Origin of the sequence: Rhodococcus pseudokoreensis, assembly GCF_017068395.1 — a bacterium.
Taxonomy (GTDB): domain Bacteria; phylum Actinomycetota; class Actinomycetes; order Mycobacteriales; family Mycobacteriaceae; genus Rhodococcus_F; species Rhodococcus_F pseudokoreensis.
Genome location: NZ_CP070615.1, coordinates 230,687 through 284,545, shown reverse-complemented (window position 1 = coordinate 284,545; position 53,859 = coordinate 230,687). Strand labels below are relative to the sequence as shown.

Sequence of the window (53,859 nt, the reverse complement as noted above, 5' to 3'; positions counted from 1 at the left end):
AACGCAAACACCAGGCTCCCGATTCCCACCGTTCCGCTGGCGATCAGCGCGACGGCGACCACCAGCATCGGGATGCAGCAGGCGATCATCATCCAGCGGTGACGACTGTGACCACCGGCGCCCTGATGCTCGGGGTCGCTGTTCTCGCCGACGTACGGCTCACGCCCATCCTCGTCCGTCATGGTGTTCCGCCCTTCAACGATGCCGGGACATGGCCCAGCTTCTGGTACAGCGGGCAATGGCCGGTCGCCCCGGTCACCACCAGATCCAGTCCGGCCAGGATCAACAGCACCGCCAATGCCATGACCACGGCCGTTGCCCCGCCCGAGATCAGCAAAACCCCGCCGACCACGCCGACCCCGCCGACGAGGATCCGGGCGATCCGCTCGGCCGGGGTGACGTTGACACTCCATCTCTGCGTCATCACTGCTCCTCGCTGTCTGATCAAACGTTTGCTGAAGCTCGGGATACGCCTGCCAGTCACTGTTCGATCAAGTCCGAGCCTGCCCCCACCCGGTATGGCTTGGCTGGTTGTTTGGTGAAGATTCGATGAAGAACATGCGCAGAGACTCGAGCCGAGGCCGCTGTCGACATGGATCAACCTCAGGTTTCTCGTCGATGCGACAGAACGCCTATGTACCTATACACCCTAGGGGTATATACTCATCACACGGGACGCGCATCGAAGCGTTCGAGAAGGGTGAAGATCGATGACTACCACATACACGGTCCAGGGGATGACCTGCGGGCACTGCGTGTCGACGGTGAAGGCTGCAGTGGGATCCGTTCCCGGCGTGATCGGGGTGGACGTGGACCTGCAGGCGGGCACCGTGACCGCTGTCGGCACGCCGACCCCGTCCGTTGTCGCGGAGGCTATCTCGGCGGCGGGGTACGAAGTCGTCTCGACGGAACACAAGGTGGCCGCCGGTCGCGCCCTGCCGATGGCGGGCAATGCCGGTGGCTGCTGCTGCGGCTGACGCACGCCCCCGGCGGATGGAGGAACCCGCCCGCCGGTACTCCACGCAACCGCCGTGGTATTCACCGTGTTCGGTCGAAGGGGGCGTCCCCGTGGGGCGCCGGGATTGTCGGGGGCGGTGTCACCGGTGATCGCAGGGCCGATCACGAACGCGGACAACGAGAACATCATAGGGGTAGCGGTATTCGAGTTGGGAAGGGATTGGCATGACGACCCGGATCACGGAGTCCGGAGGTCGACAGCACGATGTCCTGCTGTCGATCGGGGGGATGACGTGCGCGTCGTGTGCGGCGCGGATCGAGAAGAAGCTCAACCGGATGGACGGGGTCACCGCGACCGTCAATTACGCCACCGAGAAGGCCAAGGTGACCTTCGCCGACCGGGTGGCCCTCGAAGATCTGGTGGCGACGGTCGAGGCGACCGGATACACCGCCACCCTGCCGGCCCCACCCGAGGACACCGCCGCGGCGACGACGGCCGCCGCCACGGAACCGGACGAGGCCGCCGGCTGGCGGCAGCGGCTGATCGTCTCGACGGTGCTGACCGTGCCGGTCGTGCTGTTGTCGATGATCCCCGCGCTCCAATTCGACAACTGGCAGTGGCTGACCTTGACCCTGGCCTCCCCCGTGGTGGTGTGGGGCGCGCTGCCGTTCCACCGCGCCGCCTGGGCGAACCTGCGGCACGGCGCCGCCACCATGGACACCCTCATCTCCGTCGGTGTCACCGCCGCCTACCTGTGGTCGCTGTGGGCGCTGTTCTTCACCCACGCCGGGATGACCGGCATGCGGATGAACTTCGACCTGCTCACCACCGGCAGCACCGAACCGCACATCTACCTCGAGGTCGCCTCCGCGGTGACCACCTTCATCCTCGCCGGCCGCTACTTCGAGGCCCGCGCGAAACGGCAGTCCGGCGCCGCGCTGCGCGCCCTGCTCGACATGGGCGCCAAGGACGTCGCCGTGCTCCGCGACGGATCCGAGATCCGCATCCCGATCAGCCAACTCGCCGTCGACGATGTGTTCGTCGCCCGGCCCGGGGAGAAGATCGCCACCGACGGGATCGTCACCTCGGGCACCTCCGCGGTCGATGCATCGATGCTCACCGGCGAACCGGTCCCCGTCGAGATCGGGCCCGGCGACAGCGTCGTCGGCGCCACCGTCAACGCCGGCGGGCGAATCGTCGTCCGCGCCACCCGGATCGGCGCCGACACCCAACTCGCGCAGATGGCGCGGCTGGTGACCGAGGCACAGAACGGGAAAGCGCAGGTGCAACGCCTCGCCGACCGGGTCTCGGCGGTGTTCGTGCCCATCGTCATCGGGCTCGCACTGCTCACCCTCGCCATGTGGCTGCTGACCGGGAACACGGTGACGGCGGCGTTCACCGCCGCGGTCGCGGTGCTGATCATTGCCTGCCCGTGCGCGCTGGGGTTGGCGACGCCGACCGCGCTGCTCGTCGGCACCGGCCGCGGCGCCCAGCTCGGCATCCTGATCAAAGGCCCGCAGATCCTCGAATCGACCCGCCGCGTCGACACGATCGTCCTGGACAAGACGGGCACCATCACCACCGGCCGGATGGCCGTCGCCTCGGTGCACGCCGCCGACGGCACCACCGACACCGAGGTGCTGCGTCTGGCGGGTGCTCTCGAGCATGCCTCCGAACACCCCATCGCCCACGCGGTCGCCGCGCGCGCCGCCGAGGTAGGCCCGTTGCCGGCGGTCGAGGGCTTCGAAAACCACGGCGGCCGTGGGGTGTCCGGTGTCGTCGAGGGGCACGCCATGCTGGCCGGCCGGTACAGCTGGCTGCGCGAGCAGTGGGCGCTCACCGCCCCCGACGCGCTGCAGCTCGTCGTCGACGAGGCCGAAACGCAGGGACGCACCCCGGTGTGGATTGCGTGGGACGGGGCGATCCGCGCGGTGATCGTCGTCTCCGACACGGTCAAGGACACCTCCGCGGCGGCGATCGGTGAACTTCGCGAGCTCGGCCTCTCACCTGTGCTGCTCACCGGGGACAATCACCGCGCCGCACAGAGCGTCGCGGATCAGGTCGGGATCGACGAGGTAATCTCCGAGGTCCTGCCCGCCGACAAGGTCGACGTGATCAAGAACCTGCAGGACCAGGGGCGGGTGGTGGCGATGGTCGGCGATGGCGTCAACGACGCGGCCGCCCTCGCCCAGGCCGACCTGGGTCTGGCGATGGGCACCGGTACCGACGTCGCAATCGAGGCCTCGGACCTGACCCTGGTGCGCGGTGACCTGCGGGCCGCCCCGGACGCGATCCGTCTGGCGCGGGCCACCCTGCGCACGATCAAGGGCAACCTGTTCTGGGCGTTCGCCTACAACGTGGCGGCACTGCCGCTGGCGGCGCTGGGCCTACTCAACCCGCTGATCGCCGGCGCCGCAATGGCCTTCAGCTCGGTGTTCGTGGTGAGCAACAGCCTGCGACTGCGCCGGTTCACCCCCACCCGGTAACGACAGATCTGCCGATCACCGGAGGAGAACTGCGTGTGCGATCGTCGCCGGATCACCTGCCCAGGCGGGAACGCACGGGGGTGGCGGGGATGCGGTGGAACAACCACCCGGCCAGTGCGGTGAGCGCGAGCACCCACGCCAGCGCCGCCATCAGCGGAGCGATCTCGTCGAACCGTCCGGTCAACCCGCCGTCGACCAACACCCGCATCGCCCCGTATCCCGGGAGGGCGTGTGCCCAGGCCGCCGGTTCCGGCCGCAGCATCGGACTCTGGCCGATCCCGATGTCGAGAAAGGGCACCAGAAAGGCGATGAATACCCCACCGACGCGCCCGAAGATCGGGCCCAGGCAGAAACCGAGCAGCCCGTAGGTCACGGCCATGAGCAGGTTCCCGGCTCCGTAGACACCCCACTGCCGGGCATCGAACACCGTGGCGGTAACCATCAACGACGAGAGGGTCACCAGGGCTGCGGCGCATCCGATCATCGTCAACCGCACCGCCAGCAGCCGGGCGAAGGGAAAACCGGCCAGGGTCAGCCGCTGATCGCCCGCCCGGGCATCGAGCCCCATGAACAGCCCGGCCAACGCCGCCAGCGAGGAAACCGCGATCGGGGTCATCGTCCCGGCATGCACATCCGGCAACCAGAACACCTCCATCACCGTCCGACCGCCCTCGACCAGGGAGAACACACCGGACTCCTGCACGGTCATCGCCTTGGCCAGCACGATGAACACGATCGGCACGACCACCAGCAGCACCCACAGCACCGGGTTGCGGCGGTAGTCCCGTAGTCCCATCCGCAGTCCGGCCGAAAGCTGACCCCACCCGGATCCAGCTGCGGGGCGCCGCCGCGACCGCCAGGACACACCGACGGTGGCGGTGATGACGGCGGTGCTGACGATCAGCGCCGCGAACATCCACACCAGTGCCCAGCCGAGGTCCCCTATCCGGCCGCCGTGCCGGGACGGAATGTCCACCATCCACAACGACACGAAATGCGTCGGGAACCACCGGGTTTCGATGCGATCGGCGGAGCCGACGGCGGGGCCGAAGAACACGTCCAGAATCCAGACGAACAAGATGAGGACAGTGCCGTTGACGGGATTGCGCACCAGCGCCCCCACCAGTGCGCCGATCGCCAGATAGATCACCGCGAACATCAGCGTGCCGGCGATCGCCCGGCCGGGGTCGCCGATGCCGGTACGCGCGGCCAAGGCGAGCAGCGCCGCCGCCGCGACCAACGCTCCCAGCACCAGGCCGGTCCCGAGCCGGGCTGCGACCAACCGTATCGGTGCAAGGCCCGCCGAGACCAGCCGCCGATCGGCCGCACGGGCGGCGCTGATCTGGAAGAACATGGCGATACCGGCGAGGAATCCCGCCGCCCAGCCGGCGGTCGCGGTTTCCACCGCGGGCCCGCCCGCCCCGCCGAGCAGTTTCGCGGCATCGGCCATCGACCCGGCCGCAACGATCACGAAGACCACCGGGACCAGCACCAGCACCACCATGTTGACGGGGTTGCGGGCGTAGTCGGTCAGGAATCGGTGGATGAGTAGCGCGACCTCGCCCGGCGCCCCCGGCAGATGACCATCGCTTCTCATCTCGCCGCCGCCGTCCCGTTGTGCAGGTCGACGATGCGGTCGAATCGGTGCTCGTCGGTGACGAAGTGACTGATGATCAGCACCGAGCGCCCCGTTCGGCGGCGCTGCGCCACCAGTTCCCAGAACCGCAGGTAGGTGTCCCAGTCGAAACCGGAGTACGGCTCGTCGAGCAGCAGCACCTCCGGGTCCGCCAGCAACGCCAACCCGAGGTTGAGTTTCGCGAGGGTACCGCCGGACAACCGGTCGGCGCGGGTGTCCGCGTAGCGCTCGAAGCCGAGCGCGCTGTAGAGCGCCCGGCGGGCGCGTCGCTCCTCGGCCGGGGCCATCCGGTAGGCGCAGCCGAACAACTCGAAGTGTTCGTCGCAGGTCAACCTCTCGTAGACCACCGGCTGCTGCGGGCAGTATCCCAGCCGCCCCGACCGGGTCACGGTGCCGGCGTCCGGCCGGTACTCGCCGACGAGAATCTTCATCAACGTCGACTTCCCCGAACCGTTCTCCCCGGTCAGCCCGACCACCTCACCCGGCTGCAGCACCAGATCCACGCCCCGCAGTACCCGGGAATCGCGGCGGGCTGGCCACCACCCCTGCCGGAAGCTCTTCTCGATTCCTTCGGCGGTCAGCACCGCGGTCACCGGCGTCGGCTCCGCGGATCCCAAACTGTTCATCTCGCTCCTCGGAACACGTGCGGTGATCAGCTGGACGTCAGCGCCACCGCGTCAGGCGTTGTGCACACCACCGGCGGCCGGCACCAGAAGGCGGCGGTGGGGGTGTCGAATCAGACGCCGTGACGTCGAGTTCGAGGTGGCCGCCCCTTTCCGTCACACGACATCAACCCGGACGAGTGCGCCGCCTGATCGCACTCTCCTCGGGTTGTGACCCGCCGATTCCTCAACTCAATACTGTGCGGGCGCCGGGCGCACTCGACCGGTCTCCTTCTTCAACGAATCTTCACAAAACCCTCACCGATTTGCGGGGGTTCGCCGCCGACACTCGGCAACGAACCGACGCATAAACGGGTTAGGCCCGCGGAAGGGTCGCGGCCGACGCTGACTGCGCAAGACCGTTCGAGTGCACGTCCCCACGCGCACGGCACCGAGGGTGTCCACCAGGGACCGAGCTGTGCAGGAAAGGAACGCAATGAGCCTGGGTAAACGTCTCGCGCTGATCTTCAAGGCGAAGGCCAGTAAGGCTCTCGACCGTGCCGAGGATCCGCGGGAAACGCTGGATTATTCGTATCAGAAGCAACTCGAGATGCTGCAGCAGGTGCGCCGTGGCCTGGCGGACGTGGCGACCAGCCGCAAACGCCTGGATCTGCAGGCCCAGCAGTTGCAATCCCGGGTCGGCACCTTGCAGCAGCAAGCGACGGCAGCGGTCGCTGCGGGCCGCGACGATCTGGCCCGGGAGGCTCTGACCCGCCGGTCCGCGGCGCAGCAGCAGCTGGCCGAACTCGCCCCGCAGCAGGCGGCGCTGCAGGCCGAACAGGACAAACTCGCCGCGGCCTCACAACGTCTGCAGGCGAAGGTGGAAGCGTTCCGCACCCGCAAGGAGACGATCAAGGCCAGCTACACCGCGGCCGAGGCCGAAACGAGGATCGGGGAGGCGGTCTCGGGGATCAGCGAAGAGATGAGCGACGTCGGACTGGCCATGCAACGCGCGGAGGACAAGACCGCCGAGTTGCAGGCCCGCGCCGGGGCCATCGACGAACTCCTCGCCTCGGGGGCCCTCGAAGACGCCACCGGCCCGGCCAAGGACGACATCGCGGCCGAACTGGAGAAGATGTCCTCTCAGTCCGACGTCGACGAGGAACTGGCGCACCTGAAACGAGCATTGCCCCCCGCCTCGCGAGCCGCGCTGCCGGGCAGCAGCGCGGACACCCCGTCGCCGTCGCCGCTCGAGGCCGGCCCCGGATCACCGAAGGAGGAACGGTCGTGATCGTGCGCATCCTGGGCGAGGGCCAGCTCGACGTGGCCGAAGACCACCTCGCGGAACTGAACGAATTGGACGCCGGCCTGTCCGAAGCGGTTACCGCTGGCGACGAACAACGATTCCAGCACGCCCTGAGCACCCTGCTGGACCGGGTGCGGGCCGCCGGCACGCCCGTCGCCGACGACTCGCTGTCCGTGTCCGACGTCATCCTCCCGGCCCAGGAAAGCAGCCTGGCGGAGGTGCGCGCCCTGCTCGGCGAGGAAGGTCTGATTCCCGGGTGAGACCATGAAGAGCCGTTTCCGGCCCGATCGCGGGCTGACCCGCCGCATGCTCTGGACGACATTCCTGCTGGGTCTGATCTATGTCGTGTTCACCGCCGTGCTCATCGCGCTGCTGCGAAGCGCATTTCTGGCGGTCGTGATCGCCGGCGGACTGTTGTTCACGCAGTACTGGTTCTCCGACCGCATCGCGCTCTACGCGATGCATGGCAAGACCGTGACCCCCGATCAGGCGCCCGAACTCCACGGGGTCATCGACAGGTTGTGTTCGCTGGCGGACATGCCCAAACCGGCGGTGGCGATCGCCGAGGTCGATGTGCCCAACGCATTCGCAACAGGGCGCAGCCCCACCCGGGCGGTGGTCTGCGTGACCACGGGCATCCTGCGTCGCCTCGACACCGAGGAACTCGAAGGGGTACTCGCACACGAACTCTCCCACGTCGCGCACCGTGACGTGGCGGTGATGACCATCGCCTCCTTCCTGGGTGTGCTGGCCGGGCTGATCACCCGGTTCACCCTGTACGCCGGCTTCTTCGGCGGCTTCGGTGGCGGCCGCGGACGCAGCAACGGGGAAGGCGACAATACCGGCCTCATCCTGCTGGCAGTCGTGGTGGTTTCCGCGGTCGTCTACGCCGTCTCGTTCCTACTCACCCGGGCGCTGTCTCGGTATCGGGAATTGTCGGCGGACCGGTCCGGCGCGCTGCTCACCGGCCAGCCGTCGGCGTTGGCGTCGGCCCTGACCAAGGTCAGCGGCGAGATGGCGGCCATCCCCACCCGGGACCTACGCCAGGCCGAGGCCTTCAACGCCTTCTTCTTCGCCCCCGCCCTCGCCAAAGGGTTCAGCCTCTCCTCGCTCTTCGCCACCCACCCGCCGCTCGATCGCCGGCTCGCACAGCTGGGCGACATCGCCCGCCAACTCGGACAGGAGTACTAGACCCCATGGGCTTCCTCGATGCGCTCCTCGGCCGCTCCACACCGGTGCCGCCCAATCTGGACCAACTCTTCGCACTGCCCGCTGCCGCGGTCACCCTGCAGGTCGGCACCCGGTTCCACCCCACCGGCACCGGCGCGGTCTGCTTCAAGGCCGCCGAAGGCGGCGGCTTCGCCCAACTACGGGAGGAGGTCGACGGGCTGCTCGCCCTCGACGGAGGCAAATACAGCGAGCAGACCGACACCTACGGATTCTCCTGGCTCATCCGCCGCACCGCCCCCGACGATCTCGAAGGCCTGGTGACCGATCTGCACACCGTCAATAGCACCCTCGTCGACGCCGGGTTCGGGCCGACACTGCTGTGTACCGTCATCGCGTTCACCGACGGCACCCGACCGCTCGGCCTCGTCTACCTCTACAAGCGGGGCAGCTGGTACCCCTTCGCCCCCGCCGAGGCCGATCGACGCGACAACAGCCTCGAGCTACAGATCACCTCGGCCATCGAGAACGATCTGCGGGTAGAGAAGGATCTCACTCGCTGGTTCCCGCTCTACAACGCGCCCGGGCTCTGACCCGGCACAAACCATGGAGCACATGGCATCAATCCCCCGCTGTACGCGCCTATCCCACAGAGTGTCGCCGGGGCATACAACGCTTCCATCCACGTACATGAGGAGAGGTCATCGTGATGTATTGGTACGGCAGTGATCCCGGCGTCTGGGGCTATTCGCTGATGATCATCGGAATGGTGTTGTTCTGGGGGCTACTGATCACCGGCATCGTAATGCTGGTCCGATATGTCGGGCGCGAGGCATCGTCGCCCACCCACCTGCCGGTGCTCCACACGGCGGAGCAGTTGCTCGCCGAACGATTCGCCCGCGGTGAACTCGACGAGACCGAGTACCGCAGCCGTTTGGCGACGCTGCGCGAACAGGCACCGCAATGACAGCAACCACGTCGAGCGGTGCTGTTTGCGCTCTCAAGAGCTCTTTGACGAGTCCGAGCCGGTGCTCACTTTCTGCCGCCCGGGGTCATCGTTCCCGCTAGCACGAGGTGTCGGCGTCGACCGAGCGCCGGGCCGAACCGGTGCGACCAGAACTCAATCCGTGGCATTCGACGGAGATCGTTACACCGGCCAGCCAGATACAGGACTCGTTGTATACACCGACGGTGATGGACGTTCGTGAAGGTCTCGAATCAGGCAAGACGGTGAGGAGGCAGGCGGTGAAGGCACAGGCTTGCATTCCAGGTCTCCCTCAGCATTTCCAAGGTTCGGTGCTGGTTCGTCATGATCGGGCTGATCACCACCTGCAGTGGCCACGATGACCGCCGGCACCGGTTCGGCGGGCGTTGCGGAGCTTCGGCGTGCGCCGAAGCCGTGGCGACTGTTGTGGATCACCGCCACGTGGGGAGCCTGTTTCGTGGCTATTCGCTGGGGGCTTCGGGACTCGTCGCTGTTGTGGTTCGCCGCCCTGCGCGCCTTGGTGGCAGGGGTGTGTCTGGTACTGGTCGCCGAAGTTCAGAGTCGGCCCAGGCCGCGTGGGTTCCACGCCTGGCTATTAATCACGGTGTTGGGCCTGGTCAACGTGACGGTCGCGTTCGCCGCAATGTTCGCCGGAGTATCAGGACTGGCGACCGGCACCGCAGCGGTGCTCGCCAACGCCCAACCATTGCTGATCTTGTTGCCGGCGTGGTGGTTGTACGGCGAAGCAGTGACCGTCCAGACGGCAGCGGCGTTAGCGATCGGGTTCTCTGGCCTGTTGGTGGTGGCGGTGCCTGGGGGCGGTGGCAGCGGAGCGCTGTTGTCACTGCTGGCCGCGGCCGCGATCACGGGCGGCACGCTGTTGTCGCGGCGCCTTGCGGGTTTGGATGTGCTCGCGGCCAGCGGTTGGCATTTCGTGATCGGCGGAGTTGCGTTGGCGGTATGGGCGGCAATGGTCGAGGGCCCCCCTGTAATCAACTGGACCCCCCGATTCATTGCGGTACTGGCGTTTCTGTCGTTGGTGGGTACGGCCGCCGCATTCGTGGCCTGGTTCACCGAAACCAGGCACTGCCGGCTGGACGCGCTGAGCGCGTGGACATTCTTGGCGCCGGTTGTCGGAATTATCCTGGGATCCTTACTCTTTGGAGAATGGCCTACGGGATGGTCCGCGGCGGGTTTGCTCGCCGTACTGGCATCGATGTGGATCGTTTTACGGCCACGACCGGAGCGTTCGGGAACGTGACACGGCTCCTCGGGTCAGTACGTTTCCGTCAGCATCGCCGGTACGCGCATGTTCTGTCATTTCGCGTGGACCGAACCCCTACGCTCATGGAACCTGACCCCGATATCTCTATCTGGATATCTGAACAGGTGAGCAGGTTCCGATCGATCCGGCGCCTCCATCCTGGCGTGGGCCGTCGGCGGTGTCAGGGAACGCTGAATCGCAGTTGATCGAATCGACTGTGTCCGCCGAATAGCGCCCGACTCACCCACCCACCGTTGCGGGTTCAGCGCTGCACGATCATCACGCCACCGGTCGGCCGATGAACCTGCCCGCTCACGGATGTCATAGCGGGGCGAGTGCGCCGATCTGGGCTTCGATCGCCGCGTGAAAGTGCGGACAGGACGCGATGTCGTCGTGATCGCAGTCGAGCGCACAGTCGATCAGGGCGAGCGAGGCCTGCGCGCGGGCGATCCGCCGGGCCAAAGCGTCGCGGTGTCGCCCGAGAATGGCTGTGCGCCTCACCGGGTCGTCGGTGTCGAACGTCTCCCGGATGTCGTCGAGACCGAAACCGGCCTCCTTCGCGCGCAAGATCATCGCCACCGCGTACACATCCGACTTCTCGTATCGGCGGCGCGAGCCACCTTCTCTCGCCGGGTGCAGCAACCCCACCGATTCCCAATGGCGCAGTACGTGCGTGGCGATCCCGAACCGCTCGGCGACCTCACCGATACTCCACTGGCCGGCATCCTCGCTTGACTTCATGTCAACATGAAGTCGCACGCTGGCTGTCATGTCAACCACCAACACCGCCCCCGACCCCGAGGCCCTCGTCGCGCTCCTCGACGTCATCGACAACTACCCCGGTGCCGCGGCGCTGCGGGCACGATCGATCGAACTTTTGGCCGCCCCACCTGGGGCGGTGATTGTGGACGTGGGCTGCGGCGCCGGCCGCGCCGTCGCCGAGATGGCCGAGCAGGGATGGGATGGTCTCGGGATCGACCTGGACGAGCACATGCTGACCATCGCCCGCAGGCGGTGGCCGCACTGCCGATTCGAGAAAGCGGATGCAGCCGAGCTTCCGCTGGCCGATCACTCGGTGCAGGGATACCGGGCGGAGAAGGTCTTTCACGACATCGCCGATCCCACTGCGGCGCTCACCGAGGCGCACCGGGTGCTGACCCCGGGCGGGCGGATCGTCCTGATCGGGCAGGACTGTTCATTAGTCAAGTCGAGTGTCGGGATCAGGTTTGTCGGCAGAGGCCAGGTCGCGGGCAGCGGACTGGGCGGGGTGCCGAGAGCGTCATCAGTCGAGTCAGCATGGTGGTGTGTGGAACTTCCGTGCTGACCGGGACCGTAGCCGCGGGACTGTTGGCGTCGCGTGGTCTTCCTGTCGCGATTGATCGAGTTCGATGGACAGCTCCGCGATGACGCGTCGTAGGTAGGAACTGACCTCTCGCGCGCGGGCGAGGTCCGTTTTCGTTTTTTGCAGCTGCTCGTGGAGCTGAGTGCAGCGATCGGTGAGTTCCCGCATCGCTTCGGGGACTGCGTTTCGTGCCTTGACTCGTGCTTTGAAGGTGTCGGTGAGGTCGCCGTGCTCGTAGACAACATCGCGACGCAGGCCGGACTCGGTGATCAGTTCTGTTGCGGTGAGCTTTCCAGTTGTCGAGCGCAGTGGCGTGCCGGCGAGCAACCGATCTGCCGCCGCCTCGATGGCACGCCGGTCGGCTTGATGGTCTCGCGGCGGTCGGCCCATCAGGCGACCCCTTCCGTCCCAGTCCCAGCGCCGCGATGGGCGTGGTCGTGACCGTCGACGATGGCTCGGCATTGGAGGGCCTGAGCGGCCCTGCGATCTCGTAAAGGTCGCGGTGTCAATGGATCTCGCGCCCCGGCGTCCAGCGCGATCAGACGTTCACGCAGCAGTGCGACGTCGCGATCGGTGTAGGCCAGGTTGGTGCAGGCCGACCGGCATTCCGACTCGTCCGGGCCGTCTGCCGCCCGTTCCGGCTCCAGTCGGGCGCGACACAGTGCTGTCTCGGTTCGGTAGACGCAGGTCATTCCTCGCCCGTGGTGGATGCTCGGATCCGTGCTCGTGAGCAACCGTTCGGCGTTGCGGACCTTGTCGACCACCCGCCCGGCGAACGGTGTGAGCTGGTGAAGTCGCCGCCGATACTCCTCGGCTGACGGGCCGCTGACGTGCTCGCCGTCGTCCAAATGCATGAGGTCGTCATCGATCTGGTCGATCACCATTTCCAGGCGTTCGATCGTGAGGTCGTCCAGCCAGTTGGTGTCCGCTTCCCCGGCATATGCGAGCGTAACTTTTGTGCTGATATGCCCATATTGCAGGGCGGCGGCGATGAGCCCGCCGGGGCGACGCACGACGAAGTGGGCAAGGGTCCTTCTGAACCGCGAGGCATGGACCGGCTTGGTCTGGTCCGGCGGGATCGGCATGGCGCCGTCCGGCCGGGCGAAGGTGTTGTTGACCCAGGTAATGAAGTCGGCGAGGTCGGCGTTGACTACCGCGTTTCTCAGCGGTCTTCCTGAGATGATCGGGCGGGACGACTTGCGTTTCGGGCTCGGCGGGAACAGCAGCTGCGACTCGGTCAGGGATTCCAGCATGGTGACGGCCGTCCCGACCACGGAGACGACGGCCCACGCTCGCTCGCCGTCGTTAGGGCCTGTGCCTGTGCCTGTGCTGTCGGGTCCTTTGCTGGCGTAGCCGATCAGGGTCAACTGCCCCGCCTCGTCCTCAGACAGGCAGCCGCGGCGAAGTTTGAGCACCTCGCCACCACGCATGCCGCTGAGGTAGCAGATCGTCACGAAACACGCGGTCCGCAGCATCCTGACCAGGTGGCCGATTTCGCTCAGGCCGATGGGCTGATCCTTCCACGGCGTGCCGTGGAGAAATCCGGTGATCCTGCCGAGGTGCGCGTCCGGGGCCACCGTGACCCCGTGCTCGTCGGCCAGTGCGGCCACTGCGGCGGCGCGGCGGTAGACGTGCCTGGGACTGCAAGCAACGAGTCGCGCCAGATGACCGCACGCGATCTCGATCGTCCCGTCTTCGCGTCGCTGGCCGGGCAATTGACGGCCACTCTTGCGTAACTCTGGCAGGAGATGCTGCAGCCGTTTGACCAGCGGACGCCCGAAGTAGTACTCGCGATAGAACCGTGTGGTCGGATGGCTGCCGTCCATGAGCTGTCGATCCTCGAGGAACGCCTCACGGATGTCTGGACCGAAGTCCTCGAGCACCCGAAGCGCCCAGGCAAGCAGCGCTTCCATGGTGTCTGGTTGTATTCGGGGCGTCTTGTTGTAGCGGTTCCACTCGGTGTGGCCGGCCAGTTGGCGGGCGGTGGCAGCACCCCATGGCCGACCCTCGGGGAGTCGGCATTCGGCCGGCAGGTGTTGCCGGTAGGCCCAGAGCACCCGCACGGCGTGTAGGTAGTCGGCCTTGCGGGCGCCGCCGTACGACAGCGCCATCACGTGCACGTGATAAAGGTTCAGGTCGCATATGGTGACGTCGCAGATTCGGCCGATCCGCCGCGCGGCGAGCCACTCGGCGAACAGTCGGAGCTCGATGATCCATCCGTGCAACGTCGACGGGCTCGCCTGATCGCTGGGGGCTCCTGCCTGCAGGACCGCTGGGCGATCATGATCGAGTACGGCCAACCCGAACGCCTTGAACGCAGTCCGCTGCCCGGTCGGATAGTTCGTGAAATTCAGGCTCGGGGTGCCCTTCGCGTTGTCGATGTCCGCGGGGCTGGTGAACCACACGTCGTCGCGGAACCGTGACAGGTTCGTCGTGTCGGCCAGCGGGTGCAGGTTCCGGCCGCGCAAGATGATCGCATCGGGGGCCGGCCACGGCACTGCATCCGAAGTGGTGGTGTCGAGAAGGCTGGTCGTCATCGAAGATCGAGTCTCCCGTTCATGAGGTCGTCGAGGAGTTGTCGGTCCTCGGGTGAGAGTCGGTGGCGGGCGGTGTCGCGGTCCTCGACGCTGTAATGACCAAGCAAGTCGGTCAGCCGCGCGAAGGGTTCGGCGTAGCGGCGGTCCCAGGTCTGCGGGTTGAGGTTGGTGCGCAGCGCAGCGAGCCGGTCGTGGGTGGCCACCTGAATCGGGAGCTGGTGCGGCAGAGCTCGCGCGTTGGGGCAGAGCAGACACTGCAGGAACGAGGCGTCACACGGGGTGCCAGGCTCGGTGTATGGGCTGTCGCGGTGATCGACACAGGACGCCACGACGGTGTCCTGCTCGCGGGCGAGGATCCGTGTGAGCGTGTCGATGTCGACGCCCATCTCGGCGGCAGCGCCCGCCGAATCGGATTGCGCCCGGTCGAGGAAGCCGGGAGTGAATACCGGCACGGTTTGAACCGCTCGCGCCTTGGACACCTCGTCGTTCAACGCCTCGCGGACGATGTCCCGACTTTCCGCCGCGACCTGGGGGCTGCGCCGCAGGTAGTAGTCGTTCATGGTGGCGCGCGAGTGTGCGACGGGCCGGCGATGTCGCTCGATCGCCGTCTGCCGCAGGCGCTGCGTCGACACGTTCGGCTTGACCTGCCCAGCGGTCGGCTGAGGGTTCAGTGCCGTCCGGTCCTTGCAAGACTGATCGGGACGGCGGCCGGGTGGTCGAGGGAAGCCGTGGCGCTCGCCCCAGCAGCCGACGTAGTAGGAACGCATGCTCGACAGCCACCTGTCGTGGTTCCTGCCGACGCTCATCCCGACATAACTGAACGCCCGGGTGAGGCCGCCGTGGCGCCGAGCGAGGGCACTGAGTTCCAGGAGCAGGAGGTAGACCCGCAGCGGGGAACGGAACAGGCGCCGTTCCTCGCTGTCACCGTCGAGGATCCCCGCCAAGCCTGCCGGCAGGTCCTCCACCGCCACGACCATGTGCTCGCGCGCGGGCCCGCGTCGCGGCTTGGTCTCCTCCACCAGTGCGACCGCAGGCTCGCCGAACCCCCCGTCCGGGCGGAAATGGACTGCGGGCCAGTCAATCACGGTGCCGAAGTTCTCGCCGGTCATGTCGACCAGCAACACCGCGAATGCTGTGGCCTCCATGCGGGTCAGACACAGCATGGGCAACAACACGCGGACCCCGCCGAGTGCCTGCACCGAGTCCGGGATCTGCCCGCAGGGCAGTCGGGGTAACTCACCGGTGAGGTCGAGCACGTCGAGAACCCGCCCGATCCGTTCCTCCTGGGACCGACGGTCCGGCTCGCCGCGTCGATACCGCGCCAACAGCTCTTGTCCGGCCCGGATGCGTTCCCTCGCCCGGCGGATGTCGCCGCGGGCGGCGGTGAGGATCTGCTGCCGATCGTCGTCGGTGTAAGCGCGGATCGTGGGCAGCGGACGTCGTGGCAGGCGTCCTTCGGCAATGGCACTGCGGGTCTGTGCATGCAACTCGGTGTCGTGCCGTACGAGGGTTCGCAGCCTCTGGATCTGGGCGTTGAACGAGCCCGGGGCCAGGGCAAGCCGGAAGGCGGCGACGTGCGCCGGGATGATATCGCCGGGGACCGTCGGTGGGGAGTCCACCGACGTCAAGACCGCGGCGAACTTCCTCAAGGCCCCGTAGTAGTGCTCGGCGGTGCTCACACGCTTGGCTCGACCGCGTGGCCCGGTGGTATCAGCGAACACCTGGGCCATCCACCGCTGAAGTTCGGGCCCGACCGGAAGAGTGGTGAAATCATAGACCTTGGACCGTCGGCCGCTTTCCTCGATGAAGGTCACCGTGCAAATGTCGGTCGTGACGACCAGGCGTTCCGGCGCGGTCCAGTCCCGGTCCGGCTGGCTGGCCCGCCGACCGCGACCTGATGCGCTCGACCGGCTCACCGTTCCCCGTCCCGGTTCTGCTCCGCAGCGGCAGAGTCCTCGGCCAGCCGCACGGCGGTCAACACTCGGCCGCTGTCCTGCACGACCCCGCCCATCAGATGGTCGACGGTGGCGCGTTCCTCCTCATCGAGCAGCGAGAAGACGTAGTCGACCTGCAGGCCGGTGAACGGCTCCAGGTACCAGTCCTTGGTGACTTCCGGGCTGCTGTGCCCCAGCAGCGTGGCCAATTGGAACCACACGTCGCCGAACTGTTCGCGCAGATCCCGTTTCTCCCGGTCGGTGAACCCCTCCAGTTGCCTGCTCCACACCACCGACAGGATCGAGAACCACTTCAGCGCGAAGGAATGTCGCGCCATGTGGGGGCGAGCCCACAACGGGCACTCGATGGTGTCGTCGTCCTTGCCGTGGGCGGCGGCCCACTGCCTCCGGATTCGGGTGTTGGCGGTCTGGAATGTCTTCTCCCAGCTGTGCGCCTGCTTGGGCATGCCGTCGTTGCCCAGCCACACGGCCAGCGGCTCCAAGCCCGCGTCAGTGGTGCGGAACAGCCGCAGCCGTTCCTCCGGGGCGAGCACGTCCAGCGAGATTGGGGTGCGCCCCGATGGCGTGAGGATGTAGACGGTGCGGTTGGTCCGGTTGCATCCAGTGACGATTCGCACGCCGGGAATCCGGTCGTAGCGACCTGCGCGGCGGGCGCGCTCGATCGCCTCGGCACGGGAGCCCTCCCGCGGGTCCATGTAGCCGGCGACACTGTTCACCACGCTGCGGGGGATGCGGAAAGTGCGGCCGGCCCTGCCGCCCTTGATGCAGGCCGCCGCCAGCCACGCCTTGGGGAACCGGCCCGCCGCGTCCTCGGTCGGCAACTCGACGTCCAGGATGCTGGACCACTCGGTCAGGCGCAGACCGGTGCCGTACAGACCATCGACGAACGCCGCATCCCGGTCCTCGTTGAACCCTCGCCAGCCCGGCCGGCGGCGCCCATCGAACCCGTACCCGCGCAACCCGATGTCACGCCACTGCTCGAAAGCCGAACGCAGCAGCCACTTCACCTGCCGGCGAGGTGAACCGGCCGGGCGTATCGGATCCCGACCGCCACCGGCTGCGACCGCATCGTCGACGTGGTTCTCGGCCACCCTCCGGGTCGGCACTGGGTTGACGACCCCGTACCGCTGCTCCGCCCAGTCGTAGAAGGTGTTCAGTCCGGCGCGATCGGTGTCGAACGATGTCGGCCGCACCCGTTGGAGGTTGCGGTGGTCCGTTATCCGCCAGTGCTTGAAGCTGTCGAAGTCCGCGGGCGTTGCCTCGTCCCACGACCGGCCGCGGGTCTCCAGGAAGTCCAACCAGACCACCAGCGAGAACGCGTAGCGCCGCCACGTCCGCGGACGCCGGGCCGCGACCGATCCGAACCGGAAGAACAGGTTGATCCGCGGGTCCGCGCCGCCCGACGGGGACAGCAGGATCGGCGTCCCGTGCCGGGCACCGTTGCGCTGCGCCCGCGCCAGCACGTCCCCGAACTCCCGCAGCCGTTCGTCATCAGCGGCCGCGTCGTGAATCTGATGAAAGTCGTAGAAGTCCAGCGTCCAGCCCAGCTCATCATCCAAGACACACTCTCCAGAATTCAAGATTGATCGACAGTTCTGGAGAGACTAGAGAAGGACTGGGACGGGTTCTTCATCGACTCCGATCACCCCGAACTCACGCGAACCATCGTCCACGCGCGCGCCGATACCGTCGCCGCGCCGCGGGCGGCTCGCCGCTACCGCAACCTCCTGCTCGACACCGGATTCGCGAATCCGCACATCGAAGTCCACACCGGGGTGTTCACCGACGGCACCCTGCTGCCGATGCTCACCGGCATCGCCCACGCCGCAGCTGCCGTCGGCGCGATCACGTCCGAGGAAGCCGGGGAGTGGATCGGTGACCAGACGCGCCGCGGGCAGGGGGACCGGGGTTTCGTGGCGATTCCGCTGTTTCTCGCGCACGCCGCGCGGCCGTGAGACCCGCGCCCCACCGGCGGTGGGTGCGGAGGTCGCGGTCAGCGCTGGGGCCGCAGTCCGGCGAGGATGATCGCCACGAGCCGGTGCACGGCGGCGGGTGAGTCGAGCCCTTCGGCCGCCGAGACCGCGTGCAGCACGTATCGGGTCAGCTCATCGGCGCTGGCGTCGTCGCGGACCTCGCCCGTCTCCGCGGCGGCGGTGAGCAGGTCGCGGACGAACTCGTGCAGGTGTTGCTGTGCGCGCGCCACGTGGTCGCCGCGGTGCAGCCCGGCCGCGATCGCACCGGTGTGATGATGCGCGAGGATCTGCGCATACGCCTCGAGCACCGCCGCCAGGCGGGCGCCGGGGTCGGCGGTGTGGTCGCGGACCTCGGCGAGATGGTGCAGGTGGCCGGCGATCTGGCGCTCGTGCCAGGCGGTGAGGATGGCGTCGACGTCGGGGAAGTACTTGTACAGCGTGGCCCGCCCGATCCCGGTGCGCTCGGCGATCTTCGACATGGTCACCGCCGCGAGCCCGGACTCGGCCACCACCTCCGCGGCGGCGTCCATGGTCGCCTCCCGCACCGCCCGGCGATGCGATTCGATCGTCTCGTTCCACAGCTTCGGCACCCCCGAAGTATACGCAACGCCGCACTATCGACAAGATGCCTTGGTATGTGACAGTGTGTATCACAAAAGTTGTCTTGTGTATGAGGGAGCTACCGCCGATGACCGATCCCACTCCCACCCCGCCGCCACCGCCCCGCGGAGCCGGCGGCAGCCCTGAGCACCGGACGCCGCGCTGGGTGAAGGTGGTCGGCGTCGTCGTCGGCCTCCTGCTCGTGCTGCTCCTCGCCGTGATGCTGTTCGGTAGCGGCAACCACGGTCCGGGCCGGCACATGTCCGCCCCCGCCACCGTGGTGCACCCGGCGACCGGCTTCGACGCCGGCCGCACCCTGCCGGAGGCGCTGACCGGGCCGATCGCACTGTGACGATGTCGCCGACGGTGCGCACGCTCGCGCGGACCGTGCACATCGGGGCCTCGGCGGGCTGGCTCGGTGCCATCGTCACGTACCTGGTGGTGGCCGCGGCCACGCTGATCAGCTCCGATCCGGACCAGGTGCGCGGGGGCTATCAGGTGATGGCGATGCTCGCCGACGCGGTGCTGCTGCCGTTGGCGCTGGCCTCGCTGGTCACCGGGTTGATCTGCTCGCTCGGCACGGCGTGGGGCTTGCTGCGCCATTACTGGGTGCTGTTCAAGCTGCTGCTGAACCTGGCCGCCACCGTGGTCCTGGTGCTCTACACCCGCTCGATCGAGTACGCCGCGACCGTCGCGGCGCAGCCGAGCTGGTCGCAGGCCGACCGGGATCTGCTGCGGGACCCGACCCATCTGGTGCATGCCACCGCCGCCCTGGTCGTGGTGCTCGCCGCGCTGGTGCTGGCGGTGTACAAGCCGCGCGGGGTGACCGCATACGGGCACCGGAGAGCGCTGCGGAACCGGGCGGCGGCCAGTACGTCGACATAAAGTCGCGCCCTGCTCGAGACCGGGGGCGGTTACTCTGCGCGGGTTTCGAGTAATGCCTTGAGGTTTCGGAGGTTGGCGGCGAAGTCTCTGCGCAGGCTTGCGGCGACCACCCGGTCAGCGAGGGCGAACAGTCCCTTCTGCTCCATCCGCATGTGGCAGCTCAGCCGGGTTCCCTCGGCGGTCTCCTCGGTACGGTAGGACACCTCGAAGCGGCTCGGTCCGGACGCACCGGTGAACGTGATCTCCGCGTTCGGCTCGAAGTGGGCGTACTCGTTGATCAGTTCCAGCCGCCGGCCCAGAAACTTGCGGACGACAACATGTTTGGTGCCCACCCCGGGCGGACCGTCGGTGACCCTGCGGACCTGCTCGAGTCCGTTCTGCCAGCGGGGTGCGTTGGTCTGGTCGGCGACGAAGTCGAAGACTTCCCCGATGGGGCGGTCGATGACGATGCTGCCCTCGACGTCGATCATCACCGACCACCATCCCTTTCCACCGCTGTCGCGTCACGCAGGGCCGCGGTTGCCGATTGTTTGTCTCCGGTGGCGGAGAAAGAGCAGGCCGCTCAGTCGAGACCGACGATGGAGGCGCCGCGCTTGGCCAGCCACTTGACGGGGTCCACGATTTCCCCGTCCGGATCTTCGATTTCGAAGTGCAGGTGCGGGCCGGTCGACTGGCCGCGGTTGCCGACGGTGGCGATCTGCTGTCCGGCCTTGACCCGCTGCCCCACCTCGACCAGGTTGTCGTTGTTGTGCCCGTAGGTGGTGATGGTGCCGTCGTCGTGCCGGATCCGGACCCACAGCCCGAAACCTTGGGCGGGGCCGGCGTCGATGACCTCGCCGTCGGCGACGGCGACGATCGGCGCGCCGAGGGTGTTGGCGATGTCGATGCCTTCGTGGCCGCGCCCGTCCCCCATGGTGGCGGTGACGGTGCCCGCGCTGGGGGCCACGAATTCCTTGGTGCCGGGGCGATTCCAGGTGCGCGGCTGCTGCGGGGCCGCGGTCGCGGCGTCCCCGGTCTCGTGCTCACCGGTCGCGGCGTCCGCGGTATCGGTGCCGGTGCCGGTGCCGTCGGAGGTGTGGGCGTGGGTGCCGTCCGAGGGTGCGGTGTCGGTGTCCGCCTCGGGTGAGGGGCTTTGGGCGCCGGCGGGGTGGTCGGTGTGCCCGCCCTGCGGATCGGTGGTGCCCCCGGCGTCGCCGGTTCCGGAACCGGTGTCGGCGGTGGTGTCGTCCTCGTCCGGGTTCGGGGCGGTGGCCTCGACGACCTCCGATTCCGGTGACGCAGCGGTCTCGGCCGGGTCGGTGGGGTGGTCGAAGATGCCGGGGCCGCTGGACTCGGAGACATCGCCCAGTTCGAGTGCTGCGAGCAGTCTGGGGGCGATACCGCCGTCGACGGCGCCGAGCTCGTCGGCGCAGGCGCCGAGCACATCGGCGGCGGCGGACCCGGTCGCTCCAACTCCACTCAGGCATCCGGCCAGCAGGTGCTGGGCTTCGAAGGCGTCGGCGAGCGAGCCGTTGGCCTCGGCGTTTCTCAGGCTGGCGGCCGCGATGTTCGCGACGGTCTGCCAGCGGCTGGGATCGACCACCACCACGTCCGGTTGTGCCGCATCGGCGACTATGGTGACCGCGTCGGCCAGCGCCGCGGCCAGCGCGGACGGCGAATCCGCGTGGCCGGGATGGGCGGCCGATGCGGGCGGGGCGGCGATGACCATCACGGCCGCCGCCGTCGAGGCACCCAGCGCCAGGGTGGGCAGTCTTCTCGTGCAGGCGGTCAGCGTTGCTGTGGTGATGCCGCGCATCGCAGGTCCCTTCTGAGCGGTCACGCCGCGTGTTCGGCGGTGAGGCAACTGAACGGACCGGCGCGACAAGTCAAGACGACACGCCGTAACGCTAATACACTTCCTTCACTTCTGTGCCGCTATTCACTTGTTTCCCACCGCTCCCACCGAGTCAGATGGGGAGGACGACGGCGGTGACGAATTCGTCGCGGATCCAGGCGACGAACACATCCCACGCCCCGGTGAGCAGGGCGAGCCCGACCACGACGAGGGTCAGGCCCCCGACGATCTGGAGGGTGCGCGAGTGCCGCCGCAGCCAGCCGACACCGCGGACCGTGGCCGCCGCGGTGACCGCCGCCCCGATCGCCCTGGCCGTGCTCGAGGTGACCGGAAACATGTGGTGTCTGCCGATGGCCGCGTTGACCAGCAACTATCACCGCCGGGACGCCCGGGTGGCCCCCCGCTAACTGGACTGCTGCCCAAGTTCCGGCTGCTACAGTCGGGAAATTGTGACGGCCCTTGCGATACGCCCCCCGCGTATGCGGACGGTTATAGCGGTCGCCGCTGTCCTGTATTTGCTCGCTCACACGATCGCCCAGTGCGGCATCTTTCTGGCGCACGATCACCAGGGCGAGGACATGCACATCTCCTCGTCCACGACCTCGCTGCCGGCCGAGGAATCCGCTCCCGGGCACGCGCACATCGACGACGGATCGACCCACCTGGCGCACGAGGCGCACACCGTCGTCGCCATGCCCCGCTCCGACAATCCGCTCCGCCCGCTGACCGTCGCCGCCGTCATGGCGATGGCCCTGGCCGTGGTCCTGGTACTGATGTCGGCGCCGCGCACGCCGCGGGCCCCGCCGGATCTACCCATTCCCATCCGGCACGGCCGGACCGTCTTGAACGAACTCTGTATCAACAGGTGCTGATCGGCAGCCCGCAGGCCATGTGAGGACTTTTCCCTCATGGCCCAGCTCATGCTGCCCATCACTCACTTACTGCCGTCGTTGCAGTCAGATACAGGGATTACCTCCATGAACAGTGCTGTTCCCTCCACGCTCCTTCCGCCGTCCTCCGCCCCTCTGCTGACCACTGCCCACCGCTGCCCGCAGCCGAGCACCATGGTCGGCAACACCCCCGTCCTGTGGATCGGTGAACCGTTCGCCGACTCCGGCCGCGGCTTCTGGGCGAAACTCGAAGGCAGCAATCCCGGCGGGATGAAAGACCGCCCCGCGCTGCACATGGTCGAGAAAGCGAAGGCCCGCGGTGACCTCGCCCCCGGGGCGATGATCATCGAATCCACCAGCGGAACCCTCGGGTTGGGTCTGGCCTTGGCCGGGATCACCCATCACCACCCGGTCACCCTGGTCACCGACCCCGGCCTGGAACCGATCGTGCACAACATGCTCGCCGCCTACGGCGCCCACGTCGAAGTGGTCACCACACCACATCCCACCGGCGGCTGGCAACAGGCCCGGCGCGAGAAGGTCCGCGAACTCCTCGACACCCATCCGGGGTCGTGGTGCCCGGATCAGTACACCAACCCGGACAACGTCGACGCGTACGAGTCACTCGCCCTCGAACTGATCGCCCAGCTCGGCCGCGTCGACACGCTGGTCTGCTCGGTGGGCACCGGCGGGCACTCCGCCGGCGTCGCCCGGGTGCTGCGCCAGTTCTGCCCCGACCTGAAACTGGTCGGCGTCGACACCGTCGGATCGACCATCTTCGGGCAACCCGCCGGCACCCGGCTCATGCGCGGGCTGGGCTCGAGCATCTACCCCGACAACATCGACTACCCCGCCTTCGACGAAGTGCACTGGGTGGCACCCCACGAAGCGGTCTGGTCCTGCCGGACCCTGGCGGCCACGCACCACGCCAGCGGCGGCTGGAGCGTCGGCGCCGTCGCCCTGACGGCCGGCTGGATCGCCCGCACCAGCCCGCCGGAGACCCGGGTCGCGGCCATCTTCCCCGACGGCCCGCAGCGCTACTTCGACACCATCTACAACGACGACTACTGCGCCGAGCACGGACTGCTCGACGCCAACCCGCCCACCGAGCCGGCGACCATCGACCACCCGACCGACCACGTCGCCTCGTCCTGGACCCGGTGCGCCACCGTGGTCGACCCCACCGAAAGCGTTTCATGAAGAACCTTCTGACCCAGTTCCGCAGCTTCGACCGACCCGCCCAGGTGCTGATGGTCAACCAGTTCTCCATCAACGTCGGCTTCTACATGCTGATGCCGTATCTGGCCGGGTACCTGGCCGGCCCCCTTGGGTTGGCGGCGTGGGCGGTCGGGCTGGTGCTGGGCATGCGGAACTTCTCCCAGCAGGGGATGTTCCTGCTGGGCGGCACCCTCGCCGACCGCCTCGGCTACAAACCGCTCATCATCGCCGGCTGCCTGCTGCGGGTCGCCGGTTTCGTCCTGCTCGCGGCCGTGGAATCACTGCCGGCGATCCTGCTCGCGTCGGTCGCCACCGGGTTCGCCGGGGCGCTGTTCAACCCGGCGGTGCGGGCCTATCTGGCCGCCGACGCGGGACCCCGGCGGGTCGAGGCGTTCGCCACCTTCAATGTGTTCTATCAGGCCGGGATCCTGCTGGGCCCCCTGGTCGGGCTCGCCCTGACCACCCTCGACTTCCGGGTCACCGCACTGGCGGCGGCCGCGGTCTTCGCCGTGCTCACCATCGTGCAGATCTGGGCGCTGCCTGCCCACCGGGCCGAGGCGACCGGGGCCAGGACGTCGATCCTCGAGGACTGGCGGGTGGTGGTCGCCAACCGCCCCTTCGTGCTGTTCGCACTGGCGATGATCGGGTCCTACGTGCTCTCGTTCCAGATCTATCTGGCGCTGCCCCTGCAGGCGGCGGTGGTGGTCGGGGACGACCGGTCCGACACCGCCCTGGTGACCTCGCTGTTCGTGGTGTCCGGGGTGGTCGCGATCGCCGGGCAGCTGCGGATTACCTCCTGGTTCTCCCGCCGATGGGGTTCAGGCCGGAGCCTGGTCGTCGGCATGGCGATCATGGCGCTGGCCTTTCTCCCGCTGATCATGCTGCCCAGCCCGGCCGCCCTGGGCGGATGGGCCGCCGCCGGCGCCCTGGTCCTCACCGCCGCGCTGTTGGCGGTCGGCACCGCCGCGGTGTTCCCGTTCGAGATGGACACCGTCGTCGTCCTGTCCGGTGACAGGCTCGTCGCCACCCACTACGGCTTCTACAACACGGTGGTCGGGGTCGGCATCCTGCTCGGCAACCTGGGCACCGGCGCCGTCTTCGGAATCCTGCGCGACGCGGATCTGGGGGCGCTGATCTGGGTGGCGCTCACCCTCGTCGGGGCGGTCTGTGTGACCGCCCTGTACCTGCTCGACCGGACCGCCCGGCTCTCCCCGCCGCCGGCCGAACCGGCGGTGACCGAGACCGACGAGGCACCGGCCGCGAGCTAAGCCACCGAAGTCAACGCGCCGGTCAGACCCCCACCCACCCCATCTACTATGTAACTACGTAGATTGGGTGAGGTTCTCGGGCGGGCCCCGGGGACCGGCGCTGGAAGAGGAGTGTGGATGATCGAGCAGTTTCCCGGCGGCCTGTCGCGTCGGAACTTTCTGGTGCTGGCCGGCCTGGGTGCGGCCGCGACGGTGGCCGGGTGCAGCAGGGGCGGCGGCGCCGGGCCGGCACCCACCGCCATCGGCCCCGACTCGACGGCCGTGCAGGCGGCCGAACAGGTTCGGCGAGCCAACATCGGGACCGGCAACACGGTCACGGCATCGCTGCGGGCTCGCCCGACCCGGATCGACCTGGGCGGTGTCCAGGTCGACACCTGGGCCTACAACGACCGGATTCCCGGACGCGAAATCCGCCTGCGCCGCGGGGATCTGCTCCGCGCCGAACTGACCAACGACCTGCCGGCAGAATCCACCATCCACTGGCACGGCCTCGCCCTGCGCAACGACATGGACGGGGTACCCGGGCTGACCCAGCCCGCCGTCGCCCCCAACAACCCGTTCACCTACGAATTCCTCGCCCCCGACGCCGGCACCCACTGGCTCCATCCCCATGTCGGGATGCAGTTCGACCGGGGCCTCTACGCCCCGGTCATCGTCGAGGATCCCGCCGACGGCGCCGATTACGATCTCGAGACCGTTGTGGTCCTCGACGACTGGCTCGACGGGGTCACCGGACGCACCCCGGACCAGCAACTCGATGCCCTGCGCCAGGGCGGCATGCCGATGAACGGCATGGGAATGGACCACGGCGGCATGAACGGCATGGACATGGGGGCCCAGACCGATCCAGCCAACCCGCTCGGCGACGACACCGGCGACGTGCAATACCCCTACTACCTGATCAACGGCACCCTCGGCGCCGACCCGTTCACGGTGCGGGCCCGCCCCGGTCAACGCGTGCGGTTGCGGATCATCAACGCCGGCGCGGACACCCCGTTCCGCCTCGCCGTCGGCGGGCATCAGCTGACCGTCACCCACAGCGACGGATACCCGGTGCAGCCGGTCACCGGATCCTCGCTGCTGATCGGCATGGGTGAACGCTTCGATGCGATCGTCACACTCGGCGACGGCGTCTTCCCCCTCGTCGCGTCCGCCGAGGGCAAGCAGGGCCAGGGGTTCGCCGTGATCCGCACCGGAGCCGGTGGACGACTCGACCCGGCCATCCGGCCTGCCGAGCTCGACGCACCCCCGATCACCGGCCTGGCGCTACGCGCACGCGAGGAGGTCCGGCTCGACCTACGTAACCCCGACCGGGTGCACGACCTGCTGCTGGGGATGGACATGTCCGGGTACCGGTGGACGATCAACGGCGCCACCTACGACGAGCACACCCCGCTCGAGATCGCCCAGGGCCAGCGGGTGCGGTTGCGGTTTGTCAACCAGACCATGATGTTTCACCCCATGCACCTGCACGGGCACACCTTCCAGGTCGTCGACGACCAGGGCGCCGGCCCGCGCAAGGACACCACGCTGGTGCTGCCGAATCAGACCGTCGAGGTGGACCTCGACGCGGACAACCCGGGCCAGTGGCTGGTGCACTGCCACAACCTGTACCACGGTGAGGCCGGGATGATGACCACCCTGTCCTACACCGAATAACCTCGGCCGCAACACCATCGCCCCATTACACGGGTGGGCCCTTCGCTGCGGCCCCTCCCCTCTTCCCATCCCGTCGAGCACAGAACGAGACCCCATGCCTGCCAATCGGATCGCCCGCACCCTGTTGCCCACCGGGATCGCTGCCCTACTCGTCCTCGCCGGCTGCTCCTCGCAAACCGACGAGGCCACCACACCCGACGCCGCCGTGCCGACGGTGGAGTTGAGTCCCGAACTGTCCCATCTGCACGGACTGCACGTAGGTGCCGACGGCACCGTGGTGGCCGGCACGCACACCGGGCTGTTCGCCATCGACACCTCCGGTACGACGTCCCGTGTCGGTGCCTCCGATGATGACTTCATGGGTCTGACCGGCGTACCGAACACCGGCACCGTCTTCGCCTCCGGGCACCCCGGTGCGTCCAGTTCGGCGGCCAACCCATTGGGGCTGCGCAGCAGTACCGACGGCGGCACCAGCTGGGTGGACCGCTCCCTGGCGGGTCAGGTCGACTTCCATGCCCTGAGCACGGACGGACGTCTTCTCGTCGGTTTCGACGGCAAGGACGGACTGCTCGTCTCCACCGACAGCGGCACCACCTGGACACCGGGCGCGTCTCTGGTCGCCGCCGCACTGGCGGTCAACGCCAGCGGGGTGTGGGCGGTGACCCCGGCGGGTCTGGAACACAGCACCACCGCCGCCCGCACCTTCACGCCCGTGCCGGGTGCCCCACGCCTGGTGACGATCGCCGGCGCCGGGGATGCGCTGTGGGGCATCGACCAGGAAGGGTATGCCTGGCGCAGCCGCGAAGGGCAGGACTGGCAGAAACGCTCCCGAGTCGGCACCGTCGACGCACTGACCGCAGCCAACTACGACACCGCCTACGCCGCGACCTCCCTGGCGCTCTACACACTGAACTGACCGACATGCCCCACCTCGCCCGCCCGCTGATCCGGGCCTCGTCCTGCTGCTGGTCTTGGCCGCGCTCGCGGGCGCCGGAGCGGGGGTGACCAGTGCCCATCCCACCCTGCTGTTCATCACCGACCCCGGATCCGACACCGCGGTCTCCGACCCACCGCAGGCGATCACGTTGATGTTCAACGAGCCGGTCACCCCCGCGGCGCCCGCGATCACCGTGCACGACAACGCCGGCCGCGCAGTGCCAATGGGCGCCATCGAAACCGCCCGGGACGGGCGTGTGCTCACCGCCCGCCCGGCCGACACCTTGGCGCCAGGCACCTACACCGTGCGCTGGCAGGTGACCGGCGCCGACGGAGACCTCGTCGAGCAGGACTTCCGGTTCGCCGTCGGACTCGTCCTGACCGGCGACGGCAGTGCGGCCGAGGGCCCGTCGACGTCCTGGACAGACGCCGTACTGCGGTGGCTGCTGTTCCTCGGGCTCGCCATCGCGCTCGGCGGTCTAGCCGCCGAACGCGTCACCACCACGGCCCGGACCGAGAATCCGGCGCTCCCGGTGGTGCGGTCCCCGGTGGTGCCCGGTGCTCTCGTCGGCCTTGTCGGTGTCCTCGGTCTCGGCGCGGCACTCGCCGCATCCGCGGGCGAGGTGAGCGTGCTGTGGCAGGGAAGGTCAGGTCTCGTATTGCTCACGGAGGCCGCCGGATTGGTCCTGGCCGTCGCGGTGGCAGCGGCCGGCCGCCGGGGGTGGGCGGCCGCTGCACTGGTTCTGGTCGTGGCCGCGGAAGGGGTGCGCTCGCACGCCAACGCCGCCGCACCCGGGTGGGGCGGCGCCGTCACCGCGATCCACCTGACGGCCGCCGCGATCTGGGTCGGCGCCCTGGCGCACACGGTCCGCGCCGTGCTCGCCTGGTGGGGTGAGAAGCCCGCCGTGCGGTGGGTGGTGTCGGGATACACCCGGCTCGCGGTGTGGACCTTCCTGATCGTCGTCGCCACCGGCACCGTATCCGCCCTGCTGCTGATCCCGGTCTCCGCCCTGCTGACCACCACCTACGGTCAGGTGCTGGTGGTCAAGCTGGTGTTGGTCGCCGCCGCCTCCGGGTGGGCGCTGGCGGCGCGGCTGTCGCTGCGTACCCTGAAGCGAACTGCCCTGGTTCGGCCGAAAATTCGGGCCGAGAGCATCGTGTTGATCGTGGTGCTGGCGGTCAGCGCCGCCCTGGTCTCCACCACCCCGGCCGACAGCTCCCAGCAACCAGGACCCCCACCGGCGGTGGGTCCGGTCCTGCCCCTGGGTGCGCTGGCCGGGCAGGTCGGAGTCTCCGTCGCCGCCAGCGACGGGCAACTGGTGGTGCGGCTGTCCACCCCGCGGCGCGGCGACTACTACGCCCCCGAACCGGAGCAGGACTTCACCCTGACCGGGCGGATCGACACCGCCGAAACCGACGGCGCCGCACTCGCCTTGCTCGGATGCGGCCCGGGCTGCTTCGTCGCACCGGCCACCTGGCGGGGCGGCGACATCGTGCTCACCCTCGGCGCGACGGCGCAGGGCTGGCAGGGCGGCACGGTCAGCCTGCTCGTGCCCTGGCCCACCCGGCCCGGGGGCGACGACCTCGCCCGCGCCGTCGCCGCCACCCGCGCCGCGGGGGACCTGACGGTCTACGAGAGCGTCACCAGTGACACCACCGGCCCGGTGCCCGAGCCGCAGCGACTCGACCTGCCCGCCGACTTCTTCCTGGCGCAGGAACCGTACGCCGATCGCACCGCCCCGATCGCCGTCCGGCTGCCGCACCAGGGCGGGGCCGTCAGGCTGGCCCTCGGCTACCCGGCCGCCGGAATGAACGTGCTGCTCACCCTCGACAAAGCCGGACGCATCGGTGAGGAAACGCTCACCGACACCAAACATCTCGTCACCCGCAGATTCCTCTACCCGGAGCGCGGCGGTGGATGAGCGGCCAGGCGGCGGCCCCGTTGTCTCGGGTTACCGCCCGAGCGAGCAGATGAAGCAGGTGTCGGTCCCCGCGAGAGGGCCCGTCAGATCTTTTCACCGGCGCCGGGTCAGTAACATCATGGCTGTGAAAGCGCTGGGTGCGACGCCGACGATGCAGCACCTGCTGCGGGTGGCCGCTGTCGTGGCGGTGCTGGTCGGTGTCCTCCTCATGCATTCCTCCCCACTCCTCGACCACACCGGGGGGCACGCCACCGAATCGGCGCACGATTCCGGTGGGCACGGCCACTCCCACGAGGCCGCGGAGCCGATGGCCCTCGGTGATCTTCCCGTCGCACTGGCCGGGACAGGATGTGAGGGCACGGACTGTGACGACCATACGGGCCTGCATCTGTGCATGGCCGTGGTGACGATCGCCGCAGCGTTGGTCATCGCCCGGTGGTACGCCACTGCCGCCGCCGGCGAGGCCGCAGTGCACGGTCTGCGGGCACCGCTACCCATTCGGGCCGGCCGAGCGCCGCCGTGGACCACTCCGACCCTCGCACAGTTGTCGGTGTTGCGGGTGTGACAGGTGCCCCACTTCAGGTGGGTCACCTACGCAGACGTGTCTTGGGCACGCCTGCTTCACCTTTCACATACCGACCTTTCAAGGAGTCCTATCCATGTGGTCTTTGCGTTCCACCCGCGCCAAGTTCGTTCTGTCGGCCGCGGCCGTGTCCGGAGTGCTGGTCCTCGCCGGCTGTAGCGACAACAGCAGCGGCGGCGGCCACGACATGAGTCAGATGTCGAACAACCCCTCGGGCACCACCACCGCGGCGGCGGCGGAGACGAGCGCCTTCAACAACGCCGACGTGATGTTCCTGCAGATGATGTACCCCCACCACGCGCAGGCCGTCGAGATGGCGAACATGGTCGAGGGCCGCACCACCAACCCCCAGGTACTCGACCTCGCCAAAAACATTGCCGCAGCCCAGGGCCCGGAAATGGAACAGATGACCGCGCTGCTCGCACAGCGGGGCATGGCTGTCCCCTCGACGGACGCCGGCAGCGGCATGAACGGAATGAACCACGGCGGCACGAACGCCACGGCCGACGGCGGTGGCATGAGCGGGATGATGACACCGGAGCAGATGACCGATCTGGCCGGCAAGAGCGGCGCCGACTTCGACACCGCCTGGCTGAACATGATGATCGAACACCACACCGGTGCCATCGAGATGGCTCAGACCGAGCTGGCGGACGGAGAAAACGCCGGCGCCAAGCAACTGGCCACCGACATCGTCGGCGCCCAGCAAGCGGAAATCACCACCATGCAGGGGCAGCTGCAACAGGGCTGACCCCACGAGGGTGGGACCGCGCCCCCTCGCGGTCCCACCCTCCTCCCGCCGCCACACACGCGGCGTGCACACCCCTTCTTCTCGACCCCGCTTCGCTACCGCCTCGTCGGTATGGAGGAATCCCATGAACACTCGCCCACCACGGCGAACACCGATCCTGATCGCCCTGGTGATCCTGCTCGCGCTGCTGGCCGCCTGCGCCCCATCCGGCACCGGATCCTCGCCGGGCGACACCGCGAACCCTTCTGCCCCCGCCGATCCCACGATCACCGTGACCCCCGCCGACGGGGCTGACACGGTCAACCCCGCGGACCCGGTGTCGGTCGAAACCGCCGGCGGCACCCTCGAAACGGTCACGATGACCAACAACGAGGGCAGGGTCATCGACGGCATCTTCACCCCCGACCGCATCACCTGGAAACCCGGTGCCCCGCTGGGATACGGCAAGACCTACACCATCGCGGCCACCGCCCTCCACGACGACGGCACCCGCACCGACCGGACCAGCACCTTCTCCACCGTGCAACCGGGCAACCTCACCAAACCGACCTTCGTCACCTCCGGCGGCAACCTCCTCACCGACGGCGGCACCTTCGGCATCGGCATCGTCGTCGTCACCCACTTCGACGAACCGATCACCGACCGCGCCGCCGCCGAGAAGACCCTGACCGTCGAAACTTCGCCACCCGTCGCCGGCTCCTGGTACTGGGCGGACGAGCAGAACGTGCACTGGCGGCCGCAGAACTACTACACACCCGGCACGAAAGTCACCGCCCGCGCGAACGTCTACGGCGTCGACCTCGGTGGCGGGCTATTCGGTCAGGAGGACGCCGCCACGTCGTTCACCATCGGAGACGCCCACATCTCCATCGCCGACGACACCACCAAACAGATCACCGTCACCAACAACGGCGCACTCGTGCGGACCATGCCCACCTCGATGGGCATGGGAGGCAGCGAAACCATCAACGGGCAAACCCTGACGTTCTGGACCCAGCGCGGCATCTACACCGTGCTGGACAAGGCCAACCCCGTCATCATGGATTCCTCCACCTACGGACTCCCGGTCAATTCCCGCCTCGGCTACAAGGAAACAATCAACTACGCCACCCGCATCAGCAACGACGGCATCTACCTCCACGAACTCGCCGACACCATCTGGGCCCAGGGCAACACCAACGTCTCCCACGGCTGCCTGAACCTCAGCCCCGACCACGCCCGCTGGTTCTACGACTTCTCCGTCCCCGGCGACATCGTCGAGGTCCGAAACACCGGCGGGGCACCGCTCGAGCAATGGCAGAACGGCGACTGGAGCGTGCCCTGGGATCAATGGCTGGCAGGAAGCGCTCTGGCGTGATGCCAGGATCAGGGCGTCCGAGAACCCGCGACGAAGACACCACAGCAGCTGATGACTCAGCTGCGGGGGCTATCAGTCGACCTGCCCGTCCGAACGCACGCACCCACGAGACCTCTCGCTGGCCAGTGCATCTCACGTCCTGGCCAGGAGCGAAGAACCTGCTCGACCGGAGAGTCCTCGCCGCCGCGGCAGTGCTGACCTCGCTGGGGGTGGCAGCCGTCCTCCTTCCCCGCCCGTCGATCTCCCAGATGCGCGACTGGGCGGAGTCAGTGGGGCCGGCATTCGTGTTGGTGTTCTTCCTGACCCAAGCCTTGCTGACGATCGCCCCGGTTCCCCGAACGGTGTTCACCCTCAGCGCCGGACTGCTATTCGGTCCCGTAACCGGCATCACCTTCACGATCGCCGCAACGACGATCGCCGCCGTGCTGGCGCTGCTGCTGGTGCGCGCGCTCGGACGCACGGCGGTCGAGGCGCGACTGTCGCACCCCGCGGTCCAGGCGATCGATGCCCGCCTGGCCCGGCGCGGGTGGCTGGCGGTCGGGTCCCTACGGCTCATCGCGCCGGCGCCCTTCGCATTGGTGAACTACTGCTGTGCGCTCTCATCGGTGCGAGTGGTGCCGTACACCGTGGCCACAGTGGTGGGAATCCTGCCGGGCACCGTCGGGGTGGTGCTGCTCGGCGACGCGTTGACCGGGCAGACGAATCCGGCGCTGATGGTGGTCACCACGATCTGCATCGCCATGGGAGTGGCGGGATTGCTGGTCGACACCCGCTTCCCCGTGTCACCGGCCTCGGACGCACCGTAGGCGGTCCGGCCCATGGCGGCACGCGCGGAAACTGCGGATCGGTATACGGCGATGTGGCACAGGGATTTCGAGTCACCGCCCCGAATCGAGCTGGGCGCTCTCGCACACGGTCCGGCCATCTACATGCAGAGGATGGCGGAGTGCGGAATCACACCCGGACCCATATACCCCAAGGGGTATATGGAGAAACGTTCACGGAAGGACCCACCATGGTTGGCGACGACGAATCCATGGTTGCGCCATTGTCGATTCGAACACGGTGCGGCGTTGCCGAGGTGGGGTACGCGGATGCGATGTTCCCGGAGGGGTCGAGCCGGATCACGTCGGAGTCGTGCAGACGGGCGAGGACGTGTTCTGCGGAGCGGTCGAACTCGGCAGCGACAGCGGTGAGGTCCGCGGCTGTCGGCGCCCGACCGTGAGCGGCGAAGGCGCGCAGGATCGCGTGGTGGACCGCCTGCTCGGCCGGGTCGGCCCGGTCGCGCGGCACCACGCCACCCGCCGAGCCCGGCGGACGGCGCGCAACAGTCGGCCGTTGCCTGTGGGTCCGCGGCAGCGATGGGGGGCGGTTCGAGTCCGAGTGCGGCTCGCAGCGCAGCGACCGACGGCGACCCGTCAATGCCGCCGGCCTCGGTCCGGTAGAGGCGGCAGGACACGCCGGGGACCTGGCCGGGGGTGGCGAAGGGGTCGTGGCCGGCGACGAGCAGCGTGGGTGAGCCGGTCATCCGGGCCACCGATGCCGTGGCCTGGTCGTCGATCACTCGATGGGTGATCTCGACGTCGAGCGCCTGGCCGGCGGTGGCCTGCCGGATGCGTTCCACGAGAACAGGCACGTTGGGACAGTCGGGGACCTGCAGAATTTCCAGTTTCATCGGTGATCTCCATCGTCGTCGTGCAGGGTGTGCAGCAGCGGGCAGCAGCGGTCGCTGCGGGGTCGTTCGCAGGTGTCGACCAGCTGGGACAAGGACCGTTGCATGCGTTGCAGGTCGGCGATCCGCTCGGCCAGCGCGGCCATCCTCGCTTCGGCCAGAGCGCGCGCCGCGTCACAGTCCTCGGGCCCGCCCTCGGCCAGGTGCAACAGCTCCTGGACCTCGTCGAGGCTGAACCCGTGGTCTTGGGCTCGTTTGATGAACCGGACCACCGCCGCCGCGTCGGGCGGGTAGGCCCGATACCCCGACGGTGACCGCGGTGGTTGCGCCAGCAGGCCCCGGCGTTCGTAGTACCGCAGCGTCTGGACGTTCACTCCGGCGCGGGTCGCCAGCTCACTACTGCGCATGCCGCCATTCTGGACCCTGTACCCAGGTACAGGGTCAAGTTAGCTTTCGATCACCGGGATCGTCGGTCCTACAGCTGCCGGCTTCTCGGGCGGCTGCCGCGTTCGAGATTGCGGTAGATGGTCTTGCGGTACCGAAGGTTTCGGTGATCTGCATCTCCCGTGCCTCAAGACCTGCAGCTCGGTCACGCTCGGCGCCCGGCCGCCGACCCACCCGCGGGCCCGGGCTGATTCCAGGCCCTCGAGAGTGCCTTCGCTGATCAGGTCCGCGAACATCTCGTCCATCGTAACGATGACGTGGAACAGGAGTGGAACAGGAACCGCCGGGCGGGGGGGTGTCAATGCGCCCTGTTTGAGCACAATCAGGTCGGTGCCGCGCTCGTCGAGCTGGGCGGTGAGTTCGGTCATGTGCCGCACCGACCGGAATGGCCGCGACAGCCGGGTGATCACCAGTTCGTCGCCGCGGCGCAGGTACTCGAAGCACCTGTCCCACTCCGGGAGCCGGGCCAGTTTCCCCGAAACCTTGCCACCCAAATTCGTTCGCAGCCGGCCGCGGTGAGCGCATCGATCTGGGAGTAATTACTACCGGAACCCCTGGTCACACGGCGATTGCCGCAGCTCGACGCGCGGCAGCCTGGTGATCAGATCGGTGTCACGAAGCTGCTGACGAACTCGGAGCGGAGCCATCCGACGAAGACATCCCATTGGCCGGTGACCAGGGCGGCGCCGACGGCGACGAGCATGATGCCCCCGAAGATCTGGATGGTGCGGGCGTTGCGGCGCAACCACCCGATGCCCCGCAGTGCGTGGGTGGAGCCGAACGCGAGGACGATGAACGGCAGGCCGAGGCCGAGGCAGTACGCGACGATCAGCATCACCCCGCGTGCCGCGGTGGTGCCCTCGGTTCCGGCGGCGACGGACAGCACCCCGGCCAGGGTCGGGCCCAGGCACGGGGTCCAGCCCAACCCGAACACCGCCCCCAGCAGGGGTGCACCGGCCAGGGTGGCGATTCGCCGCGGCTCGGGCCGGGTGTCCTTCTGCAGGGCGGGAATGAGGCCGATGAAGGCGAGTCCCATCACGATGGTGATAACGCCGCCGAGGCGTTGGAGCAGCTCCCGGTTGATCGACAGCACGCTGATCACCCCGAACACCGACGCGGTGGCGAGGACGAAGACGACGGTGAACCCGGCCACGAACAGGACGGCGGCCCCGGTTACCCGCCACCGGCCGGCCCGCACCGCGACGGTGACGGTGGTCGGTGGGGCGTCGGCCCCGGAGATACCGGCCAGGTAGGAGAGATACCCGGGTACCAGGGGAACGCAGCACGGGGAGGCGAACGACACCATCCCAGCCAGCATGGCGGCGCCCAGGGCCAGGATCATCGGCCCGGTCGCGGCGGCGGTCTGGAAGCTGGTGCCGATCCCCTGCGCGAGGGTGGTCATTGTTCGGCCGCGATGCGCTCGACGACCGGCTGGAGGTCCTCCGCCAGTAGGGCTTTGAGGTAGACAGCGGCCACACGGCGGTGCCGGTCCAGGACCAGGGTCGAGGGGATGACGCTGGTGGGGTACTTGCCGCCGAGCGCGATCAGTGTTCGCATGGCGGGGTCGTAGATCGACGGGTAGGTCACCTGGTGGTCGGTGACGAAGTCCTGTGCCTTGTCTTTTTGGGGGTCGCGGACGTCGATGCCGAGGAATGCCACGCCCAGACCCTTGGTGGCGGTGTACACCTGCTCGAGTTGGGAGGCTTCGCCGCGGCACGGGCCGCACCATTGCCCCCACAGGTTGAGCACCACCACCTGACCGGCGTAGTCCGACAGTGCGGTGGTCTTGCCGTCGACCATCAGGTCGGGGCCGGATAATTCACCGATGGTTCCGCGCGTGTCCGGTGGGTCGTAGAAGATCTCGGTCTGCCCTCCGGGCGAGACGAAGTCGAACGTGCCGCCCTGGACCACGGAGTCGGTGCCGCTCGCGCATCCGGTCAGGCCGAGTGCGGCGGCGAGCGCCGTAAGAGCGATCCGGGTGATGCGGCGGGCGGGGTGACGTCCGCCCGTGGTCCAGCTCCTGCGGCGGAGGGAGTGCCGATGGCCGGGTTCGGGGCGCAGGCGGGTGCCGATCATCGTCTTCCCTCGGTGTCGAGGATCAGCCGAGGAGAGAGGTCCAGCGGATCCGAAATTCATCTACTATCTAGGTACGGAGATAGTAGATGAGGGTTGGTGGGCGACACGCCCCGGCCCCGGCCGGTCGGAGGAAGTCATGCAGCAGTTGTTCCTGGGGCTCGCGGTCCTGGCCTGCCCGGTCGGGATGGGCCTGATGATGTGGATGATGATGCGCGGGCAGGGCAAGCAAGGCGACGACGCGAGCAAGGGGGTCGGTGACGCGAGCAAGGGGGTCGGTGACGCGAGCGAGCAGCAGCAGATCAGGCAGTTGCGCGCGGAGATCGACGCCCTCAAGTCCGAGCGCACCGACCGGCACGGACCGCGGGAGCCCTGATGTCGACGTGGGTCGCCGCGCTCATCGCGGCCGCGGCGCTGACCGCAACCTACTTCTGCTGCATCCGCCCGATGCGCCGCGGCACCCGCGGAATGTCCGCGGCGCCGCCCTCGACGAGCCGGCAGGTGGCGGACCTACGTGAAGAACTCCAGGCGCTCGGGCGGCAGAAGTCGGCGGCCGACGACGCGGCGCAGACCCGACGCCGGGGTACTTCCGGTGCGCCGACGCCGCCTCGGGGACAAGACGGTGGGGTCGATGGCTGAGCCGTGGCTGCGGGCGTCCGACACCGACCGCAGCCAGATCGTCCTCGCCCTCGAACGTGAGGTCGGCACCGGCCGGTTGACCCTCGACGAGTACTCGGACCGGGTCGCGGCGGCGTATGGCGCGCGAACCCTCGGGGAGCTCGCGGCGGTGACCCGGGACCTCCCGGCGCCGACGACGGCGGTGAGCCCCGCCAGCAGTGCCGTCCCGAAAGCTCTTGTGCCCGTACTTGTTGCCCTGGCGGTGCTGCTGGTCGTCTTCGCCGGGTCTCCGGCGGCGTCGGCGATGACGGCGATGCTCGGCGGCGCGGGGTGCGGCTGAGCGCCCCTGGTCACTCGTGGTCGGGGTAGACGAAGCGGCGAGTGATCAGGTGTTTGGCGTCGGTGAGGGTCTCCTCGCCGATCCGCCCCTGCTCGTCGAGGGTGAGCAGGACGTTCATCGAGGCGGCCGGGTAACCGAGGGCCAGTCGCACCGGCCCGGGGTCGCCCGAGATCCGGGCCACCTGCGGGGCGGTGCCGTCCGCGTACGGTTCCTGGGCGAGGAAGAACTCCGCGGGCAGATCGAGCCGCTGCGGCTCGGGTGCGCCGGCGCTGGTGTCACTGGTCACCGCCTCGTAGACGGTGATGTCGCCTGCCGCGCGCAGCTGCGACACCGCGCGGGACAGATCATCGGCGCCGGGTTGCGGCGGCCACGCGAGCAGCTCACTGACCGTGCCGCCCTGCCAACCGTCCGCGTCGGCGCGCAGGCTCAGGACGTTCTCACCCTCGGCCCAGGAGGCCGGGGCCACGAAACACCCACGCCCGCAGCCGCGGAACGAGAGCGGGCCACCCTCGGCGACGGTGGCGTCGAGGCGGCCGGTGAGGGCATAGTCCTGGTCCGGTTCGGGGGCGTAGTAGTCGCCGCGGCGCGGGGTGGACAGCCGCACCAGCACCTGCCCGTCGCTGGCGGTGACACTCATGCCGATCTGCCCGGCCAATGTGCCGAGGGGAAGCACCGGGCCCTGCGGCGGCGGGGGCCCGGGTTCGCTGATCGCGCCGACGGTGGGGGTGGACACCAGCACGGCGCTGGCGGCCAGGACCACCAGCAGCACAGCACTTTCGGCCCGCACCACCCTGGCCGCCGCGGCGAGACGTCCCGGAGCTCGCATCACCAGCACCCGGGCGGTGAGGGCCAGCCCGGCCCCGGCCGTGACCAGCCCGAGTTTGACCAGCAGGACCTGACCGTAGGTGGTCGAGACCACTTGGGAGAGCGGGATGAGGAGCAGTGCGCTGAGCGTGCCGGTGATGACCACGGCGGCGAAAACCCAGGCGGCCAGGCGCATGTAACCCCGCAGTACCCAGCGGACGGCGGCGGGTACGCGCCGCCACACGAGCACCGCCCGCGTGGTGTGCAGCAGGGCGCCGACCCAGATGGCGGCCGCCGCGAGATGAATCCCGGTCAGCGCGGCGCCCCAGAAGGGCTGCGCGGTCTGGGCATGCGAACGCACCCCTTCGGCGGCGGCGACGAGCAGCAGCGGTGCGATCGCCCATCCGCGCCGACCGGCCACGGCCACCAGGAGTGCGGCCAGCAACCCGGCGGCCTCCACCAGCAGTACTTCCCCCGCCCGGCCCTGCCACAACGCACCGACGGTGCCGCCGGCGTCGGCGACGAGTGTGATCCCCAGTCCCGCCACGGCGGCCAGCCCGACCGCCGCCCCCGCCGGGGCCGCGGACCGCAGCGCCGGCAGTGCCGGGTTCTCGGCCCGCGCCGAGCAGGTGAAGCGTTCGCCGATCACGCCGCCGAGCGCCAGAGCCACTCCGGCGAAGAGCACCCACCGCAGCGCCGCATCGAGCCAGGAAATCGACGGGCCGCCGCCTCCTGCTCCCCCACCGCCGGTCAGGGCGATACCGACGGCGAATCGGAAATCCTGTTCCACCAGGTCGCCGTCGTCGCCGGTCACCTGCCAGCGCACCGTGTAGGTGCCGGGTGGCAGTGGGTCGGGGACGGCGGCGGTGACGGCTCGCCCGTCCTGGGCGGTGGCCGACTCGCCCACCGACTGTGCGCGGCCGTCGCCGTCGAGCACGGTGACCGCGTTCGGGCCGATGGTGACGGCCTCGTTGAACAACAACGTGATCGTCTCCGGCGTTTCGGAGACCGCGGTGTCGGCGGCGGGGTCGGTGAACAGCAGCGTCGGGTGCGCGCTCGCCAGCCCGGCACCACCGAGGACCAGCGCGGCCAGGGCGGCAAGCAGCACCGCCGCGCGGACCAACCCGCGGGCGAGGGCGCTCACATCCGGTCGGCGCCGGCGCGCCTGTCGAGAGCGCGGCGAAGTTTACGTTCGGAGAGCCGGCCGAAGGAGAACGGCTCACCGGCGACGAGTACGCCCGGGGCGAACATCACCCCCGAGTCGGCGGCGAGAGCATTCCCAGCCTCACTGGTCAGGTCGATTTCGATCACCTGCAGACGGTACTGCCGCCCCAGGCGGTGAAGGACCTGCTTGGCGTGATCGCAGAATCCGCAGTCCGGCGCGGTGAGCAGGGTGATCTCAACCGGATCGTTCATCGGGCACTTTCCGCGCTCATATCGGCCAGCATCGTGCCGGTGGGCAGAAACATCGTGTAATCGGGTGCGCCGCCGTAGTCGGCGCGCCAGTCGATCACCCCGTCCGGGCCGACCAGCACGAAACTGTGCCCGTCGCGCATCTGCCCCATCATCCCGTACCGGTTGGCGTCGTAGGCCATCGACGCCGCCAGCGTGGGGTCGGACAGCACGGGTGTGGTGATTCCTTCGTCTGCGGCCTTGCGGCCGATGAGGTTCGCCTGGTCGGTGGTGATGGACACCACCTCGTCCACGCCCGCGGCGGTGAGGGCGTCGCGGCTGCGTTCGAGGTCGCGGATCTGGTCCCAGCACGGTTGGCAGGACAGACCCTCCTGGAAATAGAGCAGGACCGTTTTGCCGCGGAAGTCGGCCAGGCCGACCTGCCCGCCGGTGCCCGAGGTCAGGGTGAAATCGGGGGCGCTGGCACCGATACCCGGTGCGCCGGCCACATGCCGGTATCCGCTGGCGTCGGATGAATTACCCTGTCCGCCTTGGAAGTTCCGGTACACCAGGTAGAGACCGCCGAACGCCAGAGCGACCAGCGCCGCGACGATCAGGACCACCGGCTTCTTCGACCTGTTGTCGGCGTTCACAGGGGCCTTTCCGTGTCGGAATGAATGGCGTCGGCACCATCGGAATCAGTGTGGTGCGGGCGCCGGGGCCGGGTGGCCCGCCAGACGAGGAGACCGAATCCGGCCACCAGGACGAGGGCGAGAACCCAGCCGGGGAGGAAGGACAACGCGTCGACGGCGACGCTGCTCGCATGCTGGAGGGCGCCGCTGAGTTCGGCCTGCCATCCACCGCTGGGCATGCCCGGACCGGTGAACGCCAGCACGAGCGCGAGCGCGCCCATCCCGATCATCAACACCCCGCCCGCGGCGGTGCCCACCGGCAGCCGGCGTTGCCGGCGGCCCACCCGCAGAACCAGGGTGCGGTCGGTGAGCAGCGCGGCGGCCCGGTTGCCGCGGCGGTCCCAGATCAGCGCGAGCAGCGCCAGTGGTGCCACCATGCCCGCCGCATAGGACAGGCCGATGGACAGGGCCACCGGGAAGGAGCCGGCGGCGCCGGAGAGGATCGCGACCCCGGCCAGCACGGGTGCGCAGCAGGCGCTGGCCGCGCCGGAGAAGGCGCCCAGGATGTAGGCGGAGCCGAAGCTGCCCTCCTTGGCGGTCCGCGCCCCGGGCATCGGCAGGTTCGGTTTCCACCCGGCCAGTACCGCGATCCCGCCGATCGCCATCAGTACTCCGCCGATGGAGAAGATCCATACGTGGTCGCTGACGAGGAGCCGGCTCAGGGCGGTCGCGCCGAGCCCGATCGGCAGGATCACCGTCGCCACCCCGGCCCCGAACACCAGGGTGGCCGGCAGGACACCGCCGCGATGGCGGAAACCGGTGGCCAGGTAGGCCGGCAGCATCACCGAGATGCAACACGGGGCCAGCAGCGCGACCACGCCGCCGAGGAACGCGGCCAGCAGCGTGGTGCCGACCAGCACCTCACTCACCGCCGCCTCCGGACGCGGCGCGGCGGGTGGGCACGGCACGGGGAGGCGCCGTGGACGTTCCGCACCCCGGCCGGGCGGTGCCCGGCCGGGGTGCTGTCGCGGAGTGCATCGGTCCGGGCGACGTCACATGTTCGCGCACATGTCGCACATCTGGCCGTTCATCATCATCATCTGACAGTTCCACCAGGCCTGCAGGTTCGCCAGCATGTCCATCGTGAGCTCCTTTGCTCTTGTTCGCCCGAAGTACCTTCCTCCGAGCTATCTACGTTCTCCGTACGTAGATAGTATCTGGTGGTGATGATCCTGTCTCTCAGCCGTCCGGCCGAACACTCCGGGCGCCGCAGGCACCGGTGGTGTGAGTGTTCGCGGCGGAGGCTGGGACGTACCCTGAAGACGCCGACAGTGGGAGGTTTGCAGTGCGTGTGCGTGGATTCGGGGAACTCGAAGCGGTCGTGATGGATCGGATCTGGGACCGTGAGGGAGCGACGACGGTGCGCGAGGTGTTCGACGAACTCAGCGAGCACCGGGAGATGGCTTACACGACGGTGATGTCGACGATGGACAACCTCCACCGCAAGGGCTGGCTCGACCGGGAGAAGACCGGCAAGGCGTTTCGCTACTGGCCCACCCTCACCCGCGAGGAGCACAGCGCCCGGTTGATGCGCAATGCCTTCCACGGCGGCGGACGATCCGATGTCGTGTTGGCCCATTTCGTCGAACAGATGAGTGCCGAGGAGTCCGCCAGCCTCCGCGCGGCCCTGCAGCGTCTGACCCCGGCCGAGGACGCGGGATGAGTGTCGCGTCCTGCCTGCTGCTCTACAGTTTCGTCGTCGCGGTCCTCACCCCGCCCCTGCTGGTGCGGTTGACCCACGGCGGCGTCGCCCCGGTCCTGGGTGTGGCGGCATGGATGGCCGCGATCGGCAGCGTCGCCCTGTCGTGGGCGGCGGCCGCGGCGTTCGTCGTCGCGGAACTGGCAAGCAATGGGAGTGCGCCGGGCCGGTCGCTGCTCGGCTCCTGCGTTGCGAGTCTGCGCGAGGTCGTCAGCGGCCGCGCCGGGGTCGCCCTGCAGGTCGGGCTGCTGCTGTTGGCGGTGCTGGCCGTGCTCGCCTTCGCCGTGGTCGCCTGGCGGCTGGGCGACCGGTTGCTGCGCATGCGGCGCAGCACGCACGGGCACGCGCGGATGACCCGCATCGTCGGGCGCCGCATCGCGGGAGTGGATGCGGTGGTCCTCGACGCTCCCGAGCGTGCCGCGTATTGCGTTGCGGGCCGGCCCAATACGATTGTGGTGACCACCGCCGCACTCGGTGCGCTCGATCGCCGCCAACTCGACGCGGTCCTCGCGCACGAACGCGCGCACCTGACCGGCCGGCACCTGCAGCTGCTGGCCGTGATCCGGGGCCTGGCCGCGAGCCTGCCGCGGATGACCCTGTTCGCCGTCGCCGAGACCGAGGTCGCCCGGCTGCTGGAGATGTGCGCCGACGACCGCGCCGCCCGAACCCATGGATCCCGCACCGTGCTGGGCGGACTGATCGCCTTGTCCGCTGCCGGTCCTCTTCCCAGCGGCGCCCTGGGCGCCACCAGCATCGCCGTCCTCGACCGGGCGCAGCGACTCGCCACCCCGCCACCGCACGCCGACCGCGTACGGGTGCGGATCTTGCTCACCGCGGCGAGCGCCCTTATCGCGGTAGGGCCACTGGTCACCGGCCTGCTGGCCGTCTCCGGTGTGATGCTGTGCGGTCCACTGGCCGCCTGAGGACACCGGGCAGCGCCCAACGCCGGGCTCCGTCGCGGGCGGTGCGCGGTAGGGCCGCGGAGGGCGGCCGATCCGAGGAAATATCTACTATGCGCAATAGTAGATAGGGATTTGTCGTCCCCGAGCGATCGGGTTGTGCAGAAGGGATCCGCATGCGGGCTGGAGGTCGTTGGCTCGTCTTCTTCCTGGCCGTGATCGTGGTGCTGATCGTGGCGATCTGGCCCCGCTCGGAATCCGCCGACGCCCCGTCAACGTCGGGAACCGGGGCGGCGAATGCCGTCTCGAACTCCGAGGTCGACGCACCCGAACTGGCCCGGCTCGCGGCCGCGGCCGCCCTGAAATGCCCGACACCGTCCTCCGCACCGAGCGGCGACGGCAACCTCGCCAGGGTCATGGCATCGTGCCTGGGCTCGACGAAACAGGTGGATCTCGGCGCCGCACTGGGCGCAGAACCCACCCTGATCAATCTGTGGGCCTCGTGGTGCGGTCCGTGCCGCGAAGAGATTCCCGTCCTCGACGCCTACTCGAACGAACCCGGTGCGCTCCGCGTCGTCGGGATCGACGTCCAGGACAACCCGGCGGCCGCACTGGGTCTGCTGACCGAGTTGGGGGCGCACTATCCCTCGTTCGCCGACACCGGTGCCGTCCAGAAGGCGCTGCCGGCGCCACCGGTGCTGCCGCTGAGCTTCCTGGTCCAGCGCGACGGATCCGTCGATCGGATCGTCACGCCCCCGGTGTTCAGCGACCCGGCACAGATCCGGGCGGCGATCAGCGACACGCTCCGGTAACCAGCCGGGCCGTACCTCTCGCCGAACGGTCACGGCCGATTCGAGGGTGCGACAGCTCCTCCGTCGGTGCGCGACACCGCCGGAAGGCCTGCAACCAGGCAACATCATCCCATCTACTATCATGCTACGTAGATGAGAAGGTGTGATCGGGTTCGGGCGACAAGGACAACGGATCGGCAATGACGAACAACGGCGGCAAGGGCACGACATCTCGACCGACCCCCGGTGGTGTGCCGGGAACCCGGCGCTTTCCCTGGCTGATGATCGGCGCCGCGGTGATCGTCGTGGGACTGATCGCGGTCATCGCCTACGCTCTCGTGCCCCAGGCGCAGGAAAAGGGTGCAGCCCAGGGGTTCTCGCCGAGCGCGGACAACCCCGACCCGTCCACCGGAATCGACGGGGTCGTCAAGATCGAATATCCGGCCGGCAATCATGTCCAGGCACCGCAGCGGGTGGCCTACGACCAGAGCCCACCGTTCGGCGGTGCCCACGACCAGTACTGGGCCACCTGCACCGGGATCGTCTATCCCGACGCGATCCGCACCGAGAACGCCGTGCATTCCCTCGAGCACGGGGCCGTGTGGGTGACCTACAACCCGGACCGGCTCAGCAGCGACGACATCGCGGCCTTGGCCTCGAATGTCGACGGTAAGACGTACACCCTGATGTCGCCATACCCCGGTCTCGATTCGGCTGTGTCCCTGCAGTCGTGGGGTCACCAACTCAAACTCGACGATGTGCATGATCCGCGGATACCCGAGTTCATCACGGCATTGCGGCAGAACCCGAATACCTACCCGGAGCCGGGGGCGAGCTGCTCGACGGTGCAAGGGGGTTTCGACCCGGCCAACCCGCCGCCGTTCGATCCGTCCGCTCCGGGCCCGGATGCGGTGCCGGTCAACGGCAAATAGTCGAACACACCCCGAGATCGATGGCGGTGCGCTGACCGCACCCCGCTGGAGGACGCCATGACCGCACCCGCCCAAGCCGAGCCCGAAACCCCGCCGAACGACACCGGCAATCGCCGCCGTGTGACCAAGACCGGGCTGGTGATCGGGATGATCCTCACCCTGCTCGTCGGCGTTCTCGTCGGGATCTGGGCCAACGGCGCGCTCGCCGGCCGGGAGTCGGCGCAACCCTCGCCGGACTCGGTGGACGTCGGGTTCTCCCAGGACATGACGGTCCATCACAACCAGGCCGTGGAGATGTCCGCGATGGCGCTGACCAACGCCACCGATCCGGCCGTCCGCACCCTCGCCTACGACGTGGTCACCACCCAGCAGAGCCAGATCGGCACCATGCAGGGCTGGCTGTCCCTGTGGGACCGCCCCTCATTGGGGTCCGGCGGCTACATGAAGTGGATGCCGGCCCACAGCACGCCGGCGACGATGGACCACTCGATGCCGGGCATGGACGCCGCTACGACGTCGGATACGACCCCGGCCCGGATGCCGGGCATGGCGACAACGGACGAACTCGACGAGCTGCGGCGCACCACCGGCCCCGCCTTCGATGTGCGCTACCTGCAACTGCTGTTACGTCACCACCAGGGCGGCATCCCGATGGCGCAGTATGCGGCGGACCACGCGTCCGTGTCCGCGGTCGCCGTGCTCGCACGGCAGATCGCCAGCACCCAGCAAGCCGAGTCCACTGCCATCGAGAACCTCCTTCGGATGAAAGGGGCGCAACCGCTTCCGATGAACTGACGTCCCGACACGACGAGTTCACCGACCCGGGCAGCACGCGCCGTACACATCACGACCCCGGAGTGGATCACACGGAACAGCCGCGAATCGATCGCATGGAAATTGCCGCCGACCTCGAGCGGGCTCGGCGGTCGGTGCACGCACACTCCTCGACAGCGCCTCCCCGGAGGATTTCGGCCGCCGCTCGAACGGCACCCGCTGGACCAACGAACAGCTGCTGTTCCACATGGTGTTCGGCTACATGGTGGTGCGTCGACTGCTGGTGCTGGTCCGGATGTTCTCCCGCCTGCCCGACCGGATCGGCCGGCGGTTCGCGCGGGCCCTCGACGCGACCACCCCGGTGTTCCACGAGATCAACTACCTCGGATCGTGCATGGCAGCGACCGTGTTCAACCGCCACCGGATGGGCCGCCAGTGTGACCGCGTCATCGCCAAGCTGCAGCGCTCCCTGACGAAGGAAACGGACGCCGCATTGCGCCGCGGCATGCACTTCCCGCAGCGCTGGGATCCGTTCTTCGCCGACTTCATGACCCTCGAGCAGGTATACCGATACCCGGGCAAGCATGTCGATTTCCACCGCGACCAGCTCATCCTCGGCTGATGCCCCGTCCATGGATTGGAGGAGTAGACGCCGTTCACATCGCTCGCGGTCCCTTGATGGCGTGTCGGACAGCATCTCCTGGGTCGGCCGACGAGGGACTCGGTGTGGGGGTGGGGTGGCATGCGCCCTCGGAGGTGAAGGGGTAGCTCAGCTGGCGGAGGTAGCCGGTCGGGTAGTCGGGTTTGGCGGCCATCCCGAGATGGTCGCTGGTGAAGCGGCGGGCCGGGTCGTAGGAGTAGGTGCGCAGCAGGTGATCCCAGATCAGGGTGAACAGGCCGAAGTTGACGTCGCCGACGCCGGCCCATTTGAGGTGGTGGAAACGGTGGCCGGCGTTGAGGGCGAGGACATATCTGGCGGGCCCGACACGGTAGTCGGCGTTCGAATGCTGCAGCAGCAGTTGGATCGCGACGGCGAGCGCGAGGACGGAGGCGACGTCGACGGGCAGCCCGAGCAGGATCAGCGGGGCGACCCCGGCGGCCATTTCGACGGTTTGGTGCAGGGGATGTTTCATCAGCCCGTTGAGGCCGTAGAAGCGGGTGACGCTGTGGTGGACGGCGTGGAACCGCCACAACACCCCGATCTTGTGGCTGGCCAGGTGCACCAGGGTGATCCCGAGGTCGGCGATCAGGATCGCGGCGAGCACCTGCAGGAGCAGCGGCCACCGATCCGGCCAGATCCCGGGGGCCGGCACGATCGCGGCCAGCGCCGGGATCGCGGCGACGCTGGCCAGGATGAGGGTTTCGTTCACCGCGACGTGGATGCGGTCCCGGGTGGTGTCCTGGTGGTCGGTATTCCACTCCGGGTCGTAGGGAATGACCCGTTCGACGAGGAACGACGCGCCGATCGCGGTGGCCAGCACCAGCAGCAGCAGGATTTTCGGAGCACCGGCGGCGGTGAGGGCGAACCCGATGCCGTTGAGCCCGATCAGCAGGAACGGTGCGTACCCGTAGCGGGCCAGTTGGTGCACCGGGGTGTGGGTCGTGGTGGTGGGCATGGATCGATCGTGGCCGCCGAGACCGGGTGCGGGCTTGAACGATTCGGCTACCGGGGTGGGTCGGTGTCCCAGGTGACGGTGCGGCTCAGCGCGGACGGGGGCAGCCCGAAGATGTTCCGGCAGGTGCGGGTGAGGTGGGCGCTGTCGGCGAATCCGGCGGCGTGCGCGGCGGTGGTGAGATCGCGTCCGGCCCCGACCTCGGTGACGGCGATCATCAGGCGTGTCCAGAGCACGTAGCGGCGCAGCGGGAGCCCGACCTGCGCGCCGAACAGGTGGGTGAGCCGGCTGGTAGACAGACCCACCCGGGCGGCGAGGTCGGTGGTGGTGACCGGTCCGTCGGCGACGAGCGCGGGCAGCAGCGCCAATGCCGCGGTCACCGACGGGTGCCGGGCCGGTGGAGCGGGTGCGGAATCCGGGACCAGCGCGCCGACCATGACGGCGACCAGGGCACCGAGATCGCCGTCGACGGTGGCGGGTGCGGGCAGTGGTGGTCCGCCGGCCCAGCCGAATCGGTGGGCCCGGTGACCGGCGGCGCGGCCGGCCGCGGTGTCCGGGTCGAGGAACACCACCACGCCGTGCGCGGCGCCGGTCTCGATGTGGTGCGCGGTGTCGGGTGGCACGACGACCTGGGTGCCGCAGTGCCGGGCCCCGGATCCGTCGGCGACGGTGAGCGGTGTGTCTGCGGTCATCACCTGCACTGCGTGATGGGAGTGGCTTGTGGTGGTCCCGATCGACCCGGCGAACGCGAGGATCCCGGGCCGGATCAGGGCGCCGCCGCGCCAGCGGGTGTCGGTCATGTCAGCGCCTCGAACAGGCGGCCGATCACCCCGGATTCGAGCAGGATGATCACGCCCAGGCCGATGAACACCGCGGGCACGAGCCAGTGCTCGACCCGCTCGAGGGTGGCGATGACCTTCTTGTGGGTGCCGAGCAGTCTGCCGGCGGCGCACCAGAGGCCGACGCAGACCAGGAACACGGCGATGGTGACCGCGGTCTGCGGCGCACCGAGGGTGCGGAAGACCGGGGTGTAGACGGCGATGTTGTCGGCGCCGTTGGCGATGGTGATGGCGGCGACACTGGCCAGCCCGGTCGCCACCACCGCGGGTTCACCGTCGCCGTTGCCGCGCAGGCCCCGGATCAGTCCCCAGATCCCCAGCGACAGGGGCAGCAACCCCAGCAGCCCGACCCAGTCCTCGGGCACGATCACCAACCCCAGGGCGGCGACCACACTGATCGCGACGAGGGTGATCAGGCCGAGGTACTGGCCGGCGACGATCTGCCACGCCCGCGGCGAACCCTGGCTGGCGGAGGCGACGAACAGCACGGTCAGCACGACGATGTCGTCGATGTTGGTGCCGGCGAACATCGCCACCGCCGCGGCGACGGTGCCGATCATCCCCGCACCCGGCGGCGGCCGCGGGTCGGCCGAATGTCGGCGGCCGTCATCGTGTTCCGGTGAGGCGGGCCAGGTCGGCGGGCATCGGCATCGGGGTTCTCAGTCCGGCGCGGGTGCGGCCGGTGTTGCCCTCGGGGTAACGGCCCAGGGCGGAGCCGGGGGCCGCGACGATGATCCGCACCACCTGCCCCAGTGCCTCGCGGCGATCGCGTTGCCGCAGCGCCAGGATGAGCATGGCGATGTGGTTGCGGGTGTGCGGCCACGGGTAGGGCTGGGACAGGATGTGCGCCCGTTCGAGATGCGCCCACCGCGCGGTGCCGTCCGCCGCGTCGCGAGCGGCGGCCATCTCCGCGGTGTAGGCGGATCGGATGCGATCGGGCATGGCGGTCACGTCGCACTCTCCTTCGCGGGCGTGGGATCGGCGGGGGCGTGGGCGGACTCCCAGAGCAGTGATGCGATGAGCAGCACGACACCGCAGGTGAGGTAGGTGTCGGCGACGTTGAAGGTGGGCCACCAGCCGGTGTGGAAGTAGTCGGTGACCTTCCCGTCGACGGCGCGGTCGATCACATTGGCGGCCGCTCCGGCGATGATCGCCGAGAAACCCACCACCCCCACCAGCGAACTGGTGGGGACGGTGCGCCACGCGTAGATACCGACACCGAGGGTGATGGTGGCGGTGACCACGAGGACGATCCCGGCCGGCAGCTGGTCGCCGACGCTGAACGCGACACCGCTGTTGTACGCCAACTTCAGTTGCAGCAATCCCAGGTCGACGGTGCGATCATCGGAAAGTTCGCGGCGCGCAACGGGTTCGACCAGCAGTGCGACGGCGGCGAGCGCGACACCGACGACCACGAGAACCCGCCGCGACCAACCCATGCGGGTCGCTCGGGCCGCTGTCTCGCTCATGTGCGGGCCTCGACCTTCCCCGCCGCCGGGGCGGGTACCGACCCGGTGGTGAGGGCCTGGGCGCGGCCGGCGCGGACACCGTTGGCGATGACCACGATCTCGGCGAGCTCGTGCACCAGGACCACCGCGGCCAGGCCGAGGACCCCGAACAGGGCCAGCGGCATCAGGACGGTGATGATCGCCAGCGACAACCCGACGTTCTGCAGCATGATGCGGCGTGAGCGGCGGGCGTGCGCCAGGGCCTGCGGCAGGTGCCGCAGGTCCTCACCCATCAGGGCGACGTCGGCGGTTTCGATGGCCACATCGGTGCCCATCGCGCCCATCGCGATACCGAGATCCGCGGTCGCCAGGGCAGGGGCGTCGTTGACACCGTCGCCGACCATCGCCGTCGACCGCCGGTCTTGCAGGTCGTCGATGATGCGGGCCTTGTCCTCCGGACGCAGGTCCGCGTGCACCTCGTCGATCCCGACCTCCGCGGCCAGGGCGCGGGCGGTGCGCTCGTTGTCGCCGGTCAGCATCGTCACGTGGTAGCCGTCGCGGTGTAGCCCGGCGACGACCTCGACGGCCTCGGGGCGCAGCTCGTCGCGGACCGCGATGGCACCGAGCACCAGGTGATCGCGTTCGATGAGCACGGCGGTGGCTCCGGCGTGCTGCATCCACTCCACCTGGTCGGCCAGGGGGCCGGGCTCGATCCACCCCGGTCGTCCGAGCCGGACGGCGGCGCCGTGCAGGCGCCCGGTCAGGCCGGCGCTGGTGACGGACTCCACGTCCTCGGCCGGGGCGTAGTCGTCGACGGCGGCGAGGATCGCGGCGGCGAGGGGGTGTTCGCTGCGCGCCTCGAGCGCCGCGGCCACCGCGAGCACCTCGGCGCGGGTGGCACCGTTCGTGGTGGCGACGTCGATGACGACCGGCTTGTTGCGGGTGAGGGTGCCGGTCTTGTCCAGCGCGATCCCGCGGATGCGGCCGAGGGCCTCGAGGGCGGCGCCGCCCTTGACCAGGACACCGAGTTTGCTGGCGGCGCCGATCGCGGCGACGACGGTGACCGGGACGGCGATGGCCAGCGCGCACGGGGAGGCGGCCACGAGGACGACGAGCGCGCGTTCGATCCACACCCGCGGCTCACCGAGCAGGCTGCCCACCGCGGCGATGATCGTCGCGGCGACCATGATCGTCGGGACCAGGGGTTTGGCGATCGTGTCGGCGAGGCGCTGGGCCTCGCCCTTGCGGGACTGTTCGGCCTCGACGATCTTCACGATCTTGGCCAGCGAGTTGTCCTCGGCGCCCGCGGTCACCTCGACCTCGAGCACCCCGGTGCCGTTGATGGAGCCGGCGAACACCGCGTCGCCGGGGCCGGCCTCGACGGGCACGGATTCGCCGGTGATCGCCGAGGTGTCGAGCGCGGTGCGGCCGGCCCGGATGGTGCCGTCGGTGGCGATCCGTTCCCCGGGTTTGACGATCATGATCTCCCCGAGCGCCAACTCGGCCGGTGACACCGTCTGCTCACGGCCGTCGCGGATCACGGTGGCGGTGTCGGGGACCAGGGACAGCAGCGCGCGCAGGCCGCGGCGGGTACGGGTGACCGCGTACTCCTCGAGGCCCTCACTGATCGCGAAGAGGAACGCCAGCATCGCGGCCTCGCCGACCTCGCCGAGGATCACGGCGCCGACCGCGGCGATCGTCATCAGGGTGCCGACGCCGATCTTGCCCTTGGCCAGCCGCTTCAGGGTGGAGGGGACGAAGGTGTAGCCGGCGACCGCCAACGCGAGAGCTTCGAGCGCCAACGTCACCGGATCGGGTCCGCCGACCCAGCCGACGATCAACCCGGCCAAAAGCAGCACCCCGGCGGCGGCCGCGGCCCGGATCTCGGTGATCTGCCACAACTTTTCCGGTTCGTGCTCCTCCTCGCCCTCGGGGCGGGGTTCGTCGTGGCCGCAGCCGCAGGCGTCGCTCATGCGGTCACCCCCGGGCCGGTACCGGCGTCGGTGCCGTAGTTCGGGCACAGCGCCACCGCGTTCCCGGTGGCGGCGAGCAGGGTTTCCGCCGACGCCAGCAGGTCCAGCAGCTCCGGGCGGGTCAGCGAGTAGAACACCTGCCGGCCCTGAGGGCGGCCCTGCACCAGACCACAGTCCCGCAGGCACGCCATGTGCGCCGACACCGTCGACTGCGCCATCCCGAGTTCCCCGACCAGGTCCGCCACCCGGGCCTCCCCGTCGGCGAGGCGGCGCACGATCGCCAGCCGGGTGCCGTCGGAGAGGCTGTGGAACAACGCCACCGCCGCATCCAATGTCGAGCCGGTGCCGGAGACCAGGCACCCATCACTATCAATCGTCATACGGCGATGATAACGTATTCGATAGTTACATCGCTTGTCGGCGATGATATCGCCATCGTCGGGTTTATCGGTGGAGGAGCGGCTCATGAGCGCACCCGAACGCCGCCGGTGGTGGGCGTTGCTGCCGCTGACGCTGGCGGTCCTGACCCTCGGCTTCGACATCACCATCCTCAACGTGGCGCTACCCACCATCGCCGCGGATCTCGGTGCCGGCACCGCGGAGCTGCAGTGGATGGTCAACGCCTACGTGCTGGTGTTCGCCGGCCTGATGCTGCCGTGCGGGGCGCTCGGCGACCGCTACGGTCACCGGCGGTCGATGCTGGCCGGGCTGGCCCTGTTCGCGGCCGGCTCGCTGGTGGCGGCGGCGGCGCACACCGCGGGGCCGGTGATCGCGGCCCGCGCGGTGATGGGCCTGGGGGCCGCGGTGCTCACCCCGATCGCCCTGGCCACGCTGCCGGTGCTGTTCCCCGACGCCCGCGAGCGGGCGAAGGCGCTGTCGGTGGTGATCGCCGCGATGGGTGCCGGAATCCCGCTCGGCCCGCTGATCGGCGGCTGGCTGCTCGACCACTACTGGTGGGGGTCGATCTTCCTGATCAACGTGCCGGTCGCGGCGGCCGCGCTGGTGGCCACCGCGTTGCTGATCCCCGAGTTCCGGGACCCGGACCCGCGCCCGGTCGACGTCCTCGGTGCCGTGCTGGCCACCACCGGGCTGGTGGCCGCCGTCTACGGGGTGATCGAGGCACCCACCCGGGGCTGGACCGATCCGGTCACCGTCGCCGCCCTGGCCGGGGGCGCCGCGCTGGTGGCGGTGTTCGTCTGGTGGCAACGACACACCCGGCACCCGCTCATCGACCTGCCCCTGTTCGGTGAGCCACTGTTCGTCTGGGGCAGCGTCGCCGCCGCGCTGGCCAGTTTCGCGCTGCTCGGCCTGCTGTTCGTGATTCCTCAGTACCTGCACCTGGTCGGCGGCTACGACGCCTTCGGCACCGGACTGCGGTTGCTACCGGTCATCGGCGGCATCGTGGTGGGCGCACCGCTCGGCGAGCGCCTCGCCGCGCTGTGCGGTGTCCGCGTCCCGGTCGCCGGCGGACTGCTCCTGACCACCGCCGGCCTGACCCTCGGCGCCACCACCGACGCGGCCACAGGCTACCCCCTGACCGCCACCTGGCTCGCCGTCACCGGGGCGGGCGTCGGAGCGCACTGGCCCCGGCCGTCGACGCCGTCCTCGGTGTCCTGCCCCCCGAACGGTCCGGCACCGGCATCGCGATCACCATGACCTTCCGCTACGTCGGCGGCGCCTTCGGCGTCGCCGTGCTCGGCAGCCTGCTCGCCGGGCACCACGCCGCCACCCCGGTCGACGCATTCATGGACGGCCTGACCACGGTGCTGCTGGTGAGCGCGGCCGTCACCGCCACCGGTGCGGCCCTGACCGCGGCCGCCCTGCCCCGCCGCGACGCGCCGACGGCGATCGGTCCCGCCCGCCCCTGACGGGCCACGCCACCACCGCCGCGCAACCCCCTCGGCGAAATCTTCAAGACCTGGCAGAACCTCGGCGCCGACACCGGCGAAATCGGCCTGCCGACCTCCGACGAGTACCGATCCGGGTGGCCGGCGCGCCGACTTCGAGAACGGCTCCCTGATCTTCAACGAGCTCACCGGCATCGGACGCGCCGACACTGTGTGTGGGGCGACCCGGTCGACGTCACCACGGTCATCAAGACCTACAACGACGCCGACGCACCAGTGGCCCCGATGCCTTCGGTCGCTGATCCCGCGCAACTTCCGCCTGCCCCGGCTCCGGTCGAACCTGCTCCGGCTCCCGTACCCGCGGGCTGACACGCCGCTTATCGCGCCCCGAACGCCGAGCGATCGCAGTGGTCCCGATCGTGATCGGTCCCGCCGTGCGCGGCGCCCGGTCAGGCCAACGCCAGAAACAGCTTCTCGAGTTCGGCTTCGGTCATCGGCTCGGTGTTCTCGGCGGTGTTGCCGGTCAGGCACTCCCGCAGACCGGAAGCGACGATCTTGAACCCGGCCCGGTCCAGCGCCCGCGACACCGCGGCCAGCTGGGTGACCACATCCTTGCAGTCACGGCCCTGCTCGATCATCGAGATCACCCCCGCGAGCTGTCCGTGCGCCCGCCGAAGCCTGTTGAGCACCAATGCAACACTGTCGTCGTCACCGACCATGACGAATCCTTCCATGAAAGAAATAACCTGCCCCAGGCTACCCCCCGGGGTATACGAGTGTGGAGTGCGTGGCCGCGCCGGCCGCTCGCGAGTGCGGGTCAGCGCAGCACGAGCACCTCGATCAGGACGAGACCGGCCACCGCGACGATCAGGACGGCGAACCACCGCTGCAACCG

General features: G+C 69.0%; 61 protein-coding genes and 2 pseudogenes (2 of these 63 only partly in view). 33 read left to right on the top strand and 30 right to left on the bottom strand.

The window, feature by feature from the left end:
- Together JWS13_RS03595 and JWS13_RS03590 are read right to left on the bottom strand one after the other, a co-directional pair.
- Nucleotides 1–182: the 5' portion of a hypothetical protein gene (locus tag JWS13_RS03595; protein WP_206004503.1), read on the bottom strand. It extends 61 nt beyond the left edge of the window; the window shows 182 of its 243 coding nt (coding positions 1–182); its start codon is at nucleotides 180–182; its stop codon lies off the left edge, out of view.
- Nucleotides 179–424, bottom strand: coding sequence for a YgaP family membrane protein (locus tag JWS13_RS03590; protein ID WP_206004502.1), 246 nt, complete (start codon nucleotides 422–424; stop codon nucleotides 179–181). The genes JWS13_RS03595 and JWS13_RS03590 overlap by 4 nt, the downstream gene beginning before the upstream one ends.
- Before the next feature lie 286 nt (nucleotides 425–710).
- Here JWS13_RS03590 and JWS13_RS03585 point away from each other — a divergent pair, with 286 nt between their 5' ends.
- Nucleotides 711–977: a heavy-metal-associated domain-containing protein gene (locus tag JWS13_RS03585; protein WP_206004501.1), complete on the top strand. Its 267-nt coding sequence runs from the start codon at nucleotides 711–713 to the stop codon at nucleotides 975–977.
- 205 nt (nucleotides 978–1,182) lie between these two features.
- A complete protein-coding gene (locus JWS13_RS03580) occupies nucleotides 1,183–3,444 on the top strand; it encodes a heavy metal translocating P-type ATPase (protein WP_206004500.1) in 2,262 nt (753 codons plus the stop codon).
- Between the two features lie 52 nt (nucleotides 3,445–3,496).
- Here the strand turns inward: JWS13_RS03580 and JWS13_RS03575 are convergent, their stop codons facing one another.
- Nucleotides 3,497–5,041: an ABC transporter permease gene (locus tag JWS13_RS03575; protein ID WP_206004499.1), complete on the bottom strand. Its 1,545-nt coding sequence runs from the start codon at nucleotides 5,039–5,041 to the stop codon at nucleotides 3,497–3,499.
- A complete protein-coding gene (locus JWS13_RS03570) occupies nucleotides 5,038–5,706 on the bottom strand; it encodes an ATP-binding cassette domain-containing protein (protein ID WP_054246291.1) in 669 nt (222 codons plus the stop codon). Before JWS13_RS03570 ends, JWS13_RS03575 begins: the two co-directional genes overlap by 4 nt.
- Nucleotides 5,707–6,178: 472 nt before the next feature.
- Here JWS13_RS03570 and JWS13_RS03565 point away from each other — a divergent pair, with 472 nt between their 5' ends.
- The 6 genes from JWS13_RS03565 to JWS13_RS03540 all read left to right on the top strand — a co-directional run bounded on the left by JWS13_RS03565 (nucleotide 6,179) and on the right by JWS13_RS03540 (nucleotide 10,401).
- Complete coding sequence (locus tag JWS13_RS03565; RefSeq protein ID WP_054246290.1) at nucleotides 6,179–6,973, top strand: PspA/IM30 family protein; 795 nt, start codon at nucleotides 6,179–6,181, stop codon at nucleotides 6,971–6,973.
- On the top strand, nucleotides 6,970–7,248 hold the full coding sequence (pspAA, locus tag JWS13_RS03560) for a PspA-associated protein PspAA (protein WP_054246289.1): 279 nt from the start codon (nucleotides 6,970–6,972) through the stop codon (nucleotides 7,246–7,248). Before JWS13_RS03565 ends, pspAA begins: the two co-directional genes overlap by 4 nt.
- A 4-nt stretch (nucleotides 7,249–7,252) precedes the next feature.
- Complete coding sequence (gene htpX / locus JWS13_RS03555) at nucleotides 7,253–8,179, top strand: zinc metalloprotease HtpX (protein WP_206004498.1); 927 nt, start codon at nucleotides 7,253–7,255, stop codon at nucleotides 8,177–8,179.
- A 5-nt stretch (nucleotides 8,180–8,184) separates the two neighbouring features.
- Complete coding sequence (gene pspAB, locus JWS13_RS03550) at nucleotides 8,185–8,748, top strand: PspA-associated protein PspAB (protein ID WP_054246287.1); 564 nt, start codon at nucleotides 8,185–8,187, stop codon at nucleotides 8,746–8,748.
- A gap of 116 nt (nucleotides 8,749–8,864) precedes the next feature.
- Nucleotides 8,865–9,122, top strand: coding sequence for an SHOCT domain-containing protein (locus JWS13_RS03545; protein ID WP_206004557.1), 258 nt, complete (start codon nucleotides 8,865–8,867; stop codon nucleotides 9,120–9,122).
- A gap of 376 nt (nucleotides 9,123–9,498) precedes the next feature.
- The gene (locus tag JWS13_RS03540) at nucleotides 9,499–10,401 is read left to right on the top strand and encodes a DMT family transporter (RefSeq protein WP_054246317.1); all 903 of its coding nucleotides are present in this window, start codon (nucleotides 9,499–9,501) and stop codon (nucleotides 10,399–10,401) included.
- Nucleotides 10,402–10,725: 324 nt separating this feature from the next.
- On the opposite strand, the gene JWS13_RS03535 is transcribed toward JWS13_RS03540, so the two are convergent.
- Nucleotides 10,726–11,145: a helix-turn-helix domain-containing protein gene (locus tag JWS13_RS03535; RefSeq protein WP_206004497.1), complete on the bottom strand. Its 420-nt coding sequence runs from the start codon at nucleotides 11,143–11,145 to the stop codon at nucleotides 10,726–10,728.
- A gap of 28 nt (nucleotides 11,146–11,173) precedes the next feature.
- On the opposite strand from JWS13_RS03535, the gene JWS13_RS03530 reads away from it, so the two are divergent.
- Nucleotides 11,174–11,728 carry a class I SAM-dependent methyltransferase gene (locus JWS13_RS03530; RefSeq protein ID WP_241032054.1) on the top strand — a complete coding sequence of 185 codons (555 nt, stop codon included), beginning with the start codon at nucleotides 11,174–11,176 and terminating at the stop codon, nucleotides 11,726–11,728.
- Nucleotides 11,729–12,135: 407 nt separating this feature from the next.
- Here the strand turns inward: JWS13_RS03530 and JWS13_RS03525 are convergent, their stop codons facing one another.
- From JWS13_RS03525 to JWS13_RS03515, 3 genes are read right to left on the bottom strand one after another with little or no spacing between them, the layout of a single operon-like run.
- The gene (locus JWS13_RS03525) at nucleotides 12,136–14,283 is read right to left on the bottom strand and encodes an integrase SAM domain protein (protein ID WP_206004496.1); all 2,148 of its coding nucleotides are present in this window, start codon (nucleotides 14,281–14,283) and stop codon (nucleotides 12,136–12,138) included.
- Entirely contained in the window at nucleotides 14,280–16,199 is a 1,920-nt protein-coding gene (locus JWS13_RS03520) for a hypothetical protein (RefSeq protein ID WP_241032053.1), read from the bottom strand. Before JWS13_RS03520 ends, JWS13_RS03525 begins: the two co-directional genes overlap by 4 nt.
- Complete coding sequence (locus tag JWS13_RS03515; protein ID WP_241032052.1) at nucleotides 16,196–17,797, bottom strand: integrase; 1,602 nt, start codon at nucleotides 17,795–17,797, stop codon at nucleotides 16,196–16,198. The genes JWS13_RS03520 and JWS13_RS03515 overlap by 4 nt, the downstream gene beginning before the upstream one ends.
- A gap of 216 nt (nucleotides 17,798–18,013) precedes the next feature.
- Here JWS13_RS03515 and JWS13_RS45365 point away from each other — a divergent pair, with 216 nt between their 5' ends.
- Nucleotides 18,014–18,193 (top strand): hypothetical protein, encoded by a 180-nt coding sequence (locus JWS13_RS45365; RefSeq protein ID WP_241032051.1) that lies wholly within the window; start codon nucleotides 18,014–18,016, stop codon nucleotides 18,191–18,193.
- 38 nt (nucleotides 18,194–18,231) lie between these two features.
- Here the strand turns inward: JWS13_RS45365 and JWS13_RS03505 are convergent, their stop codons facing one another.
- Nucleotides 18,232–18,801 carry a TetR/AcrR family transcriptional regulator gene (locus JWS13_RS03505; protein ID WP_206004495.1) on the bottom strand — a complete coding sequence of 190 codons (570 nt, stop codon included), beginning with the start codon at nucleotides 18,799–18,801 and terminating at the stop codon, nucleotides 18,232–18,234.
- Between the two features lie 98 nt (nucleotides 18,802–18,899).
- Between JWS13_RS03505 and JWS13_RS03500 the strand changes: the two genes are divergently transcribed.
- Both JWS13_RS03500 and JWS13_RS03495 read left to right on the top strand, forming a co-directional pair.
- Nucleotides 18,900–19,163: a hypothetical protein gene (locus JWS13_RS03500; protein ID WP_241032050.1), complete on the top strand. Its 264-nt coding sequence runs from the start codon at nucleotides 18,900–18,902 to the stop codon at nucleotides 19,161–19,163.
- Nucleotides 19,160–19,696, top strand: coding sequence for a DUF2269 domain-containing protein (locus JWS13_RS03495; protein ID WP_241032049.1), 537 nt, complete (start codon nucleotides 19,160–19,162; stop codon nucleotides 19,694–19,696). The genes JWS13_RS03500 and JWS13_RS03495 overlap by 4 nt, the downstream gene beginning before the upstream one ends.
- Before the next feature lie 29 nt (nucleotides 19,697–19,725).
- On the opposite strand, the gene JWS13_RS03490 is transcribed toward JWS13_RS03495, so the two are convergent.
- The 3 genes and pseudogenes from JWS13_RS03490 to JWS13_RS03480 form a co-directional block, all read right to left on the bottom strand.
- The gene (locus JWS13_RS03490; protein ID WP_206004494.1) at nucleotides 19,726–20,166 is read right to left on the bottom strand and encodes an SRPBCC family protein; all 441 of its coding nucleotides are present in this window, start codon (nucleotides 20,164–20,166) and stop codon (nucleotides 19,726–19,728) included.
- Nucleotides 20,167–20,258: 92 nt separating this feature from the next.
- The gene (locus JWS13_RS03485) at nucleotides 20,259–21,491 is read right to left on the bottom strand and encodes a M23 family metallopeptidase (RefSeq protein WP_206004551.1); all 1,233 of its coding nucleotides are present in this window, start codon (nucleotides 21,489–21,491) and stop codon (nucleotides 20,259–20,261) included.
- 151 nt (nucleotides 21,492–21,642) lie between these two features.
- Nucleotides 21,643–21,816: pseudogene (locus tag JWS13_RS03480) on the bottom strand (cytochrome c biogenesis protein CcdA); the annotation flags it as partial.
- A 193-nt stretch (nucleotides 21,817–22,009) separates the two neighbouring features.
- Here JWS13_RS03480 and lpqS point away from each other — a divergent pair.
- From lpqS to JWS13_RS03430, 10 genes are all read left to right on the top strand, one after another.
- A complete protein-coding gene (gene lpqS / locus JWS13_RS03475) occupies nucleotides 22,010–22,402 on the top strand; it encodes a putative copper homeostasis (lipo)protein LpqS (RefSeq protein WP_206004493.1) in 393 nt (130 codons plus the stop codon).
- 105 nt (nucleotides 22,403–22,507) lie between these two features.
- A complete protein-coding gene (locus JWS13_RS03470) occupies nucleotides 22,508–23,620 on the top strand; it encodes a PLP-dependent cysteine synthase family protein (RefSeq protein WP_206004492.1) in 1,113 nt (370 codons plus the stop codon).
- The gene (locus tag JWS13_RS03465) at nucleotides 23,617–24,906 is read left to right on the top strand and encodes an MFS transporter (protein ID WP_206004491.1); all 1,290 of its coding nucleotides are present in this window, start codon (nucleotides 23,617–23,619) and stop codon (nucleotides 24,904–24,906) included. Before JWS13_RS03470 ends, JWS13_RS03465 begins: the two co-directional genes overlap by 4 nt.
- Nucleotides 24,907–25,023: 117 nt before the next feature.
- A complete protein-coding gene (locus tag JWS13_RS03460; protein WP_206004490.1) occupies nucleotides 25,024–26,565 on the top strand; it encodes a multicopper oxidase family protein in 1,542 nt (513 codons plus the stop codon).
- A 94-nt stretch (nucleotides 26,566–26,659) separates the two neighbouring features.
- Nucleotides 26,660–27,481: a F510_1955 family glycosylhydrolase gene (locus tag JWS13_RS03455; protein ID WP_206004489.1), complete on the top strand. Its 822-nt coding sequence runs from the start codon at nucleotides 26,660–26,662 to the stop codon at nucleotides 27,479–27,481.
- Between the two features lie 85 nt (nucleotides 27,482–27,566).
- Nucleotides 27,567–29,423 carry a copper resistance CopC/CopD family protein gene (locus JWS13_RS03450; RefSeq protein WP_241032048.1) on the top strand — a complete coding sequence of 619 codons (1,857 nt, stop codon included), beginning with the start codon at nucleotides 27,567–27,569 and terminating at the stop codon, nucleotides 29,421–29,423.
- Nucleotides 29,424–29,541: 118 nt separating this feature from the next.
- The gene (locus JWS13_RS03445; RefSeq protein WP_095866258.1) at nucleotides 29,542–29,988 is read left to right on the top strand and encodes a DUF6153 family protein; all 447 of its coding nucleotides are present in this window, start codon (nucleotides 29,542–29,544) and stop codon (nucleotides 29,986–29,988) included.
- Nucleotides 29,989–30,082: 94 nt separating this feature from the next.
- Complete coding sequence (locus tag JWS13_RS03440) at nucleotides 30,083–30,757, top strand: DUF305 domain-containing protein (RefSeq protein WP_206004487.1); 675 nt, start codon at nucleotides 30,083–30,085, stop codon at nucleotides 30,755–30,757.
- Between the two features lie 124 nt (nucleotides 30,758–30,881).
- The gene (locus tag JWS13_RS03435; RefSeq protein ID WP_206004486.1) at nucleotides 30,882–32,114 is read left to right on the top strand and encodes a L,D-transpeptidase; all 1,233 of its coding nucleotides are present in this window, start codon (nucleotides 30,882–30,884) and stop codon (nucleotides 32,112–32,114) included.
- A 125-nt stretch (nucleotides 32,115–32,239) separates the two neighbouring features.
- Nucleotides 32,240–32,920 carry a TVP38/TMEM64 family protein gene (locus JWS13_RS03430; protein ID WP_420854987.1) on the top strand — a complete coding sequence of 227 codons (681 nt, stop codon included), beginning with the start codon at nucleotides 32,240–32,242 and terminating at the stop codon, nucleotides 32,918–32,920.
- 148 nt (nucleotides 32,921–33,068) lie between these two features.
- On the opposite strand, the gene JWS13_RS03425 is transcribed toward JWS13_RS03430, so the two are convergent.
- The 5 genes from JWS13_RS03425 to JWS13_RS03405 form a co-directional block, all read right to left on the bottom strand.
- Complete coding sequence (locus JWS13_RS03425; RefSeq protein ID WP_206004485.1) at nucleotides 33,069–33,410, bottom strand: hypothetical protein; 342 nt, start codon at nucleotides 33,408–33,410, stop codon at nucleotides 33,069–33,071.
- Nucleotides 33,411–33,785: 375 nt separating this feature from the next.
- Nucleotides 33,786–34,193 carry a MerR family transcriptional regulator gene (locus JWS13_RS03420; protein ID WP_095866260.1) on the bottom strand — a complete coding sequence of 136 codons (408 nt, stop codon included), beginning with the start codon at nucleotides 34,191–34,193 and terminating at the stop codon, nucleotides 33,786–33,788.
- 39 nt (nucleotides 34,194–34,232) lie between these two features.
- Nucleotides 34,233–34,724: a recombinase family protein gene (locus JWS13_RS03415; RefSeq protein ID WP_206004484.1), complete on the bottom strand. Its 492-nt coding sequence runs from the start codon at nucleotides 34,722–34,724 to the stop codon at nucleotides 34,233–34,235.
- Nucleotides 34,725–34,831: 107 nt separating this feature from the next.
- Nucleotides 34,832–35,632 (bottom strand): cytochrome c biogenesis CcdA family protein, encoded by an 801-nt coding sequence (locus JWS13_RS03410; RefSeq protein WP_206004483.1) that lies wholly within the window; start codon nucleotides 35,630–35,632, stop codon nucleotides 34,832–34,834.
- Nucleotides 35,629–36,306, bottom strand: coding sequence for a TlpA disulfide reductase family protein (locus JWS13_RS03405; RefSeq protein ID WP_206004482.1), 678 nt, complete (start codon nucleotides 36,304–36,306; stop codon nucleotides 35,629–35,631). Before JWS13_RS03405 ends, JWS13_RS03410 begins: the two co-directional genes overlap by 4 nt.
- A gap of 136 nt (nucleotides 36,307–36,442) precedes the next feature.
- Here JWS13_RS03405 and JWS13_RS03400 point away from each other — a divergent pair, with 136 nt between their 5' ends.
- Genes JWS13_RS03400 through JWS13_RS03390 form a run of 3 tightly spaced genes read left to right on the top strand, consistent with a single transcriptional unit; the run spans nucleotide 36,443 to nucleotide 37,261 of the window.
- Nucleotides 36,443–36,679, top strand: a complete 237-nt coding sequence (locus JWS13_RS03400) for a hypothetical protein (protein ID WP_206004481.1) — start codon at nucleotides 36,443–36,445, stop codon at nucleotides 36,677–36,679.
- Nucleotides 36,679–36,942, top strand: a complete 264-nt coding sequence (locus JWS13_RS03395) for a hypothetical protein (protein ID WP_206004480.1) — start codon at nucleotides 36,679–36,681, stop codon at nucleotides 36,940–36,942. Before JWS13_RS03400 ends, JWS13_RS03395 begins: the two co-directional genes overlap by 1 nt.
- Nucleotides 36,935–37,261 carry a DUF1707 SHOCT-like domain-containing protein gene (locus JWS13_RS03390; RefSeq protein ID WP_206004479.1) on the top strand — a complete coding sequence of 109 codons (327 nt, stop codon included), beginning with the start codon at nucleotides 36,935–36,937 and terminating at the stop codon, nucleotides 37,259–37,261. The genes JWS13_RS03395 and JWS13_RS03390 overlap by 8 nt, the downstream gene beginning before the upstream one ends.
- A 10-nt stretch (nucleotides 37,262–37,271) precedes the next feature.
- Here the strand turns inward: JWS13_RS03390 and JWS13_RS03385 are convergent, their stop codons facing one another.
- From JWS13_RS03385 to JWS13_RS03370, 4 genes are read right to left on the bottom strand one after another with little or no spacing between them, the layout of a single operon-like run.
- On the bottom strand, nucleotides 37,272–39,209 hold the full coding sequence (locus JWS13_RS03385) for a copper resistance CopC/CopD family protein (protein WP_206004478.1): 1,938 nt from the start codon (nucleotides 39,207–39,209) through the stop codon (nucleotides 37,272–37,274).
- Entirely contained in the window at nucleotides 39,206–39,481 is a 276-nt protein-coding gene (locus JWS13_RS03380; protein WP_206004477.1) for a glutaredoxin family protein, read from the bottom strand. Before JWS13_RS03380 ends, JWS13_RS03385 begins: the two co-directional genes overlap by 4 nt.
- Nucleotides 39,478–40,110 carry a peroxiredoxin family protein gene (locus JWS13_RS03375; RefSeq protein WP_206004476.1) on the bottom strand — a complete coding sequence of 211 codons (633 nt, stop codon included), beginning with the start codon at nucleotides 40,108–40,110 and terminating at the stop codon, nucleotides 39,478–39,480. The genes JWS13_RS03380 and JWS13_RS03375 overlap by 4 nt, the downstream gene beginning before the upstream one ends.
- Nucleotides 40,107–41,018: a cytochrome c biogenesis CcdA family protein gene (locus JWS13_RS03370; protein ID WP_206004475.1), complete on the bottom strand. Its 912-nt coding sequence runs from the start codon at nucleotides 41,016–41,018 to the stop codon at nucleotides 40,107–40,109. Before JWS13_RS03370 ends, JWS13_RS03375 begins: the two co-directional genes overlap by 4 nt.
- Before the next feature lie 416 nt (nucleotides 41,019–41,434).
- On the opposite strand from JWS13_RS03370, the gene JWS13_RS03365 reads away from it, so the two are divergent.
- From JWS13_RS03365 to JWS13_RS03340, 6 genes and pseudogenes are all read left to right on the top strand, one after another.
- On the top strand, nucleotides 41,435–41,812 hold the full coding sequence (locus JWS13_RS03365) for a BlaI/MecI/CopY family transcriptional regulator (RefSeq protein WP_206004474.1): 378 nt from the start codon (nucleotides 41,435–41,437) through the stop codon (nucleotides 41,810–41,812).
- Nucleotides 41,809–42,771 carry a M56 family metallopeptidase gene (locus JWS13_RS03360; RefSeq protein ID WP_206004473.1) on the top strand — a complete coding sequence of 321 codons (963 nt, stop codon included), beginning with the start codon at nucleotides 41,809–41,811 and terminating at the stop codon, nucleotides 42,769–42,771. The genes JWS13_RS03365 and JWS13_RS03360 overlap by 4 nt, the downstream gene beginning before the upstream one ends.
- A gap of 152 nt (nucleotides 42,772–42,923) precedes the next feature.
- The gene (locus JWS13_RS03355) at nucleotides 42,924–43,559 is read left to right on the top strand and encodes a TlpA family protein disulfide reductase (protein ID WP_206004472.1); all 636 of its coding nucleotides are present in this window, start codon (nucleotides 42,924–42,926) and stop codon (nucleotides 43,557–43,559) included.
- A gap of 179 nt (nucleotides 43,560–43,738) precedes the next feature.
- Nucleotides 43,739–44,470: a DUF3105 domain-containing protein gene (locus JWS13_RS03350; RefSeq protein ID WP_206004471.1), complete on the top strand. Its 732-nt coding sequence runs from the start codon at nucleotides 43,739–43,741 to the stop codon at nucleotides 44,468–44,470.
- Between the two features lie 57 nt (nucleotides 44,471–44,527).
- On the top strand, nucleotides 44,528–45,265 hold the full coding sequence (locus tag JWS13_RS03345) for a DUF305 domain-containing protein (RefSeq protein ID WP_206004470.1): 738 nt from the start codon (nucleotides 44,528–44,530) through the stop codon (nucleotides 45,263–45,265).
- Nucleotides 45,266–45,360: 95 nt separating this feature from the next.
- A pseudogene (locus JWS13_RS03340) lies at nucleotides 45,361–45,866 on the top strand (DinB family protein).
- A gap of 34 nt (nucleotides 45,867–45,900) precedes the next feature.
- Here the strand turns inward: JWS13_RS03340 and JWS13_RS03335 are convergent.
- From JWS13_RS03335 to JWS13_RS03305, 7 genes are read right to left on the bottom strand one after another with little or no spacing between them, the layout of a single operon-like run.
- The gene (locus JWS13_RS03335) at nucleotides 45,901–46,860 is read right to left on the bottom strand and encodes a sterol desaturase family protein (protein ID WP_206004469.1); all 960 of its coding nucleotides are present in this window, start codon (nucleotides 46,858–46,860) and stop codon (nucleotides 45,901–45,903) included.
- A 47-nt stretch (nucleotides 46,861–46,907) separates the two neighbouring features.
- Nucleotides 46,908–47,657, bottom strand: coding sequence for an AraC family transcriptional regulator (locus tag JWS13_RS03330; RefSeq protein WP_206004468.1), 750 nt, complete (start codon nucleotides 47,655–47,657; stop codon nucleotides 46,908–46,910).
- Entirely contained in the window at nucleotides 47,654–48,256 is a 603-nt protein-coding gene (locus JWS13_RS03325) for a cadmium resistance transporter (RefSeq protein ID WP_206004467.1), read from the bottom strand. The genes JWS13_RS03330 and JWS13_RS03325 overlap by 4 nt, the downstream gene beginning before the upstream one ends.
- 46 nt (nucleotides 48,257–48,302) lie before the next feature.
- Entirely contained in the window at nucleotides 48,303–48,638 is a 336-nt protein-coding gene (locus JWS13_RS03320; protein ID WP_206004549.1) for a DUF3703 domain-containing protein, read from the bottom strand.
- Between the two features lie 5 nt (nucleotides 48,639–48,643).
- Nucleotides 48,644–49,165, bottom strand: coding sequence for a signal peptidase II (locus JWS13_RS03315; RefSeq protein ID WP_206004466.1), 522 nt, complete (start codon nucleotides 49,163–49,165; stop codon nucleotides 48,644–48,646).
- Nucleotides 49,162–51,117: a heavy metal translocating P-type ATPase gene (locus JWS13_RS03310; protein ID WP_206004465.1), complete on the bottom strand. Its 1,956-nt coding sequence runs from the start codon at nucleotides 51,115–51,117 to the stop codon at nucleotides 49,162–49,164. Before JWS13_RS03310 ends, JWS13_RS03315 begins: the two co-directional genes overlap by 4 nt.
- Entirely contained in the window at nucleotides 51,114–51,497 is a 384-nt protein-coding gene (locus tag JWS13_RS03305; RefSeq protein WP_206004464.1) for an ArsR/SmtB family transcription factor, read from the bottom strand. The genes JWS13_RS03310 and JWS13_RS03305 overlap by 4 nt, the downstream gene beginning before the upstream one ends.
- Nucleotides 51,498–51,582: 85 nt before the next feature.
- Between JWS13_RS03305 and JWS13_RS03300 the strand changes: the two genes are divergently transcribed.
- Nucleotides 51,583–52,773, top strand: coding sequence for an MFS transporter (locus tag JWS13_RS03300; RefSeq protein ID WP_241032047.1), 1,191 nt, complete (start codon nucleotides 51,583–51,585; stop codon nucleotides 52,771–52,773).
- Nucleotides 52,770–52,985 carry a hypothetical protein gene (locus JWS13_RS45360; protein ID WP_241032046.1) on the top strand — a complete coding sequence of 72 codons (216 nt, stop codon included), beginning with the start codon at nucleotides 52,770–52,772 and terminating at the stop codon, nucleotides 52,983–52,985. Before JWS13_RS03300 ends, JWS13_RS45360 begins: the two co-directional genes overlap by 4 nt.
- 428 nt (nucleotides 52,986–53,413) lie before the next feature.
- On the opposite strand, the gene JWS13_RS03295 is transcribed toward JWS13_RS45360, so the two are convergent.
- Together JWS13_RS03295 and JWS13_RS03290 are read right to left on the bottom strand one after the other, a co-directional pair.
- Nucleotides 53,414–53,683: a metal-sensitive transcriptional regulator gene (locus JWS13_RS03295; protein ID WP_185730715.1), complete on the bottom strand. Its 270-nt coding sequence runs from the start codon at nucleotides 53,681–53,683 to the stop codon at nucleotides 53,414–53,416.
- A gap of 98 nt (nucleotides 53,684–53,781) precedes the next feature.
- Nucleotides 53,782–53,859: the 3' portion of a sulfite exporter TauE/SafE family protein gene (locus JWS13_RS03290; RefSeq protein ID WP_206004463.1), read on the bottom strand. 699 nt of this gene lie beyond the right edge of the window; the window shows 78 of its 777 coding nt (coding positions 700–777); its start codon lies beyond the right edge, outside the window; it ends in the stop codon at nucleotides 53,782–53,784.

What these genes read in the sequence shown, in the direction of transcription:
- JWS13_RS03590 (WP_206004502.1), bottom strand. Translation starts at nt 424, where the DNA reads ATGACGCAGAGATGGAGTGTCAACGTCACCCCGGCCGAGCGGATCGCC.
- JWS13_RS03585 (WP_206004501.1), top strand. Translation starts at nt 711, where the DNA reads ATGACTACCACATACACGGTCCAGGGGATGACCTGCGGGCACTGCGTG.
- JWS13_RS03580 (WP_206004500.1), top strand. Translation starts at nt 1,183, where the DNA reads ATGACGACCCGGATCACGGAGTCCGGAGGTCGACAGCACGATGTCCTG.
- JWS13_RS03575 (WP_206004499.1), bottom strand. Translation starts at nt 5,041, where the DNA reads ATGAGAAGCGATGGTCATCTGCCGGGGGCGCCGGGCGAGGTCGCGCTA.
- JWS13_RS03570 (WP_054246291.1), bottom strand. Translation starts at nt 5,706, where the DNA reads ATGAACAGTTTGGGATCCGCGGAGCCGACGCCGGTGACCGCGGTGCTG.
- JWS13_RS03565 (WP_054246290.1), top strand. Translation starts at nt 6,179, where the DNA reads ATGAGCCTGGGTAAACGTCTCGCGCTGATCTTCAAGGCGAAGGCCAGT.
- htpX (WP_206004498.1), top strand. Translation starts at nt 7,253, where the DNA reads ATGAAGAGCCGTTTCCGGCCCGATCGCGGGCTGACCCGCCGCATGCTC.
- pspAB (WP_054246287.1), top strand. Translation starts at nt 8,185, where the DNA reads ATGGGCTTCCTCGATGCGCTCCTCGGCCGCTCCACACCGGTGCCGCCC.
- JWS13_RS03545 (WP_206004557.1), top strand. Translation starts at nt 8,865, where the DNA reads ATGTATTGGTACGGCAGTGATCCCGGCGTCTGGGGCTATTCGCTGATG.
- JWS13_RS03540 (WP_054246317.1), top strand. Translation starts at nt 9,499, where the DNA reads ATGACCGCCGGCACCGGTTCGGCGGGCGTTGCGGAGCTTCGGCGTGCG.
- JWS13_RS03535 (WP_206004497.1), bottom strand. Translation starts at nt 11,145, where the DNA reads ATGAAGTCAAGCGAGGATGCCGGCCAGTGGAGTATCGGTGAGGTCGCC.
- JWS13_RS03530 (WP_241032054.1), top strand. Translation starts at nt 11,174, where the DNA reads ATGTCAACCACCAACACCGCCCCCGACCCCGAGGCCCTCGTCGCGCTC.
- JWS13_RS03525 (WP_206004496.1), bottom strand. Translation starts at nt 14,283, where the DNA reads ATGACGACCAGCCTTCTCGACACCACCACTTCGGATGCAGTGCCGTGG.
- JWS13_RS03500 (WP_241032050.1), top strand. Translation starts at nt 18,900, where the DNA reads ATGACCGATCCCACTCCCACCCCGCCGCCACCGCCCCGCGGAGCCGGC.
- JWS13_RS03490 (WP_206004494.1), bottom strand. Translation starts at nt 20,166, where the DNA reads ATGATCGACGTCGAGGGCAGCATCGTCATCGACCGCCCCATCGGGGAA.
- JWS13_RS03485 (WP_206004551.1), bottom strand. Translation starts at nt 21,491, where the DNA reads ATGCGCGGCATCACCACAGCAACGCTGACCGCCTGCACGAGAAGACTG.
- lpqS (WP_206004493.1), top strand. Translation starts at nt 22,010, where the DNA reads ATGCGGACGGTTATAGCGGTCGCCGCTGTCCTGTATTTGCTCGCTCAC.
- JWS13_RS03470 (WP_206004492.1), top strand. Translation starts at nt 22,508, where the DNA reads ATGAACAGTGCTGTTCCCTCCACGCTCCTTCCGCCGTCCTCCGCCCCT.
- JWS13_RS03465 (WP_206004491.1), top strand. Translation starts at nt 23,617, where the DNA reads ATGAAGAACCTTCTGACCCAGTTCCGCAGCTTCGACCGACCCGCCCAG.
- JWS13_RS03460 (WP_206004490.1), top strand. Translation starts at nt 25,024, where the DNA reads ATGATCGAGCAGTTTCCCGGCGGCCTGTCGCGTCGGAACTTTCTGGTG.
- JWS13_RS03455 (WP_206004489.1), top strand. Translation starts at nt 26,660, where the DNA reads ATGCCTGCCAATCGGATCGCCCGCACCCTGTTGCCCACCGGGATCGCT.
- JWS13_RS03445 (WP_095866258.1), top strand. Translation starts at nt 29,542, where the DNA reads ATGGCTGTGAAAGCGCTGGGTGCGACGCCGACGATGCAGCACCTGCTG.
- JWS13_RS03440 (WP_206004487.1), top strand. Translation starts at nt 30,083, where the DNA reads ATGTGGTCTTTGCGTTCCACCCGCGCCAAGTTCGTTCTGTCGGCCGCG.
- JWS13_RS03435 (WP_206004486.1), top strand. Translation starts at nt 30,882, where the DNA reads ATGAACACTCGCCCACCACGGCGAACACCGATCCTGATCGCCCTGGTG.
- JWS13_RS03420 (WP_095866260.1), bottom strand. Translation starts at nt 34,193, where the DNA reads ATGCGCAGTAGTGAGCTGGCGACCCGCGCCGGAGTGAACGTCCAGACG.
- JWS13_RS03410 (WP_206004483.1), bottom strand. Translation starts at nt 35,632, where the DNA reads ATGACCACCCTCGCGCAGGGGATCGGCACCAGCTTCCAGACCGCCGCC.
- JWS13_RS03405 (WP_206004482.1), bottom strand. Translation starts at nt 36,306, where the DNA reads ATGATCGGCACCCGCCTGCGCCCCGAACCCGGCCATCGGCACTCCCTC.
- JWS13_RS03400 (WP_206004481.1), top strand. Translation starts at nt 36,443, where the DNA reads ATGCAGCAGTTGTTCCTGGGGCTCGCGGTCCTGGCCTGCCCGGTCGGG.
- JWS13_RS03395 (WP_206004480.1), top strand. Translation starts at nt 36,679, where the DNA reads ATGTCGACGTGGGTCGCCGCGCTCATCGCGGCCGCGGCGCTGACCGCA.
- JWS13_RS03390 (WP_206004479.1), top strand. Translation starts at nt 36,935, where the DNA reads ATGGCTGAGCCGTGGCTGCGGGCGTCCGACACCGACCGCAGCCAGATC.
- JWS13_RS03380 (WP_206004477.1), bottom strand. Translation starts at nt 39,481, where the DNA reads ATGAACGATCCGGTTGAGATCACCCTGCTCACCGCGCCGGACTGCGGA.
- JWS13_RS03360 (WP_206004473.1), top strand. Translation starts at nt 41,809, where the DNA reads ATGAGTGTCGCGTCCTGCCTGCTGCTCTACAGTTTCGTCGTCGCGGTC.
- JWS13_RS03355 (WP_206004472.1), top strand. Translation starts at nt 42,924, where the DNA reads ATGCGGGCTGGAGGTCGTTGGCTCGTCTTCTTCCTGGCCGTGATCGTG.
- JWS13_RS03350 (WP_206004471.1), top strand. Translation starts at nt 43,739, where the DNA reads ATGACGAACAACGGCGGCAAGGGCACGACATCTCGACCGACCCCCGGT.
- JWS13_RS03345 (WP_206004470.1), top strand. Translation starts at nt 44,528, where the DNA reads ATGACCGCACCCGCCCAAGCCGAGCCCGAAACCCCGCCGAACGACACC.
- JWS13_RS03335 (WP_206004469.1), bottom strand. Translation starts at nt 46,860, where the DNA reads ATGCCCACCACCACGACCCACACCCCGGTGCACCAACTGGCCCGCTAC.
- JWS13_RS03330 (WP_206004468.1), bottom strand. Translation starts at nt 47,657, where the DNA reads ATGACCGACACCCGCTGGCGCGGCGGCGCCCTGATCCGGCCCGGGATC.
- JWS13_RS03325 (WP_206004467.1), bottom strand. Translation starts at nt 48,256, where the DNA reads ATGATCGGCACCGTCGCCGCGGCGGTGGCGATGTTCGCCGGCACCAAC.
- JWS13_RS03320 (WP_206004549.1), bottom strand. Translation starts at nt 48,638, where the DNA reads ATGCCCGATCGCATCCGATCCGCCTACACCGCGGAGATGGCCGCCGCT.
- JWS13_RS03315 (WP_206004466.1), bottom strand. Translation starts at nt 49,165, where the DNA reads ATGAGCGAGACAGCGGCCCGAGCGACCCGCATGGGTTGGTCGCGGCGG.
- JWS13_RS03310 (WP_206004465.1), bottom strand. Translation starts at nt 51,117, where the DNA reads ATGAGCGACGCCTGCGGCTGCGGCCACGACGAACCCCGCCCCGAGGGC.
- JWS13_RS03305 (WP_206004464.1), bottom strand. Translation starts at nt 51,497, where the DNA reads ATGACGATTGATAGTGATGGGTGCCTGGTCTCCGGCACCGGCTCGACA.
- JWS13_RS03300 (WP_241032047.1), top strand. Translation starts at nt 51,583, where the DNA reads ATGAGCGCACCCGAACGCCGCCGGTGGTGGGCGTTGCTGCCGCTGACG.
- JWS13_RS45360 (WP_241032046.1), top strand. Translation starts at nt 52,770, where the DNA reads ATGACCTTCCGCTACGTCGGCGGCGCCTTCGGCGTCGCCGTGCTCGGC.
- JWS13_RS03295 (WP_185730715.1), bottom strand. Translation starts at nt 53,683, where the DNA reads ATGGTCGGTGACGACGACAGTGTTGCATTGGTGCTCAACAGGCTTCGG.